Source organism: Roseateles sp. AC306, assembly GCF_979253795.1.
On record NZ_CEEDEB010000025.1, the window covers coordinates 1 to 41117 of the forward strand.

The window sequence follows — 41117 nt, forward strand, 5'->3', positions numbered from 1 at the left end:
AGGGGGGAGCTTTTTGCTTACTTTTTGGCGGCCCAAAAAGTGAGTCGGCCGCCGGGACGAAATCCCGGCATGGGCCTGGCCACAAAGCCACACCCTCACAAGCGGAGCGTCTGACCCATGCAAGTCAACCAAGACGCCAAACCCTACGACAGCATCAACGTCACGCCGATGCTCGACCTCGCCTACGTGCTGCTGGTCGTCTTCATCCTGATGACGACCGCCTCCGTGCAGGGCATGCACATCACCATGCCCAAGCCGAGCAACAAGCCCAGCACCGAGAAGCACGACTTGAAGATCGTGCAGGTCATGCCCGATGGCGGCGTGCTGCTGAACGGCGTGGGCGTGAGCTTGGCCGAGCTGGAAGCTCAGCTCACGGCCGCCAAGCAGCGCGACGCGCAGATGTCCGTCGCCATCAAGGGCGACGCGCGCACGCAGTACGCCAGCGTCATCGCCGTCATTGACCTGTGCAACAAGCTGCAGGTCAACATGGGGCTCGTGACGAGCCGGATCGGCACGTGATGAAGGCGAGCCACATCAAGGGCCTCGTCGCGGCTGCCTGCCTACTGCTGGGCCTGGCCGTCTGGTGGGCCGTCAAGGGCATCAAGACCGAATCACCCAAGCGGCAGGTCTCCAAGATCTCCATCCTGCCCGACACGCCGCCGCCGCCTCCTCCGCCGCCCAAGGAGGAGAAGAAGGAGCCGCCCAAGGAAGAGCCCAAGCAGGTTATGCGCGAGGAGCAGATCAAGCAGTCCGAGGCGCCCAAGCCGGCGGAGTCCATCAAGATGGAAGGCGCGGCGGGCGACGGGCCCAGCGCCTTCGCGGCCGGCAGCGTGGCCAAGGACTACGCCGGCGGCACGCCGACAACCGGCCCTGGTGGCCCGGCGGGTACAGCCTCCGACCGCGCGCAGGAACGCTTCTACGCCAACACCGCACGCCAGTTGCTGCAGGGTGAGATCGAACGGCATCTGAAGGCTGATGCCGAGCAGCTGACCGCGACGTTCTCCATCTGGCTGGACCGCGAAGGCGGGATCCAGCGCTTCGAGTTGGCCCCCAGTGGCAACGACAACAACGACGGCGCCCTGCGCGCCGCTCTCGACGAAACACGACGCCAGTTCAAGCTGCCGCCGCCCCCGGCGCTGGCACTGTCACAGCCCATGCGCTTTCGCCTGAGCGTGCGGCCGCAAGCCTAAGCCCCCAAACGATCATGAAACCCATCCTCACGCTGCTGACGGCCGCCCTTCTCGCGACTGCCCTGCCTGCCAGCGCGCAAACGTCCGACAAGGAAGAACTTGCCCGCCTGCGCGCGACAACGCAGGCCCTCATCGACGCCCTGGTCGCCCAGGGCCTGCTAACGCGCGACAAGGCAGAGGCCATCTTGAAGCAGGCACAGGGAGCGGCCGCGGCGCCCGCACCCCAACTGCAGGCCGACGCCTCCAAGCCCAACGTACTGCGCATCCCTTACGTGCCCGAGACCGTGCGCCAGCAGATGCGAGAGGAGATCAAGACCGAGGTCCTCGCACAGGCCAGGGGTGAGCGCTGGGGCCAGCCGGATGCGTTGCCGGAATGGATCGGCCGCATCAAGGTCAGCGGCGACCTGCGAGTGCGCGGGCAGGCCGAGTTCTTCGACAAGGACGCCAACGTGCCCGCCGAGGTCTACCGTGCTCAGACAGCCTCGCCGGCGTGGTCGCCCGACCTGACCAACACCACCACCGACCGCCAACGCCTGACGCTGCGCGGCCGCCTCGAAGTGGACGCCCGGCTCAGTGACCAGGTGCTGGCCAGCGTGCGCATCGCCACCGGCAGCACGGGCAACAGCGCCACTTCCACGTCGCAGACGCTCGGCAACGACTTCAATCGCTACACGCTGGGGCTGGACCGCGCCTACATCCGCTGGCAACCGCCGTTGTTCAGCAACGGCCTTTCGGCGGATTTCGGCCGCATGCCCAACCCGTTCTTCAGCACAGACCTCGCCTGGCCCGACGACCTCGCCTTCGACGGCGTGGCTGCCAAGCTCAACCATGCGTTCACGCCGCAGCGCGGGCTGTTCGCCACCGCGGGCGTGTTTCCGCTGGAAGAGCTGAACCTGTCCACCAAGGACAAATGGCTGGTAGGCGCGCAGGTGGGCGGCGAGATGGACCTGGCGCGTGGCGTGCAGTTCAAGCTGGGCGTGGCGGCTTACGACTTCCGCCACATGCAGGGCCAGCGCGAAAGCAACCCGCCGCCCAGCGGCCCGCGCAATGGCGCGACCGACTACTTCGCGTCGCAGTACCTGGCCAGCCTGCGCCTGAAGGGCAACACGCTGATCAACCTGAACGACCCGACCAGCACCGCCGCGCCGACCTGGGGCCTGGCTTCCAAGTTCCGCCCCATCAACCTCACGGCCAGCCTGCAGCTGGACGGCGTGCTGCCGTTGCCCGTTGGCCTGACGCTGGACTGGATCAAGAACACCGGCTTCGACCTGAAGGACATCGAGGCCCGCGCAGGCGTGCCGCTGGCCGACCTGAAGGAGAAGACGACGGCGGTGCAGGGGCGCCTTCAGGTCGGCGTGCCGAGACTCTCGCGACGCGGCGACTGGCAGGCCTTTGCCGCCTACCGGCTGGTGCAGCGTGACGCGTGGATCGATGGCTTCACCGACACGACCTGGCACCTGGGCGGCACCAACTACAAGGGCTGGAGCCTGGGCGGCAACGTCGGCCTGGACAAAAACTTCTGGCTGAGCGCGCGCTGGACGAGCACGCGTAACCTCGACGACGGCGTGCGCTTCCTGGCGGTGCCGGGTGACGCCTCGTCGCTCAGCGGCAACCTCAGCAGCGCGCCACTGAGGATCGAGGTCTTCCAGATCGACCTGAACGCGAGGTTCTGATGATGAAGCGCTTCGCCATCGCCCTGCTCGCCATCGCCAGCCTGGCCGCCCAGGCGCAGGATGCCAAGCCCTCCAAGGAACGCGAGGCCCTTCGCCGCGCCCAGGCCGCGCTGCGCACCTCGCAAGAGCAACAGAGCTCGCTGCAGGCCGACAAGGCCAAGGCAGAGGCCGACGCGGCTGTGGCGCAGAAGGCGGCCACCGCCGCACGCGCGCTGACTGGCAGCACTGCCGCCAGGCTCAAGACGCGCGACGCCGAGCTGCAGGCCCTTCAAGTTCAGCTGCAAGCTGCCCGTGACGCGCAGACCCGCTTCGAGGCCGAGTCCGTCAAGCGCGAGCAGGCGCTGCAGCAGCAGGTGCTGGCCGCCCGCCAGGAAGGCGCAGACCGGCAGCAGGCCAACCAGGCCCTGACCCAGCTGCTGGAGCGCAGCACCGTGGCGCTGGCCGACGCCGAGGCCAAGAACCGCAAGCTTCATGCGATCGGTCAGGAATTGGTGCAGCTCTATACCGGCGGCTCGCCACTGGAGAAGGCGCTGCAGCACGACCCACTCCTCGGTCTCACGGCCGTGCGCCATGAGGATCTCGCCGAGAAGCATCGCGCCGCGCTTGATGCGAATCGGGTTCGCTGAGGAGACCGAAAGTTCGACATGTAGTCCGAACGGCCTACGGCATACCGGTTGCCGGCGTGGACGGCACCACTGAAAGGTCCGCCATGAAGCCACCCGTCGTCCATCAGCCCGTCCAACCACCGAACCCCACGGACACCGATGCCGCTGCCGCGGCAGATGCAGAGCGGCAGCCCCGTGCCACGAGGACTTCAGGCTTGGTCGGCAGCTTTGGCCCCCTGGTCGGCGGCCCGACGGCCGAGGACGCTGAGGGCGCTGGGGCCGACGAGCGCAAGGCGCCATAAGCAGCTCAGTCAGCTTGCGGTCTCGGCTCATGCCCGGCTCGTCAGCGCCGTGCGAGGATCGTTTGCGCCGCCTCATCGGTCGCACGGCCAAAGAAGGTTCACGCATGCCAGAGATCGAGCTGAAGTTTTGTATTCCCACGGCCAACCGCAGCAGCGTGGCCGCCGCTGTGCGCGCCGGGGGCCGCAGCGAAACCATTCAGATGCGAGCGGCGTACTTCGACACGCCCGACGGGCGCCTCGCCAAATCGCGCGTCTCCTTGCGCCTGCGGCGAGAGGGCGATGAATGGGTGCAGACGACGAAAGCGCCGGGCGGTGACAAGGCCAGCAGGTTGGAGCACAACGTTGTGCTGCAGGCAGCAGGCCTGAAGCCTGACGTTGCTTTGCGCGATGACACCGCAGCTGGCGACGCACTGCGCAAGGCGCTCGGCGCAAAGGACGCAGTGGCCGAGCTTGCGCCGGTCTTCCAGACGAATGTCGAACGCCGCCGGCGGGTGGTTCGCACTGCCGGCGCCCGCATCGAGATTGCGCTGGACGCAGGCGAAATCACGGCCGGTGAACGCCGCCAGGAGATCAGTGAGATTGAGTTCGAGCTCAAGTCCGGATCGCCCACCGCGCTGTTCGCGCAGGCGAGGCAGTGGGTCAAGAAGCATGGCCTGTGGATCGAAGGCCGCTCGAAGGCTGAGCGGGGCCACTGGCTTGCGCTCGGCGAAGAAGGCGCGCCCCCACACAAGGCCGGGTCGGATGACCTGAGCGATGTCAAAGAGGCCCAGCGCGAAGTGGATCTCCTGCGTGTACTGGTGCGTGCCGCGCTGGAGCAAGTCATCGCCAACGCCAGCGAGATCGCTGCAGGCCGCGAAACGCCTCGACATGTCCATCAGTTGCGCGTGGGGCTGCGTCGCCTCCGGACCTCGCTGCGCGCCTTCGGGCAGAGCGCACCAGGGCTGTCGGGTCACGAACCTCAGCTCGCCAGTGTTTTCAGGGCCCTTGGCGCTTGGCGAGATCCGGCTGTGACCCGCGAATCCATCGGCTCGCGCCTGCGCGATGCCGGCGCGCCCCACGTGGAACTTCCGCGAACCCGCGACGAAGACCTGTCGCCGACGAGTCTGGTGCGAGGCACTGACTTTCAACTGTCGTTGCTGTCACTTCTGCAGTTCTGCATGGAGGAAGAGCCGCCAGCCGACACCGACTACGATGCCCACGCAGGAGAACAGGGACTCGACGCGGCCATTGCCTCGCGGCTGTCGAAACTCCACAAGCAGATCAGGCGTGACGGCAAGGTTTTCCACAAGCTGCCCGAGGACGACCAGCATCGCGTGCGCAAGCGATTGAAGCGCCTGCGATATCTCGCTGAATTCGTCGCGCCCCGCTACAAGCGTCGCGCTGTCAAGCGCTACCTCTCTGCGCTCGAACCGGCACAAAACGCGCTCGGCGCCCACAACGACGAAGTCGTGGCCATCGCGCGCTACCGCGAACTCACCGCCTCCGATCCGAAGGCGTGGTTTGCGGTGGGCTGGCTGACAGCGCGCATGGACGAATCAGCCGACGAGAGCCGTATTGCGCTGAAGGCCGTCGAGGGCAGCAAGAAGTTCTGGTGATGCTGCCGACCAGCCTCCCCGCAGGTGAGTCGGGCCAGGCTCGCCAGCCAGCGCGAGGGTCGCTGCCGATCGGACACCGGCGTATTCATTTCGGCGGCAAAGCCCGCTCGATGTCGAGAACGGCCTCATTCAGTGCCTTCATCGACCACATGCCGCCGACATCGCCTTCAGTGTTGGTGAAGCCGAAACTCGCGCTGCGCCCTTGCAGGTCGATGACGACCAGGCTGGTGAAGCCACGCCACTCGCCGTCATGGACCAGCACGGCGCGGCCGTCCAGCTCGCTGGCAATCCAACCGAGTGCGTAGTCGCCGGTCTTCAGTGACTTGATGCGCTGAAGGTATCCGCCAGGCAGCGGTGTGGCGTCACCGCGCAGCGCGCGCATATGCCATTGCACCCAGGTGCCGAAGCTGTCGGGCGTCGTCGTCGTGCCGACGCCGCCAGCGCGCAACACCTCCAGCCAGCGTGCCTCATCGCCATCCGCCCTTGCCACGGCGGTGAGTTTTCCTTTCACGCCGCCGTGGCCGGCCGGCCGGCCGGCGGGGTTCGCATCGCTTGTGGTCCAGGTGACCGTCAGGCCAAGCGGTTTGGCCAGTTCCTGTTCGAAAAGGTCGGCAAAGGCGAGGCCCGCACGCGACTGCAGCATCTGCGCGGCGAGCGCATAGCCAGCATTGGAATAGTGGAAATCCTGGCCAGGCGTCACGGGTGGCTGTTGCCCCAGCAGCCAGGCTGCGAAGAAGCGCTCGCGGCCGGCCAGCGTGGTCGGCAGGTCGCCTTCGTACGTCTGAAGGAAGGACGAAAAACGATCAGTGTCTTCGCCGCTGTTAAAGCCTGGCAGGCCACCGCGATGGGCAAGCAGTTGCTCCAGCGTGACCGCTCGATACGCCGGATGCATGCCGGCAGCAAGGTCAGGCAGGGCTTCGGCCAGCGTTGTCGTCCAGGCAATGGTGCCGCGCTCGATGAGGCGGCCGGCCAGTGCTGCGGTCATGGCTTTGGCGGTGGAGCCGATCATGAAAGGATCACCGGGCTGGATGACGGCAGCAGCGCCGATCTGGCGAACCCCGGCCCGGGCCTGCGTGGCATCAGCGCCGTTCAAGTGCCCGAGGGCAACACCGGCCAAACCTTGCAAGACGGCGTCGTCTGCCGCCTTCTGGATAGTGACTGCGGGGCTCGGAGAGGAATTCCCGCCACCGCAAGCCGCGAGCGTGGCAACCAGGGCGATCAGGGTGATGAAGAAGGAACGAGCGATCATGGGATGCGTTGAAGTGGGGACGCAGCCCATTCTTCGCAACGCACCTCAAGCGCGACTAAAGATGCGGCAGTTCCAACACGAAAGCCACGCCTCGATCATTCAGGCCGTCAGTGATGTGTACGCGTCCGCCCAGCCTCTTCGCGGCTTGACGGACGATGGCGAGCCCGAGGCCCGTGCCGGCGACCTGGGTGCCGTTCGCGCCGCGCCAGAAGCGCTCGAAGGCAGTCTCGCGCTGCTCGTATGCGATTCCCGGCCCGTCGTCCGCGACGCGGAGCTCGACATTGCCCGGGTTCACCTGCAACGTCACTTGGACTCGTCCACCTCGAGGTACGTAGCGCAGCGCGTTCTCGACAAGGTTGTGAAGCACCGACTCGAAAGCGGCCCTGTCTACCCGTGCAGGCAACGTCGCGGGGGCGTCCAACGACAGCTCAAGCCCTTGATCGAGCGCATGCGACGCCAGCTGCGCAAGTGAATGCTGCACGACCGCAGTCAAGTCCAGGGTCTCGTGGGTCGCCAAGCGGCTCTCATCCAGCGCCGCTAGCGTCAACAACTGGCGGCTGAGGTGGGCGCTGCGTCTTACTGCCGAGTCCAGCGCGTCTGCGGCTTCGCGTCGCCCAGCGCCATCGACGGCGCGAGTCAGCAGGTGCGCCTGGGCAGCGACGACCGCCATGGGCGTGCGCAGCTCGTGAGCGGCGTCCTGCACGAAGGCTCGCTCACGCTGCAACTGGGCACGCAGTTGGGCGAGCAGGCCGTCGAACGCGGCCACCAAGGGTTTGAGCTCTTCATGGCGCGGGGTGAAGCCGAGCGGCGACATGTCTTGCGCATCGCGTTTCGCCACATGCTCGGCCAGCCGGTTCAGCGGCTGCATGCCACTGCGCACCGCAATCCACAAAGGCAGCAGCACGAGTGGGAAAGTCAACGCCAGTGACACAAGCAACTCACCGCCAAGCCAGCCGAGCACGGTGACGTCGCCAATGCGTGGCTCAGCCAGCGTCAGCCGCCAGGCACCGGCCCGCGCCTGGGCCAGCCAGTGGGTGCTGGCGTTGGCGCTCCGGGCGCCCGGCGTTGCGAACAGGGTATGGCCGGCAGCGTCGTAGAGCCCGAACTCCACGTCGCCTGGCAGCTGGCCGCCCTCTTGGCGCAACCGGCTGACCTCGCGGGCGCGGCTTTGCACGATGAGGCCTGCATCGCGAGCGTCGGGCACGTCCGCCAGCGACGCGGCGATGCCGTCCGCCAGTGCCTGGACGCCCGGGCGCGTGGCCATGTCATGCTTGAACTCGACGAAATTCAGCGTGAGCAGCGCCAGGCCGGCGAGCGCAAAGGCAAGCAGCAGCGCGGCCAGTACGCGGCGCAGCAGCGTCCGCCGCACGAGCGCTTCCCGTAGCGCCTTCACGACACGAGCTGGTAGCCGATACCCCGCACGGTGCGGATGCGTTCAGGGCCGATCTTCTTGCGCAGGTTGCTGATGTGCATCTCCAGCGTGGCCACGTCGACGGGTTCGTCCAGCGGCGCCAGGCGCTGCGCGATGCGGCCCTTGGCGATGACCGCTCCCGGCTCGCGTGCGAGTTCGACAAGCAGCTGGAACTCGCGCGCCGTCAACGTCAAGCGTTGACCGGCCAGCCGGGCGACGTGGCCGCGCGGTTCAATGACGAGCTCCCCAAGCGTCCACGCCTCGTGCGCCTGGCGAGCACTGCGGCGCACGACGGCGTGGATGCGAGACATCAGTTCGGACACCGCGAAGGGCTTGAGCACGACGTCGTCCGCGCCGCCATCAAGGCCGGCCAGGCGATCATCAAGCGCGGTGCGTGCCGTGATGACGATGACCGGCGTGGTCGCATCGTCGCGGCGCCACCGGGCCAGCAACTCAAAGCCGCAACCGTCGGGCAGGCTGAGGTCAAGCAGCACGCAGTCAGCGGCAACGTCAGCAAGTTGCACCGGCGCGTCCAGAGCGCGGCGCACCCACTCGCAACTACAACCTTCCTGACGAAAAGCGGCCGCGAGGCTGCGGCCGAGGTCCAGGTCGTCTTCGATGAGGAGCAGATGCATCGCCGGGTGATTGTCACCAGCCAAGCTCAATGCCAGCTCAAGGGGGCCGGCGCGTTTGCGTCGACCCCGGTTGCTGCGTCCGGCTAGGCAGCCCGGCGGCGGCCCGCCGCGAACCCCAGTGCGGCCACACCCAGCAGCCACAGCGCCGTCGTCGCAGGTTCCGGCACCGCGGAGATCGTCACGCGGTAGGCGAGGAACATGGTGTCCAGGTTCTTGCCGTCGTTGTAGGCTGACCCGACCTGGAATCCATCGGTGGTGGAGAAGTCGTTGTCGTTCGCGACGAACAGAAAGTAGTCGTTCGGGCGCGTGGGGTCCAGTGCCGACACCAGTGCCAGTCCTTCCCATTTTTCAGAGAGGTTGTCGAACCCCGGCGCGACGCCGTTGGTCAGGCCGAAGCGGTTCAGCTGCGCCTTGTCATTGATGTCCAGCCAAGCTTTGTACAGCGCCGGCGTGATCAACGGGTTCAACACGCCGCCGGGCGCCACCAGGGCTTCGCCTGCCTGGCCGAGGATGTTGGTCGCACCGCTGATGTCGATGACATCGACGTGCCGCAGCAGCGACTGCTGCGTGCCGACGCTTTGGCCATTGCTATCGCGCGGGAGGATCAGCAACTGTGTGTCCGACAGCGCCAGGACCTCGCTCTGCGCCGCGACCAGGTTGCTGGTGCCTTGCTGGAACTTCGGCAGTTGAACGACGTACTCGCCCTTGAGCGCGATCTCATTGAGGTTGCTGACGTCGTAAGTGAAGAGCCTCGTCGTGTCACGCGTGGCCGGGCTGGTACCGCCGTCCTGCCGGGTGGCGCTCTGCAGGCCGACGAACAGCGTGCGTCCGTCCGGCGACAGCGACAGGCCCTCGAAGCCCTGGTTGTTCTGGCGCCCAGCCGTCGGGTTGGCAGGGCTCGGCACCGGTTGGCCGACGGTCGGGTTGTTGGAGCTGTAATCGTTGACGCCGTTGCGCACCGGACGGACCGACGCCGCCACGGGCAGGGCGCCGAGGAACTGGCCATTGGCCGCGAAGCGATAGATGGACGGCCCGTACTCGTCGCTGATCAAGCGCGATCCATCCGGCAGGATCACGATGCCTTCAGAGTCCAGCGCGAGCTTGCCGTTGTAGGCCTGCGGCAGTTGCGGCAGCGAGCCGATGGCTGGGCGTGCACCGCCGGTGGCGAGGCCGCCCGGAACGGGATCCAGCCCGCTGAACGGCCGCGTGCCCCCGCCCTGCAGCGTCTCGTACAGAAGCGTTGACTTGGTCAGGTTGAGACCGATCTGGTTCTGCGCCAGCCCAGTGCTGCCCGCCACGGCCGGCGTGAAGCTCAGTGAAATCTGGTTGATTCGCGCCGCGTAGTCGATCGTGCCCGCCACGTTGTAGCCGCGATCCGGGGCGGCATAGAACGTGCCACTGTACGTGTCGCCGGCTTTGGCCCACGTCGACTTGTCTGCCACCAGGCCCGAGATCGAACCGAAGGTCTCACCATGCTCATCGCGCAGGTTGGCGGCCAACCGGCCGACACCCGCCAGCTCCTGAACGATCAGCGTGGTGCCGTTCAGCGTGATGGTTTGCGCCTGCGTCGAGCCGGCGACGGCGGCGCAGATCGACGCGATGAGAGCAATCTTGATTCGCATGGGTTCTCCTCCAGCAGCAAACGGCGGATCGTGCGCAGCAGACGTGACGGCCGCGTGACTCCGTCTTGATTGATGACGACCTTGGGCCGGGATTCGCCTTTGCACCACACCTCACGTGAGCGGCACGGGTTCGTCGCCGCCGTAGTTCATCTGTCACGTTGCGCGCGGAGACTAGTCAGGCTGTTTCGGAGGCATCATGCAAATCCAGCTCGACAACTTTCCTCAAGCTCTGGCTCCGGGCCGTGGCGTCAACGCAAGTGTTTCGCCTTGGCTGCGTGAGGCGATGCAGCGCTTGGCCGGCAGCGTCTCCAGAGAGCGCGTCATCGTCGAAGCCATGCCCGACATCGCGGCCTGGGAAGACACTGAGATCGACGTTCGTCGCTTGGTCCTGTAAGGCCCACCACAGCCGCGGCGCCAGCGCTCAACGACTTCTCACCTCTCTTCCGATCGTCGCAGCGGTGCGCGACGACTCTGCCCTTTTCCACCCTGAGATTGGCATCGCCGGTGACGTGAACGAGCGCGGCGCTTGCTCGGCGGGCATCGGAAAGGCACCAGCAACGGCCGGCGTCCAGCGCCCGTCGACTGATGCCATGCGGGGCCGATTTGCTGTCGTGCCCTCCGGCATGGTCCGGCTCATGGACTCGCTGTCTTACCTGCGTCAAACAGCATCTCGATAGTCGCGCCCAAACCACTGAGGTCAAAACACCATGGGTCGTCCCGACAAAGTCCATCCCGTTCGCTCCGGCAGCAGCCGCCGCGAATTCTTCAAGCGCTCCAGCGCCGGCACCGCCGTACTGCTGGCCGCACCCGCGCTGCTGCCGATGGGCGCGCAGGCCGCCGCCAGCACCGTCTTTCAGCACGGCGTGGCCAGCGGCGACCCGCTGAGTGACCGCGTCATCCTGTGGACGCGGGTGACGCCGGCCACCGCCAAGCCTGCCGTCACGGTGAGCTATGTCATCGCCACCGACCCGGGCCTGACCCAGGTGGTGCTTCGCGGCAGCGCCAAGACCAACCCGGCCCGCGACTACACCGTCAAGGTCGACCCCGCAGGCCTGCTGCCCGCGACGACCTACTACTACCAGTTCAGCGCCGAGGGCGCCGTCAGCCCCGTCGGCCGCACGAAGACGCTGCCCACTACGGGCGTGAGCAGCCTGCGCATGGCCGTGGTGAGCTGCTCCAACCACGCCTACGGCTACTTCAATGCCTATGGCCGCATCGCCGCGCGCGCCGACCTCGACCTGGTTTTGCACCTCGGCGACTACCTCTACGAATACGGCGCCGGCCAGTACGGCAATGTGCGCACGCCCGAGCCGGCGCACGAGATGGTCACGCTGGCCGACTACCGCCTGCGCCATGCCCAGTACAAGCGCGACGCCGACTCGCAGGCCATGCACCGCCAGCACCCGCTGATTGCTATCTGGGATGACCACGAGATCAGCAACGACTCCTGGAACGGCGGCGCCCAGAACCACCAGCCGGGCACCGAGGGCGACTGGAACGCCCGCGTCGCCGCCGGCATGCAGGCCTACTACGAATGGATGCCGGTGCGCCCAGCCGACGTGAACAAGCTGCGCGACAACCACCGTGGCTTTGCCTACGGCGACCTGGCCGACCTGCTGATGCTGGAGGAGCGCCTCAGCGCCCGCTCCAAGCAGCTGACCACGGCCACCCACGCCACCGCCTTCGGCGCCGGCTTTGCCACCACCGACCCCGGCTACGGCGACGCCAGCCGCACGCTGCTCGGCGAAGCACAGGAGACCTGGCTCGTCGACCGTCTGCGCACCACGCCCGCCCGTTGGAAGCTGCTGGGCCAGGGCGTGATGTTTGCGCAGCTCAAGGCCCCCGGCACCAACCAAGCCACCGACCCAGGCCTGTACTTCATCAATGGCGACCAGTGGGACGGCTATGAGCCGGCGCGCAACCGCCTGTACGCAGCCATCAAGGGCGACGCGGCCCACCCGCAGGTCAACAACCTCGTCGTGCTGACCGGCGACATCCACAGCAGCTGGGCGGCCGACCTCAACCCCAACCCGTACAACCCGGTCGTGGTCAACGGCGGCTATGACAAGGCGACCGGCGCCGGCTCGCTGGCCGTGGAATTCGTCGGCACCTCTGTCTCGTCGCCTGGCATCGACACCGACACGACGGGCGCGGTAGCCGGTGCCATCCGCTTCTATAACCCGCACTTCAAGTATGTGCAGCTCACGCGCCGCGGCTACATGCTGGTCGACGTGAACCGCGACCGCGTCGTCGGCGAGTGGTGGTACGTGGACACGGTGGCCAGCCCGAGCAACGTCGAGACTTTCGCGACCGCCTTCGAAGTGCGGCATGGCGAGAACCACCTGCAGGCCTCCGCCCAGACGCCGTCGCGCGCCAACCCGCCGCTGCTGGCCCCTTAACTTCGATGAGAACTTCCATGCGCAATCTCTTCGCGATCGCATTGCTCGCGGCCACCACGGCCCAGGCAGCGGACCTGAGCTTCTCCGGCCAGGCCACCAACCACAACGACAAGATCGTCATTGACTTCCAGGTCGCGGCCGGCAGCACCGTCAGCCTGTGGACCGATTCATGGCAGTCCGGCCTGAACTTCGACCCGCAACTCTTCCTCGCCAGCGGCGGCGTCATCGTCAATGCCGACGACGACGGCGGCAGCGTCGTCAACGCCAGCGCGGGCTACTACGACGCCGGCCTGCAGTTCACGGCCACTGGCGCCGGGAGCTACCGCCTCGTGCTGAACGCTGCATCCAACAACGCGCTCGGCGCCTCGCTGTCACAGGGCTTCACATATGACGGCGACACACCAATCAAGCTCGCCGACTGGAACCAGCCCAGCTACGACCTCAACGTCAACGACCAGAAGGGCGGCTTCTGGCGCTTGAACCTGAGTGGGGTCGAGCAGGCCGCCATGGTGCCCGAGCCCAGCGGCATCGCGCTGTTAGTCGCCGGCTTGCTGAGCATTGCGTTCGTCGTGCGCCGCCAGCAACGCATGCGCTGAACTGGCGTCTCTCTTCCCGGGGGAGCCAACGCCAGCACGGCGTGGCAACCGTCGTGAAGCGGCTACCGGTTCAAGAACAGCTCTGCTCAACCCACCACCAAAAAGGAGCCCAAACCGAGGAAGTTACCCACAACCTGGGCCCCGAGAGGCTCGAACAAGGGTGGGTCAGGATGGCGTGGGAATCAAAAGTGCGAATGCTCGGTCGTCGAGAAGCTGCTTGAGTTGATCAAGATTCGCAACACCCATCCCGCTTTCAACGGGCAGTTCCAGCTTGAAGAGAGCGCTGAGCACGAGTTGGTAGTCTCGTGGCACACAGCGGAAGCACAGGCCGGGCTTCAGATCAACTTTTCCACGATGGCCCATCTGCTGAGCTTCAGGTCAGATGATGGCACTGCGTTGGTGATCCGCTTCGACAGGGACTGACGTTTCAGGCTCGAGAGCGAACGAAGCGCTCCCGAGCCGTCGAGTTGAGCAGGGCACCGCAAAGGCGTTGGAGCGTTCTGCGGCGCCGAGGGCTCAGTAGCGGTAGCTCACTGTCAGGTAGGCGGCGCGCGGCAGGATCGGTCGGCCTTCGTAGATCGGCGTGTTGGCGCCAAGGACGTTGCTGCTCGTGCTAGTGCTTCCGCAGTTCTGGCAACCACCATCCACGAAGCCGGTGCTGCCGGTCACGTTCTGCAGGTTCAACTGCAGGCGAAGGCGCTCCGTCAGGTCGACATTTCCGCCAAGGGAAAGCTCCGAATAGCCCGGCATTTTGAACAGGTTGTCGGCAGCGGTGAAGCGGTCACCGATGTGCCGGTACGTTGCAAACACGCGGCCGCTGACGCCTGCCACGTCGAAGTTGTACGCCGGCGTGATCTGATAGATCAGGCGCGGCACCCGTGGCACCCGCTTGCCGTTGTAGTCATTGTCCGTCGTGATGACATTGCCGAGCGCATCGATGTTCTGGTCGATCGGGTGGAAGTTGGTAAACGTCGAGCGCGCCAGCGTCAGGTTCAGCGCCACGTCGAACGGACCGCGACCCGGACGCCAGACGATTTCCGATTCGATGCCCGTCGAGCGTGTAGAACCCATGGTCAGCTTCGGTGTGCGCTCGCCGGTGGTGCCGTTGACCGTGTAGCTGTAAAACGAGTAGGACTTGTAGTCCATCATGTACGCCGAGATCAGCGCCGCCACTTCCGGGTAGTTCAGCTTGAGTCCGAGCTCCGCACTGTTCAGCTTCTGCGTCCGCATGGTCTCACCCACACCGAACCAGCCGTCCTCCGTGCGCGGCAAGCGCTGCGGCTCCGAGTAGCGAGCGAATGTGCCGATGTTGGGAGACCAGGTGTAGTCCGCGCCAACCGACCATGAGGTCGCCTTGAACTTCGGGCTGTACGAGGTGTACTGCCCATTGAGCACGTTCACGTTCTTGAACGCGTAATCCGTGCTGCCATTGACCGTGGCAGTGCCGCGCATGTCGACGACCTCGGTGTTCTCGTGGTTGAGCTTCATGGCGGCGCGCTCGTACCGAACACCGGCGTCAAGCCGCAGGCTGTCGCTCACTTTCCAGTTGTCATTGAGGAACAGCGCGGTCGCGCGGGTTTCGTCCTGCTGATTCAGCAGGAAACCTGCGTGGGTGGTGAAACCGTTGTGCGTGTACTTGGCGGCGACCTTGCCAGTTGCATCAAGGCCGACGAGTTCCAACACTTTTGGCTGGCTCTTGAGTTCGGTCAGCAGGCTGCCGAAGTTCAGGTTCATCTGCGAGTTAAGCTTGGCGAAGCTGAAGAACTGGCCGAAGGTGAGGTTGTGGGTGCCCAACGCCTCGAACGACTTCGTCTCGCGCAGTTCCTGGGTGTAGTTGTCGACGGTGATCATCCCGCGCCACCAGCCCTGGGGAGCGATCCGGCCATTGCCGTTGGCGCCGTTCACGTCAAAGATCTTCGTCGGCTCGCCCAGATACCGCAGTTGCAGGCTTTGCACGTCCGGGGCGGCTTCCTTGATGTTCTTCCAGTACGGGTTGTTGGCGACTGGCGCGACGACATCGGTGCCGAGCTGCGTACCGCCGCTGAACATGCCGTTGAAGTCGTTCGTACCGGTGGTCAACCGGCTGCGAGCTTCCAGCTTCCAGCCGTTGCCAAAGTCGTGGAACACCTCCCCGCCGACCGTCTCGAACTTCGAATGGACGCCGTCACCCAGGTCACTTTGCAGCGGCTTGCCACCTTGCCACAGGGTCACACGCTGCAGGTCCGGGGATGCGAGCGTGCCGTTCTTGACATCGATGCCGGGGATGGACTTGGGCTTGATGTTGGAAGCGTCGCCCGAGTTGAGGAATGGCAGGTTGGTTTGGAAGTAGGTGTGGTCGTTCAGCAGGTAGGCGTAAAGGCTCGCAGTCGTGGCACTGTTCCGAAAGGTCAGCGCTGATTTCCACTCGCCGCCATGATTGGCCGTGAAGCCAGGCGAACGTTGCCCGTCGTCGACCCGGTAGTAGCCACCCGTCGTGAACGACAGATACTCGTTGATGGGGCCGGATACATAGCCGCTTGTCTTGAGGCGGTTGTTGCTGCCGAACTCCTGGCTGAGTTCGCCTTCAAGGACCTTGGTACCCCGACGGTTGAGGTGGTTGAAGGCGCCCGCAGCGGCATGCGAATAGAAGACCGACGAGGGGCCGCCACGGACAAACTCGACGCGCTCAACCATCGGCCCGATGCGCACGAAAGTGTCTGGGTTCATGAAGCCGACTTCCGGCTCGTAGTACACGGGCAGGCCGTCCTGCAGCAGCGGTACGAACTTGAAACCGCCGTTGGAAGGGAGGCCGCGCAGGAACAGGTTGCCAGATGACTCGCCGCCGTTGCCGTCGGAGAACACGCCGGGCACGTTCGAGTACAGCGCCATCGCCGACGTCGGCTTGATGTCGCCGATCTGATCCGCATCCAGCGTGGTGATGCCGTATGCCGTCTTGAACTTCGTGTTCTTGACCGTCGCGCCAGTGATGACCACGGTTTCAAGCGACAGCGGGTCGTTGGCACGATCCTTCTTCGCGGTGTCTGCGGCAACGGGTGCCTGTTGGGCCAGCACCCACGCAGGGGTCAGGCAGATGGCCAGGGCGAGGCTGCGTGCATTGAGTGGACGAGATAAGTTTCGCAAGAGGGTCTCCGGTTGGTTGTTGTCCCGCATCTGCGGGCGGCCGGCGGTCTAGGCGCCGGTGCTGCGAAGCGGCTGCATTCTTGTTTTACTCAATCGATTTAGTACAGGGTGCAAACCCAGATTCACTCAATCGATTGACTGAAAGCACAAAATGAGTGCGCTAGAGTGACGAGATACCAACAGTCCCGTCACGGAGAAGCCGCATGTCCAGTTCTCCCTTGCCTTCGTCGTCTACCTCGGACGACGGTGGGGAACGGTCGGCGCGCCCGCAGATGGCTGACATAGCGCGCCTCGCCGGCGTGTCGGTTTCAACTGTGTCGCTGGCGTTGCGGGGAAGCCCGAGCATCGGCGAGCAGACGCGCCAGCGCATCGCCGAACTCGCGCGCAGCCTGAACTACCGCGTCAATGTGCGTGCGCGCAACCTGCGCACCGGCACCAACCGAACAATTGCCGTGGTGGTGCCCTACTCCAGGGCTGATCGGCACCACCTCGCCGACCCGTTCTACCTGGGCCTCATCGGCAGCATCGCAGACGCACTGGTCAACGACGGGTATCAGATGCTGCTGGCACGCGCCGAGGAGCACGATGAGGACTTGGCGGCGCTGTATGAGACCGGCCAAGCTGCCGGCATCGTGCTCACAGGCGCGTCGCGCCCTCACGAGGCGTGCAATCAGCTGACCATGGCGGGCGTTCCACTGGTCGTGTGGGGAGCGCCCTTGCCGCGCCAGTTGTATTGCACGGTCGGCAGTGACAACCGCGACGGTGCGCGAGCCGCCACGCTTCACTTGCTCGACCAGGGAGCAAGGCAGGTGGCGTTCGTCGGTGACAACGAACTTCCCGAAGGGGCTGAACGCTATGCCGGCTATCAAAGCGCGTTGCAGGAGCGTGGCTTGAAGATCGAGCCTGGCTTGCACTGCATGCAGGTTCCGCAAGGGTCGAAGGACCTCAGCTGGCTGTCGTCACTTCTCGATCATGCCGAGAAACCAAATGCCATCTTTGCGAGCTGTGACCTGATCGCGATGCAGGTACTCCAAAGCCTTCAGCAGTTGGGCAAGCGGGTGCCGGCAGATGTGGCGGTTTGCGGCTTCGACGACATTCAGATGGCCGCGGCCTTCGAGCCCGCCTTGACCACCGTGCGACAGCGCACGGCCGACATCGGCACCACCGTAGTCGCCGCGTTGAAGGCGCAGATCGCGGGCCGAGCCGCACAGTCCTTCCAGCTTCCGACCGAACTGGTCGTGCGCGCTTCTTCCAAACGCAAGAAGAGCCGGTCCCGCTGACTGACTCAGGAGCAGGTTCTCCGGCTCACCGCTTACCCGTTGCCAAGTTCCTTGCGGCGCGGAATGTCTGCCCCACGTCGCGTGCAAGTAATGGACGCGGCGACGGAAGCAAACTCGAGAGCGAACCGCAACTGCTGTGAGTCGAGCGATTCAACCGCAGAGACGGAAAGCATTCCCCTCTCCGACAGCCAAGTGAGAAGTGCTGCCTGGAACGTGTCGCCCGCGCCCACGGTGTCGACCACGTCGACGCGTGGAGACTCCACCTCGACAACTTCCGTCTGGGTGAATGCGATGGCGCCGCTGCCACCTCGGGTCACCACGACGAGGCGGCATCCAAACCCAAGCCAGGATTGAGCCACCTCGTGAACGGGCGCCCCGGGAAACGCTGCGTGCAGGTCCTCGGAACTGACCTTGATGATGTGCACACGGGACGCCATCCACCCCATGGTTGAAGTCCAACGACCAAGGTCTTGTTCAACGTTGAGACGCAGGTTGGGGTCGTAGGCGATGAGACGCTTGTGCCGCTCGCGCTCTACAAGCAACCGCTGAGCGGATGCAACCGGCTGAACGACGGTCGTGTAAGACCCGAAGTGCAAGGCCGTGAAGCGGTCGTCAAGCTCAGGTATGTCTTCGGCCCTGACCAGGCGATCAGCGCAGCCATTGCCGTAGAAGGCATAGGACGCCGAACCATCGTCCAGCAGCCCGACCAGGCCAAGTGTGGTCGGTGCATCGACGACGGGGCTGAAGCCGATGTCGACGTGTTCGGCCAGGAGTGCCTTCCGCAATCGATCGCCAAGGAAGCCTTTGGACAACCCACCGAAGAACGCGACGCGTTGATTCATGCGAGCGAGCCCGACGGCCACGTTGAATGGCGACCCACCTACGCGTGCGTCAAGCACCAGCCCGGACGCCGTCTCTTGCTCCGAGAAGACGTCCATCAACGCTTCACCGCAAACCAGGATCATCTTGGTATTCCTTAGGTGGTTGCAGACAGCAACGGGTACATCGTGGCCTGCACGGTGCTGACCTCGAACAAGCCGACGCGCGGGTTCTCCGCGCCATGGAAGAAGCCCAGGCCGGCTGCGGCGGGATCCGGATACACGAGGTCTGAGATCACCACCAGACCGTAGTCCGCGAAGACCTCAAGCGTGCTCCCGTCCACCCAGATTTCGATGCTGAGTTCGTCGGTGTTCAGGAGGCGTCGAGCCGCATGCCGCTCAGACTGTCCGGCGAACTCCGGTGACGACGTTCGGCGATCGACGAAGAAAGAATCCGACGCCGGATCGAAGCCAACTTTGACCGAGCCGGCGAAGCCCTTGAACAGCTCCACACCGACGGGCGCCTGTAGCGCCGCCCGCGACAGCCGCAGCTTCAGGCGCAACTGCCTGCCGACGTTGGCGAACTCCGCGAGGCTCGCCGCCACTTGGCTCGCCGGGACATCAGTAGCCCGCTGCAAAGGCGTGGCGCTGACCAGCGCCTTCGCTTCGTCGACCACCGTCTGGCAAAGGCGCAGGCCATGCGGTGTGACCGCGAGGGTGAGTTCACGGGGCAGCGATTGCTGGCCGCGCCATGTCTGCGTGGGCAGCGCGCGTGCGTAGTCCCAGTTGCTCATCCAGCCCAGCCAGATATGGCGGCCGCCAGGCATGTTGGTGAAGGTGATGGGCGCATAGAAATCGCGCCCAGAATCCGCCCAGAGCGTGATCTCGGCGTTGGTCGGCTGGCGCACAGGGCGGTCGGTCATGACGAAGTGGTCGACGCTGATGTGGCCCCAACTGCCGGTGGCTTCATCAACGACCCGGAGTTGCGCTCCCAGCCCCACCAGGCTCGCCACATCCCAAGACACCCATTTCAGGATCTCGGTGTCATCACCGGAGGCCTGCTGCAGCACGCGGCCGCCGATCACAAGCTCCACACGCGTCGCGTGGCTGCGCCCGCCTGCGATCTGGAAGCACAGGAAAGGCTTGGTGATCACGAACACGGGAGAGGTCAGCGCGCCTGTACTCGCGTCGCCGCCATGGAAGGACGACGCGAAGCGCCGCCCCAGGAATCCGCCGACATGTTGCTGGCCATCCAGCGATCCCGCGGCAGGCCCCGAGCCAAAGGCAGAGCCGGTGACCTGCCACCCGGCAGGGAAGCGCTCTCCCTCGAAGTCCGCCACCAGGTCGCCCTGAGGCGGCGTGACGGCGTCCACTGTTTCGCTGGGCTCCGCGACGAATCGCGTGCCGTCGAAATCTCCGACGAAATACTGGACGCCACTGCCGCCCCAGATGGAACCGAGGTTGACCGAGACGATGAGCACCCACCGCTTCTGGCCAGGCGCACCGACGACCGGCATCTCCATGAGTTCCGGGACTTCCCAGATGTTGTTGGCGGCCGAGCCGGCCGGCCCGAATGTCGACACCTTGGTCCAGTTCTTGAAGTCCGCGGACGTGTAGAACCAAACCTCCTGCTCGAGTGCCGCGACCACCAGCAGCACCCAGCGCTTTGTCGGCTCATGCCAGAACACATTCGGGTCCCGGAACTCCTTGGAGCCGATGTCGATGATCGGGTTGCCGGCGTAGGGCACATAGTTGCGCCCACGATCAAGGCTGTAGGCGAGATGCTGGGACTGGATCTTCGTGACCGGGTCGAAACCGGTGAAGAAGGCCAGCATCGCCGGTGCCTTCGAGCCCGCAGGCGCAAACCCAGCCGTGTTGTCATGGTCCACAACCACCGAGCCCGAAAAAGCCATCACGTGCTGGCTTGCCGAGATCGCGACGGGCAGTTCCCGCCAAGACATAAGGTCCGTGCTGACCGCATGGCCCCAACTGATGTTGCCCCACTGCGCGTCGAAGGGGTTGTACTGGTAGTAGAGGTGGTACTCACCATCCACGTAGACCAGCCCGTTCGGGTCGTTCATCCAGTTGCGCGCCGGGCTGTAGTGGAAGCGCGGTCGCCACGCATCCGGCTTTGACAGAGGTGGTTGAGGAAGTGCAGGCGGGTTCACGATCGGTGGGTTCTCGGGAGAAGTGGTGGAAGCGCCGCCGCCGCAGCCGGCGAGCGCCAAGGAGCCAAGTGAAAAGCCACGCCGGTTCAGCATGGCGACAGGCGTTCGCCGGCCGCGTTGAAGTAGTGCAGGCGCTCGGCGGCGATCTGGATCGATCGCCCCTGCCCGAAGGCGACCTGCCGGTCGGTCGTCAGCACGGTGACGGCGTCCGGCATATCGGTCATGTTGAGGTGCACCAGCGATTCGGCACCCAGCCGCTCGACCAGCTGCACGTTCGCTGCCGAGCCCGGCGTCAATTCCAGGTGCTCCGGACGAGCGCCGACGGTGCCAATGCCGGCGGCTGTCAGTTCAACGTGGTCTCGCCCGGTCAGCATGCGCAACAGCGCCGCATGCGGGTGATCCACCTTGATCAGGTTCATGCGGTGCGTGCCCATGAAGCCGGCCACGAAAAGATTGGCCGGGGTGTCGAACAACTCATCCGGGGTGCCGAACTGCTCCAACCCCTTGCGGCTGAGCGCCACGATCCGGTCCGCAAGCGTCATGGCCTCGACCTGGTCGTGCGTGACATAGACCGTGGTGATGCCATGCCGGCGGTGAAGCTGCGCGATCTCGGTGCGCATCTGGCCGCGCAGGTTGGCGTCCAGGTTGGACAGCGGCTCATCAAAGAGGAAGGCCCTGGGCTCGCGCACGATGGCCCGCCCGATGGCGACGCGCTGGCGCTGCCCTCCCGACAACTGCCCAGGCTTGCGCTGCAGCAGCTCCTCCAACTGCAGCTGCCGGGCCGCATGGAGGATCATCTCGTGGCGCTTGGCCTTGGGCGTCTTGAGGATCTTCAGGCCGAAGCCGATGTTGTCGTAGACCGTCATGTGCGCGTACAGCGCATAGTTCTGGAACACCATCGACACGCCGCGCTCAACCGGCGGTAGCTCGTTCACCCGCGTGCCGTCGAACGTCAGCTCACCACCGCTGACGGCCTCGAGGCCGGCGATCATGCGCAGCAGCGTCGACTTGCCGCATCCGGACGGCCCCACGAGCACGGTGAACTCGCCCTTGCGCAGGTGCAGGTTCAGCTCTTTGAAGACGTAGCGGTCGAGGTGATCCTCGTAGCGCTTGTCGACCGCGTTGAAAACAATGTTTGGCATGCTGGAACTTGAAAACTCAGATGTGGCTACCGATAGACATCAGCGGGCAAAAATAGTGACTGCGGCGGCACCCCTCGACCCGCATCAGCCCTTGATGCCCGCGCCGACAACGGATCGGATGAAGTGCTTCTGGAAGGCCAGGAAGAAGACGAGAACCGGCAACGTGATGATGGACGCGTAGGCCATGATCTCGCCCCACTGCGTCGTGCGACCGTAGAACTGCTGCAGGCCCACCATCACGGTCCGCGCCTGCGACGTGTGGACCGTCATGACCGGCCACAGGTACTGGTTCCACATGCCCAGGAACAGGATGATCGCGGCGGTGACGATGACCGGCTTGCACACCGGCAGCACGACGCGCAGATATATCGTCAGCGCACCAGCACCGTCCATCCGGGCAGCCTCCAGCAACTCATCGGGCACATCCTTGAAGAACTGATAGAACAGGAAGACGCAGAACGCGTTCGCAAGGAAGGGCACGAACTGGACGTGCAGGGTGTCCAACCACCCGACGACGACTGCGCCGGTGCCAATGTCGATCCAGGGCAGCTTGGACACGATCAGCAGCAGCGGGATGGCCAGCACCTCGAACGGCACGATCAACAGGCCGATCACCAGGGACAACATGACGCCCTGCCCTCGCCACTTCAGCTTGGCCAGCGCAAAGGCCGCTGCGCTGTTGATGAAGATGCCCGCCACGACCGTGACCAGCGACACCACGCCCGAGTTGAACAAGTAGGACCCAATCGAGCCCTTCTCGAACATCGCTCGGTAGTTGTCGAGCGTCCAGCTGGCATTCGGGATCAGGGCCGTCGGGCTGCCGAGATCAGCAAAGATGGTCTCGCTCGGCTTGAAGCCGGCGGCGAACATGAACAGCATCGGGTAGGCGAACACGATGGCCGCGAGCACCATCAGGGCGACGTGCAGCAACTTGCCAGCGACCAGCGCTCCTTCTGTGGACCGACTCATGATCCCAACCTTTCCATGATCTTCTTCTGCCCGAACGACAGCAGCAGGACGAAGAGGAAGAAGAACAGCGTCATGGCGGAGCCGTAGGCAATGTCCTGCTCTCTGAAGCCAACCCGAACCGCATGGAAGATGATGGTGGTGGTCGAGTCGCGCGGGCCACCACCGGTCAGCACGTCGACCTGCGTGAACAGGCCGAAGGCCATGATGGTCGTCGAGAGCATGACGAACACCAGCGTCCGCTTCAGCCCCGGCACGGTGATGTAGATGAACTTCTGCCAGGCGCTCGCGCCCATGACGCTGGCGGCTTCGTACTGGTCATTCGAGATGCCCTGCAGGCCGGACAGGAAGATCAGCATCTGGAAGCCGGCGCCCTGCCACGCCGACATGATGGCGATGGAGAGCATGGCCAGGCGCGGGTCGCCGAGCCAGTCGGGCTGCGCCGCTTCGTCACCGAAGACGGCCCTCAGCACTTGATTGAGCAAGCCTGCGTCGGTGTGCAGGATCAACCCCCAGATCGCCGAGACGACGACCATCGACGTCACGACCGGCGAGAAGAACACCGTGCGCAGACCGACGCGGCCGCGGAACTTCTGGTTCACCCACAGCGCCATCGCGAACGCCAGGCCGCATTGCAAGGGCACCACGAGCAATGCGAACAGGAAGGTGTTGAGGATGGAGCGAAGGAACTGCGGGTCACGTGCGCCGACGAGGTAATGCGATCCCCCAAGCTTGACGTCCGTGAGGTACTGGAAACCGTTGAGGGTGGCGGGGTCCGCGCGCTTGAGCTGGCGCCACTGCCTCGATGGGTTCTGCTGCTCCTTGACGAGTGCGGCCGGCGCCTCGACGAGCTTGAGCGAGAACATCCGCGTGTAGTTGCTCAGCCCCACCCATTCGACGTTGTCGGACTGCAGAAGCTTGATGTTGGTGAAGCTGAATCCCACCGCCATGATGAAAGGCAGGACCACGAAGGCGGCGAAGAGAAAAAGCGCCGGGCCCAGGAGCGCAGCCACCTCGCCCCAACGTGCGTGCCCGAATTGTTTGATGTCAGAAGCCATAGTCACGGTTGCGCTTCAAGTCCTGCTGGATCGCCTCAACGGCGCGGTCGAGTGCCTCCGCCGCGTCTCCGCCTTCGCGCACCTCTTTCATGGCCCGCTCGAAGCTGCTGCTGATCAGGGGATAGGCGGGCGTCTCCGGGCGGAGAACCGCGAACCGGCGCGCGAGTTCAAAGTAGTCCCGGCCGTAGCCACCGACGCGGTACATCGGCGTCAGATCCGCCGCGGCTTCGCTCGTCGGCATCAGGCCGGTTTCCGCCGAGAAGGCGGCGATCTCGCTGGTGCTGATCAGGTGCTCGACGAACTGACGGGCGCCTTCCGGATGGGGGCAGCCGCTGGAGACCGCCCATTGCCACGACCCTGCGCCGATGCGCGGCGCCTGGCCGAAGGCGGGAGGCGGCATGGCCACCAGATCGTCCTTGAACTTCCTGCGGTACTCGCTGTCGGCCCATGACCCGTTGTAGTTGAAGACGGCGCGTCCGCTGAGGAAGGCCTGCTCGTCCACCGGCTTGCGCGACGCCAGGCGTTCGACAAACAGGCTGCGGTAGTAGTCCAGCACGGTCAGCGCCTTGTCGCTGTTCAGCACGCCCTCGGCGACCTTGAAGGTCTTGCGGTCGATCAGGTCGGCGCCGGCGCTTTGAAGCCACGGCGAGAAGGCATAGGGAACCCATTCGCCGTTGCGTTGGCCGTTGAGGTCCAGCGGGTAGCGGACGCCCTGCTTCTTGAGCCGGCGCAGGATGTCGCGGAACTCGTCGGCCGTGTACGGAGCTTCGAGGGTCGCAATGCGGATACCGGCCTTGTCCAGCACGCTCTTGCGTGCGAACAGTGCCAGCACAACATCGAACTGACCCACCGCGTAAAGCTTGCCCTTCAGCGTCGAGCGCCCGCCGGCGATCAGCGCTTCTGCGCCGGCCGGGCGCAGCTTTCCCTCCAGGGGCTGGATATGCCCCGCCCACGCGAAATTGGGAACCGACGGCTGGTCCAGATCCAGCACGCACGGCAGCTTGCTGGTCATGGCCGCCGCAGTCACTGCCTGCTGGTAAGAGCCCTGGGGAAGCGTCTCCACCACGACACGCCATTGGTTTTGCTTGCGATTGAAGCGCTCCACGGCCTTGGCGCTGGCGACCATTTCAAGGTCGCCGGTTTCATGGCGCCAGACATGAAGTTCCTGCGGCGCCGCAAGAGCAGACATCGCGGCCCACGCAGCGGCCGCGCAGATCAAATGCTTCACCTGCGGCTCCTACCCGCCGGTGCGGCCGCAACGGATGCGCGTGTCTGAACATCGCAGGGCTCCTTGAGCTTGCCCTTTGAGGACGGATCGCAGGCAAGCCTGGCGGCGTGCATCCCCATTTGAAGGTAGGGCAGGCGCACACTGGTCAACGGCGGGTCAGTGGCGTGCACCAGCATCGGATGATCGTCAAACCCGAGCACTGAGACGTCTTGCGGCACGGCGATCTGTCGCTTGTGCAGGCATTGGATGATGCGAGCCGCCATCTTGTCATTGCCGGCCACGATGGCGGTTGGCTTGTGGGTTTGCAGCACCTCACCCACCAGGGTGTCGATGTTTGCAAACTCATCGTCGGCGTTGCCACCTCGCGAACCCTGAACGAAGACCGGTTCCGCCAGCTTGCGATCAGCTGCGGCCTTGAGAAAACCACGATGTCGAAGTTGGGTCGCGCGCATGTCAGCGAAAAGCTCGAAGACGACAACGCGCCTGTGATTGAGTTCGTAGAGATGAGACAGCCCATCCCTGGCGCCCTGCTCGTCATCAGGCACGACCGCGGCGTATTCGCCGCGTTGCGCATAGCAATTCAGAAGGACGACACGCAGGTCATCGGCCCGCTCAAGCAAAGCCGTGTCGACCGGCCGGTGGAAGTGCGTCGCGAAGATCAGCGCATCCACGCGGTGCTCGATGAGCTCGTCGATCAGGGACGGGATGTCTTCTTCGGAGCCACCGCTTTCGGCGATCAGGAGACGCTTGCCCTGCTGCTTGGCAGACAGCTGCAACCCCTTGATGAGCTCAAAGGAGTCTGGGCTGGTCGTGATGCGATCCGAAACCACGCCGATCAGGTTGGTCTTGACGCCCTTCAACGACCGCGCTGCGATCGACGGCCGGTACTTGAGTGCCTGCATGGCGCCGACGATCAGCGCAGAGGTCTTGGTCGAGACGCAGGTGGGATCGTTGAGGTAGCGCGAGACGGTGCGTACCGACACATTGGCCGTTGCAGCAACCTCGTATATCGTGGCCGAAGTAGTCATGTCTCCATCATTCTTTTGAACAAATGGCCATCGGTAGCCATTTGTCTATCGATAGTAATTGCTCCTAACGAGCTTGTCGCTCGGGTTTTCCCGGGACCTCCAAAAAACAGGCGCCCGAGGGCGCCTGGAAGGCCCGAAGGCCAGAGGAAGGCGCGCAACCGCCCACCCCCAGAGGAGCTGGTTGATTACTTCTTTTTGACGGCGCCCAGGTAGACCTGGTCGAAGCTGACGAAGCCGCAGCCACCCGCCTCGTTGTCAAAGATCTGCACCTTGGCTTCCTTCCCTGCCTGTGCAGTGAGGTCGATGGTCACCCAGTTGCCGTCGTCTCTGATGGATGCCTGATTGCAGGAGTTCGGCGCGTAAGTCGCCAGAACTGCTCCTGCGGCGTCCAGGACCTTGAGCCCCACCGTGCCATTGGCATTGCCGCCGGACATCAGGAAGTTCAGGTAAGGCCGGCTTGCGTTGACCGTGAACAAAGGCGAAGTCAGCGTGCCGGTCGAACCGTCGCATCCCTTGCTGTTGGCGTTCAGCTCGCAGGTGCTGACAGCACGGCCACCCACCCTCGCGCCACCCGAGACACCCTTCCAGGCATCGGCGTTCGCGGGGCTGGCGAAGTCACCGGTCGCCGTCCACACCTGGGCCGTAGCCACCGCATCGTCGAAGTCGCCGATGACCTGTGCGAACGCGTCCGCAGTGACCGTGACGTTGAAGCCAAGCGTTGCCGCGGAAGTCGGGGTCAGGGTCACCTTGCCGCCATCCTTGCCGTTGCCCGAAGGATTCCATGCCGTGGAGGACTGGTACCACTGGTCCGTACTCACGAAGCCGCAACCCGTCGCCTCTTCGTCGAACAACTGCGCCTTGACGAAGGCGGAGTTCAGCTCGGAGATGTCGATGTGCGTCCAGTCATCGTCGTTCTGGATGAAGGAGGGGCCGCAGCTCGTGGGGTTGTAGGTCAGCAGCACGTTGCCCAGCGTGTCCGTGATCCGCAGGCCCACGTTCTTGCCGGCGCCGCCACCGTGCATCAGGAAGTTGAGGTACGTGTCCGTCACCTTGAAGGCGGGCGATGTCAGCGTGCCCACGGGCGGATCGCAGGGCGTGCCCGGCCCGGCAATCTCGCAGGTCGTGACGGCCTTGTCACCCACCCGCGCCGCGTTGGCGTCGGCGCCGGTGGTGCCTTGCCAGCTGGTGGCCGTCGGCGTGGCGAAGGCGCCCGTGCCGACCCAGCCACGCTTGGCCACCATGTCCACCGGGTTCTCGAAGCTGGCGAACGGCACCATCTTCTGGAACGTCACCGGCCCTTCGACGGTGACCTTGACGGCCGACAGCGGCTTGGTCAGCACGCCGGCGAGCGTGCCGCGCGGCTTGTCGGTCTGGTAGAAGTGATCGAAGGCCACAAAGCCGCAGCCCGCCGACGCGTTGTCGAAGACTTTGAGCTGGACCTTCTCGCCGATCAACCCACTGGTGTCGAAGTTGACGTAGTGCTGGTCACCCTTGAGGACAGGATCGCCACAGCTGTTCGGGTTGTACGTTCCCAGAACCTGCGCGACGGAGGAGCCTGGCGGCGTGTAGAGCACCTGCGCACCCACGTCGGGACCGCCATTGCCACCCGACATCAGGAAGGTGATCGAGTCTTTCGTGATGGTGACGTTGTTGATCGTGATGCTGCCGGTCGGTCCATCACAACCGCCACCGCCAATCTCGCAGGTCGACACAGCCGCATCGCTGATGCGCGCGGCGATCGGTTTCAGAGACGCGTTGTTGTACTCAAGGTTGTTCCAGTTTGTCGATGTCGCAAACGCACCGGTCAGGGTGTACTTGACCGTGTCCTGCTGCATCAGCGCCGGGAACTCGAAGCTGGAGATGAGGTTCTCGTCGACAAAGGTGGTGTCGTCCGTCGTCACGTGAGCCGACGTGTTGGCGACGTGACAGGTCGGGCATGACGTCACCTTGATCGACAGCGCCAGCGTGGACGGCGTTGAGTAGGTGTCGTCGGCGACTGCGGTGACCTGGTAAATGTTGTCCTTGTTCGCATCCGCCGGCGCCTTGAAGTTCGGCGGGATCGCGAAGCGGATCGAGCCGTCACCGCTGATTGAGAACAGCGCGGCATCGGGACCCGAAAGCGACAACTTGACATTGTTGTGGTCCGGACTGGTGACCGACAGCTTCGTCACATCACGGCTGAATTCAGGCACGCTGATCGAACCCGGATCGGCGATGACCGGGGATTTGGGTTGAGGCAGTGAGTCGAGGCTTGCGCCGCCACCGCCGCCACAGGCGGCGAGCAGCAAAGTGATCGACAACAGGCACAGGAGCTTTTTCATCGTTGTTCTCCCGGGTCAGAAGAAGTAGGTGTACATGGCGCGCAGGGTGCGGCCGAACAGGGGTCGACTCACACCGCGATTGGTGGCGCCGTTGGGGCCTTTCAGGTCGACGAACACCGGATCGCCTTCAGTGAACGAAAGTCGATTGGTGATGTTGGACACGTGGAACTGGAACGCGCTGTTCTTGTTGAAGTCCCAGATGAAGCCACCATCCAAGTGGTAGTACGCCGGGTAGAGCGTGACGTCGACGTCACGCGACTCCGAGTAGCGGCTGCCGAAGTAGGTGTACTTGGCGTAGGGCTTGAAAGGCAGGCCGGTGTACGGCTTCAGGTCCCAGGTGCCTTGGACATTGGCCATGACGTTGGCCAGTCGCCGTGGACGGCGACCGTCCTCGCCGATCTGCTCGAAGGTGTAGCCGGTGACCACATCGTTGACCCGCGTTTCCTTGACGGTTCGGTAGTTGGCGTCCGCGACCTTGGGGTTCTGCACGACGCCTGTGAACCGCAGCTCCAGGCCTTTCACGGCGCGCGGACGCCAGGCGGCTTCCAGCTCCAGGCCGATGTTCTGGATGCCACGGCGGTAGAACTCGCGGACCAACGGGCAGCTGTTGATGTCGACGATGGTGCCAGCGGGCGTGCACTGCGGCGACGTGAAGTCGCGGTAGTCGACGTACTGGTCGCGCGGGCTGAACTTGTTGTAGAAAAGCGCGACCTGGGTGTCCCAGGTATCGGCGTAGAAACGCGCACCCGTCTCGTACTGCATGATCTTCTCGACCTTGCTACCGGGAGCCGTGGGGTCGAACTGGAGCTGGTTCAACTGCTCCAGGCTAGGCAGCCGAAAGGAGTTGGAGACCAGGCCGTAGACCGCGAGACTGGAGCTGACCGAGTAGTTGGCGCCGACCGACCAGCCCGTGGCGCTGACCTTTGAGTTCAGCAGTTGGTTGGCGCCGGGCAGCAGGATTTCGTTGTCGGCAATGGTGTCGCCCGCGCTCCCGGGAACCACCCCCGCAGGCGTCAGGTTGGCGGTCAGGTCGCGCACGTTGTAGATGACGTTGGCGCGCTGCGTCTGATGACGCACACCGATGTCAAGCTTGAGGCGCCGGTTGAGCGTTTCCCAATGGTCCTGGAGGTAGATGGCCTCGCCCTTGACCTTGGTGTCGGCCAGATAGCCGTTGAAGCCCATGCGCATGACACCGCCCGACGTGACGCTGGGGCCCACGGCAGTACCGGCGGCATTGATGGCGCGGAGCTCGACGAGCTCCGGGTGGTCGTTCATCGTCGCGACCAACAGCGACTGCTGGAAGTTCTGCTTGTTGGCGTACTCGGTGAAGTAGGTGCCCAGCGTGACCTGGTGTTCGCCAGCCAAGTCCAGCGTCTTGCCGAGCTTCAGGTCGACCGACGTGCTCCTGGCGTCGGTGGTGGCAATGAACGGAATCAGGTAGTTGAGATAGGTGCTGTCAGCGACCCGTGCGCCGCCATTCAGGCCGTAGGCCGCCACGCCCACGGCCCCCTGGTAGAAGGACCCGAAGCGCAGCACGTCGTTATTGAACCGCGCGTTATTGAAGCGCGCCGCAGTAGTCGTGTCGTTGCCCGTGAAAAGCCCGTTGTAGCCGCTGCTGCCGGCCGTGTGACGCACGCCGGCATCGAAGGTCCAGCCCGACTCGAACTCGTGGTTCAGCTTCGCGGTGTAGATCTCGAAGTTGGGATGGATGCCGTCGGCGATGTCCACTTGACGCTGGCCGTACTCACCGAGCATCGTGAACTTGCGGCTGGATGGCGACGCCACGGTGCCGTGGGCGAAGTCAATGCCGATCGGCCACACCGCGTCCATGTCGATGCGGACTGGGTTGGCCGCGGTGCCCGGTTGCGTGATCGCTGGCACCTGGAAGGGCACGTTCTGATAGAAGGCCGTGCGGTCGTTGATCTTCAGTGCATGCAGCTGCACTTCGGTCATGCCGTCGTCGGTGCGGTAGACGAGATTCCCGCGCACCTGGCCGCCCTTGTCGGCGGTGTAGCCGGTGTCACGCAGGCCATCCGAGGTGCGGTAGAAGCCACCGACCGCAAAGGTCAGGTTCTTGTTGATCGGCCCTGAGAGGAAGAAATCGTTGCGCAGGAACTTGTAGTCGGCAACTTCAAGCTTGTAGCCGCCCTCGAGCGTCTGCCCACCCGTCCGGGTGATGTGGTTCACCGTCGCGCCCAGGCCGTTCGAGTAGAGGATGCCGCCCGTGCCGCCCTTCACCACTTCGACACGCTTGGTCATCAGGTCAAAGCGCGCCGCCACGTCGTTGTTCATGAACGGCACCTCGGGCTCCTCGAACCAAGGCAGGCCGTCAATCAGCTGCGGCGCGTAGCGATAGCCCCCGGTGACGGGCAGGCCGCGCACGGTGATGTTGTTGCTGGCCTCACCCGCCGTGCTGCCCTCGGCAAAGATGCCGGGGACGTTCTGCAAGAGGTCGGCCGTGCTGATCGGCGCCAGCTTGCGGATCTCTTCGGCCGAGATCGTGTTGATCGTATTGGTCGAGTCCTTCTTCTGCGTCTTCTTGACGCTGCCTGTGACGACCACGTCGTCCAGGCGCTGAACCTTCGAGTTGTCTTCCGTCGCCGCCGTCTGCTGGGCAAATGCGGCATGAACGGAGAACGCCAGGGGCAACAGGCGCAACGCGCCTCTCTTAAGTCTCATCGTCTCTCTCCTACTTTGTAATGTTTGGCACTTCGAACCATGCGGACCTTCGTTCTGGTCGCACGGAATGCCACGTCTGGAAAATCAACTTGTGAGCCCGCCTCTTGCGCGAGCCCTTGAGTCACCTACTTCGGCAATCGCAGTGGCCAGAGGTTCACCTTCGCCCGCAATGGCAGCGCCGCGTCTGACCCAATTCGTATCTCTGTGCTGCTCGGCAGCGAGGGGTAGCTGCGCACCGAGTACGCGGCCGCGTCATTGATGAACACCTCAACCGTCGAGCCATCGACGAAAACGCGCAGCCGCTGTATGGCGCCGAACGTCTCGGCCGAGTAGCCGCCACGCACGACCTGCGGCCCCTCACCGTCTGCGGACAAGGTGGACTTCGACTTGTCGACGAGCACAGCGCCCTTGGCAGGGTCGAAGCTCAGCCGCGTGAACTCTTGGCCATCGGGTGATGCCAGCACGTCCAGGTGGATCGGGCCGGATACCGGCTGTCCGCTGTCCAGGTCGATCAGCAACTCGTACGCCCGATGGCCTGCATGAAGCAATTGCGGTGCGCGCCCAATGGCGACAGCTGAACGTTCGAGGACCGGTGCCGCGCGGAGCGCTGCCAGTTCGGGCGCAGGTGCCTGACCCAGAGTCCGCTGGTCCTTCATCAAAGTCCAGGTGCGCGGAAGGCTAAAGGTGTGGGCCCACCCGGCGCGCTGTTGCGCCTGCGGCGTGCGTCGCTCGTCGATGATGCCAATTGCACGCAGGCTGCCATCCGTCGCACGGCCGACAGTCGGCGCCAGATGGCCCGGAACCAGATCCAGAGGCTGCGGAGTCCGAGAGAACGGCTTGAAGGTGCCGCCTGACCAGATGCCGGTCCAGTAGACCGCACGCGTGCTCGGCTCGCCGTATTTGCTGACCTTCCCGCCGATGGGGTTCACCAGCAGGATCGATACCTCGTCGGACAGGCGCTCGAATACGGGCATCTCCCAGATCTCGGAACCGATGTCGAGCATGCGATAGGCCGGCTCCATGAACTTCTGCCGCGGCTGCCAGCGCGCGCCCTTCTCTGCGGCCTCAAGGACGTAGTACATCAGGCCGCCACCGCTCTCAAGCGAGGCGCCGATGATCATGTGCCAGGCATTGCCTTCCTTCCACAGGAACGGGTCGCGGATGTCCTTGGCGCCCCGCGAGTTGACGACGGGCCCCAACTTCTTCCACTGGTTGAGCTGCGGGTCCTCGCTGATGGCCATCGCAACGCCCGGGTTGCTGGCAGCAAGACGATCCCCGTGGTTGACGCTCGTGTAGAACGCGAACGCCTTGCCGCCATCGGCGATGACGTGCCCGGACCAGATTCCCTTCATGTCGAAGCCGAAGTCATCGCTCTGCAGTTCCGGGGCCAGCGCGTCCTGGTGGTTTTTCCACACCAGGAGGTCGCGACTCGACATGTGGCCCCAGTGCATCAATGTCTTGAACGGCCCGTTTGGCGTGCGCTGGTAGAAGAGGTGCCAGGTGTCCCCGATGCGGATCAGGCCGTGCGGCTCATTGGTCCAGTTCGCGGGCGGCAACGCGTGGATTCGCGGCCGCAAGGTGTCTTTAGCGAACCGGTTCTCGGGCACGACAAGGGACGCCGCCGCGTCAGGTGTCTGCGAGGGCTTGGGTAGAAGGGTCCGCTGCTCTTCGTTGAGTGCGGTCGCATAGACGGCGACCAGATCGAACGCACCGTTCAGGCGGTTGACCGTGAAATCGAGGATCTTTGTCTCGGTGGGCGCCGTTGCCAACCGCAACGGTGCTTGCGCCAGACGCAGGGACATGCCTGGGTCGCCGCGCACGGCACCGGCCACCTCCTCGTCCTGCAGCAAGGAAACCGCACCAGAGGCTGGATCGACCGTGGCGAGCACGTGAACCCAGCGGCCCAATGGAAACTTCGACTTGGCCTTGGCCACTAGCAGCCCGGCTGATGTGGCCACCTTGAAGCCCCATCGGCCGTACGCATCGATGAACAGGTCGTAGCCCCTGTCACTGGTAGCCTGCTGAACGAAGGATGAGGGAACCAGATCCTTCACCGGAACTTCGAGGTCCGATGGGTAGCTCTCCAGCACGACCCAGAAAGAAATCGTCAGGCCGTTGGTTGGCTCCAAGACCAAGTTGGCTTCGGCGTAGCTAGAGAAACCGTCTGTGCGCCACGCGCTGCCCATGACGCCCGGCACGACGTCGGGTGCCGAAAACTGGGTCCTGATCTGTACGCCACCTCGTGTAGTGCCCCTCGCTACCGCATCGAAGTCATCATGGACGACCGGGGCCGGCAACGAGACCGCCATAGCCCAGGCAGAAGCAAGCGTGGCAGCGGTCGCCAACAGCGCACGCAATACAGAGCCTCGCGTTGGCGCCCAACACGAACGTTCACCTTCCCGAGCGTCGAGCCCCCAAACAGTGGCGAAGGAGATCATGGTCGACCCTTGGAATCACCAGAAATACACATCGCCATTGTCCATCGATAGACATTTTGCACGAGCAATAGTGCAGCAGAGTAGCCAAGCTGGGTACGAACGCCTCGAGGTATGACCAAGAGCCGGCGGTGACCCACCGGCGGAACAAGCCCACCCTCACTCAAACTGTTCGTGACCATCGATAGCCATTTTTCGCAGAAACTGAGCCCTTGCGGGCTCGAAATGTCTATCGATGGTAGAGGCGTTCAGCTTTCATGGCGTCGGTATTTCCCCCAGGATTGGCAAGTACGAGAGTCAACTGATGCGCTTTGCGCATCATTGGCCTCCTGCGAACCGGGCGTCTAAGGCCTAGTACTCGTCCCGCTCCACCCCCACGTACCCAGGAGCGAGGTTCTCGAACTTGGTGTGCATCCGCTGGAACATCAGCTTCACGGTGCCCACCGGGCCGTTCCGCTGTTTCGCAATAATGATCTCCGCGACCCCAGGCTCCTTGCACTCGTCCTTGGTGTAGTACTCATCCCGGTAGATGAACATGATGAAATTAGTAAAGAAATCCCAACCTGAAGCGAAGTTTTGACGCTTTGGCGTCAGAACATGCCAAAAGCGGTCGAGCGCCGATTTCTGCGGTTGGGATGCAGAAAACGCTTGGCAGACCTTCAGCTTGAATTCGGGCTGTCGTTGAAAGTTTTACTTGTGGAAAACTAAGCCGAGCGTCGTCGGTTTTCGGCAGCCAGCATTCGCAGGTAGCCCTGATCGCCGACGTCACTGACGCGCAAGGCGATGCGCAACAGAATCCCCTCGATGCGTGACCTCAGCTGGCTCTCGAATAACGCCATGTCAGCGTGAGGCTGGCTGCCGCCGCTCGCAGTCGGCATGCATGAGTCAGCAATGTGCCCGAAGCGGATATCGGCACAGGCCTATCAAGCTTTCAGAAGGCTGCCGCTCCACGCCTGAGTTAAGCCGCGCCGCGAAGCGGCGTCGGCTCGGACGAATTGTTAGGTGCGCCGCCCAGACCCACCCACTCCGCGATCGCAGCGTCGACCTGCGAGAAGAGATCGGCTCGGGCGACAGCTACCCGATCTTCTTCCAGGCGGCGCACGCAGGCCTCAAGAGCTGCACGAACTTGAGCGGCCAAATAGCGCTTCAATTCCACAGGCGCCACCTGCCAGGCAGCCTCTGGCACCTGTATATCTGCGGACACATAGCGACGCGCCTTAGCGAAGCGGACGCGATGGACGCCCTCAGGGCCGTACTGCGCCAACGCCCCATCAATTCTAAGGACGAGCCCGTACTCGTCGAGCATTTCGCAGTGCGAGGAAGTGACGTGCCGCGCCAGCGCCTGGTAGAGCCCCACCTTGAGGTCGCACGGAAGCCGAGCCTCAGGGCCGCCGGCTTCGCAGCCTAAGGAAACGCTTGGTTTACGCAAAGGTTGCAAGGCGCACCTAACGTAGAGATGACCGGCCCACCAAAATTCCAGTCGAAGCGACCCGCTGCCGTTGTGGGCCCACGTCGATTGACAAGATATGCATCGAGCTCACTCCGTCCCCGCCAACAGTTCCTGCGCGTACAAATCCACCTCCTCAGCCGATTCATCCCGGCTTGGCGTTTGGGCGATGCGCTCCAAGTCTGGATGAAGCTCTTGCCTTAATTCAGGAGATATCTTCACGACGGTGCGGAGTACCCAGTACTTCCACATTCCGTCTTCCCCTGACAGAACGGCTCGAATGTGCGGCGCCAGCGGAAGACCAACGCTTGCGAGAACTGGTGAGAGCTGCCGGGCGAGAGGCCAATTTCCGTCTTGCAGCCATGCGAGGAGTTCAGGGACGAGGGGCGCTATCGCGGGGTATCCCAGGCGAGCGATCTCCGCAAGCTTTTCCGTATCGTGCTTGTCGACCGGAAGGAGCGCTGCTAGTTCAGGCCGCATAACGTCGGCGTTGACCGGCGCACACGAGGCGAGTGCCCGAAGCGCCCGGAAGCGCCTGTGCGTCCGTGTCGAACAACCTGTTAGAGCTCGACACCCTGGAGCTCCGATTGAAGTATTTCGACATCGAATCCGCTTTCGAGCTCGAGGATGAACTTCGGTTCAGGCGCCAAAGAGAGCACCGTCACCAGTGAGCCGGACTTCCCGGAATGTGGCCCGACCACAATTCGAACGTAGTCGTTATGCATGAACGTCACTCCTGGAATCGCGTCGCGGCTCAGGAATGCTTGGCCTAGTTCAGCAGCGCGCATGTTGAGCTCTAACGTCCTAGCTCAGCCGAGCAAGCCAGCGCAGCTGGCGCAGGTCGGCTGCAGCGAAAGGTTATGTCGCTCGCGGCAAGCAAAGCCGAGCGATTCATACTTTTGATTCCGAGGTTTGAACACCACCGGCAAATCGACAGCACCACTGAGCGTTGCGCGTCCATTCACCATTCACTGCGGGATCGTTCCGTTCGGCAAGCCCCTGCACGTAGAGGTACTCATGCGTGCCATCACCGTAGGCATTGTGCTCAATGGCGATCAAGCGCATCCCTTGCTGAAGCGTGAGCACCGTTCCGTCGTCGCACTCGACGAGATCGGTTTTTGAAAGCAACACAAGACTTGGGTCGACGAGCTCATTGAAGTCGACGCGAATTCTGGGCAAGTGCTCAAGCGACATAACTTCTAGTTTATCCAGCACGCCGTGCCGGTTAACTCCCAGCGCTGCTGCTTAACCAAGTCCATGCCGATCACGGTAAGTCATTGTGCGCAAAAGAGAAGTTGCTCGGCACGCCGGAAATCAGCTCCATTAAATTCATGTCGAAAGCGGCATCCATCGCCATGACTGTGCCAGCCGCTCAAACCCGGCGCAACGGTGGAATTTCCCGGGCGGCGACCTGCCAGCGCGAGCCCTGCCGAGCGACCATGCTGGCCGCCCCATAGCTAGCAGCAGGGCGCTGATGACCGCTCTTGCCAACAACTCACATGCTGACGGATGAATCGACCGGCAGCAACCGCTGCGGCACCGCCCTTCGTCGTCCACCCCGACTGTCTGCTTTGGGCACATTTCTGCTCCACGACTGACAAATCCGAGAGACTGCAACGAGCCTGCTGCCGCCACCGCACGGCGGCCGGTGCCCGAGGCCCTACGGTTCCGCCACTGCTCGCGCTGCCAGAGTACCCAGCTCGGCATACAAAGGCAGGACGTTTGTTCCCAGCCTTGGATGAACGCGGTTGGACAACAGCACATAGAAGCTGCTGCTGGCGGGGTCAAGCCAGATGGCGCAACCTGTGAAGCCGGTGTGACCAAAGCTGGTGGGCGGGTAAAGGCTGCCGCGCGGGCGCGAGGAGGGAGAGTCGATGTCCCAGCCCATGCTGCGCCGCTCGGCCAGCGCAGGAGGCGACTGCACGGTCGTCAGCAACGCCACGCTCTCTTGCGACAGGAGCCTTCTGCCATCCTCGGCCACGCCGCCCGCCAGCACCATGCGGGCAAAGCGAGCCAGGTCAGAAGCCGTGGTGAACAGACCCGCATGGCCGGCAACGCCGCCCATCTTGCGGGCAGTCGGGTCGTGCACCGAGCCGCGCAGCAGCGTGCCGTCGGCAAGGCGCTCGGTCGGGGCAATGCGTTCGGCGCTCATGCGGCGCAGCGGGCGATAGCCGCTGTCACTCATGCCCAGCGGCTGAAACAGCGCCCGCTGGACCAAGTCGTCCAGAGGCAAGCCGCCGGCGCGCTCAAGGATGCGTCCGAGCAGGATGAAGTTGACGTCCGAGTAGCGGAACTGCGTGCCCGGTGCCGCCGCCAACGGCAGGTCGCAGGCAATGCTCTGCGCGTCCGCCGCGCCGGCCCAATCGCCGGCGCCATTGCCTGGCAGGCTGGCGGGTAGGCCAGAGCTGTGCGTCAAGAGCTGTCGCAGCGTGATGTGAGCTTTGTCAGCGCCGCCGCACTCGGACAGGTAGCGCTGCAGCGACGCTTCCATGTTGAGCTGCCCGCGCTCGCGCAGCAGTTGCACCAGCGTGGCCGTGACGACCGGCTTGGTCAGCGAAGCGGCGTCGAAGACGGTGGATTCGCTCAGCGGCTCGGGTGCCGGGTCCACGGCGCGCTGGCCGTATGCGCGGTGATAGCTGCCCTGGCCCACGCGCTCGATCCACAGCGTGGCGCCGGGCAATTGGCCGTGAGCAACGAAGTGCTCGATGGCCGCGTGCGCCTGGGCCAGCGGCTCGGGCGTCAGCGCAGGGCGGTGGGCACAGCCGGCCAGCAGCGCAGGGGCCAGCAGCCAGACGGCGACAGCAGGTTTCCTGAGAAACCAGCGCAGTTTCACTTCACGCTCGCCCGTCTGTTGTTGCACGTCGCTGCCTTCGAAAGGTCATCCTATGACAAACAACTCAACGACTCCCGCCGCAAGCTTCCGGCGGCTTTTAATGGACGACGAACTTGCTCCGATCTGTCGGCAACCAGGCCGCGTACGAACAGCCAAATGCTCTAGCGGCCAAATTCTCTAGCTGATGACCCTCCTCGCCCGTCCCGGCAGCGCCTTGATCCTGCTACGTTTTCCCTTCAACGCAGCCCTTGCTTCCTGCGCCGTGCGAACACGGCCAACAGCCCCATTCCCGCGAGTGTCATGGCGTAGCTCGAAGGCTCCGGAACCGGGGAAACCTCGATAGTGGCCTTGTAGGCCATACCGAGGTTCGGGTTGGCGGAGATGTAGTACCAGGGAGTGTTCGAAGTCAAAGGATCAACGCCGTTCGAGGCATTGGCGCGCAAAGCGCCTGGCAACCCCCCGTCATTCGAGCCGGAGATTCCGAATGAGAATCCCTGGGTCGGGTTGCTCACGCCTGCCACGGAGAGATAGGCGATGAAGGTGCCGGCGCCAAGTTGGGTATCCATGCCCGTGAAGGCAAACTCCTTCAGAACATTGGGGCCCTCGCCGGGGTCGTAGGTGTAGGTAACGGACGGACTCGTGTAGAGCGCGGGACCGATCGCTTTGCTGCCGTCCCAACTTGCGATAACCAGCTTGAGGTTTCCGGAGACGGGGGCCGATAGAGCGGTATTCCCACCGAAAAAGGACCATGCCGTCAAGGTCCCACCGGTGGTTGTGAAGGTCTGTCCGACGTTTGTCGCACCGTAGGGTGCAGTACCCAAACAGCAGTTAAAGCCCGAAAAAGGGTTGGTGTACGTGTCCGCGGATGCAAGGCCGCATACCAAGCTGAGCATGGCGGCCGCGGCGATTTGACTTGGTTTCGAGATGATCACGAACAATCCTTCTTGAAGGACGAGGGAAGCTGACGGGGAACGACGCAGCCTGGGATGGCTGTAGCCCACGCCGGGCTCACTCAGGATGAACGGCGACGTGTCCAGGCCAGCGCAAGTGCCGCCGCGCCCGCGAGGACCAAGGTACCGGGCTCCGGTACCTGCAGGGCCGAGGCGGTCCAGACGGCCCAGACCAGGGTCGAATCAGCGCTCGTGTCGCCCGCAGGCTCCACGATGAGGCCGCTGAACGCGGCATCGAACTCAGCGTGATTCCACGCGACCGCCGCCGACATCAGGTCTCCATAGGGCGTCAACGCGAGGCAAAGGCCACGGACACCTACACAGCCGAACGTCATCGCCGGAACAGAATCGAAATTGCCCGCGCTGCCGTCGATGAAAACCTGCGACAACAACGCTGACGACGCGGCGCTCGCGGCGACGTCAGTACCGAATGCGAAATCGGCGGCCGAGTTGCAGCCGCTGAACAGCGCAACACAACTGCCCTCCTGGAACGTGACGTCGTACAGCGTACCGTTCACATCGACGCCGTTCGCGCCGGTCAACAGGCCATCGCCGTTGACGAGCAGTGTCGGCGCAGCGGCGGCGACGCTGCCCCACAGCACCCCCGCTAGCACGGCCAGCGCGGACAACGCCCACTTGAAAGGTTTAGACGGCATGTAGTTGGACTCCGGGTGAGGGTAGGTCAAGCGTTGCTAAGAAGCGCGATCGAAGGGCCGAAGTCCAATGGGCCATGATTCGTGAGCGAGGCCTCGGCAGCATCATCAAGCATTTTCCATGCCGAACACAGTTCCAGTATGGCTTTTCATCGGTACGCTTGCCTCGTCAGCGGCCGGCGCGAATTCGCCATGTGTAAGTTCTCCCGACGCTAAAACCAAAGTCGCATTCCCAGTTGCTCGATCGGCAGCAATGCGGCGGTTGCGATGCTCCGCGGCAGGTGGCCAGGTTCACGGCCCCGTGCACGTAGCCGTCATTGGCTCCCCTCGACGTGGCATCAGCGACGACCGCTGTCGAGGACCAAGCAACCATCCAGGTGGGAAGGCCGCCCGCTCATCCTGGTCAAGCCGGGATGAATGTCTGCTGCTCGATGGGGCGAACGAGTGCTCCGAACAGTAGCCACCGCAGGCTCACGCGTGGCGAGGGTCAGCAACGTGCCCAAAGCCGAAGTTCGGGATCGGGCTGGCGGGCGGTTGGGCAGCGGATGCCGTCATTCGACGCATGTGACCGGTTAGCGGTTCCGAACGCAAAGCACGCTGGTTCATCCGTCGACGAGGCGGCAGGGATGACCGCTGCGGAGGGCAAAACGGCAGAGCAGTCGTCCAACCGGTCAAATTGCCGCTGATTCCGTCGATTTCAGTCGCGTATTTCGATGGCATTGATGCTGCTGAAGCTGTCGGTCCAAAGCGGCACGCCCGGCAGCTCGGGGTTCTCCGTGCGCTGCACCCGGCCCTCGGCATCGAAGAACTGCCGGTAGGTGCTGGCATGCTGGCGCAGGAAGTCCTCGTCCTGGGTGATCAGCGCGTAGTGCGTCTTGCGGATCATCTGCTCCGGCTGCCCCTCCGCGTAACGGAAGCGATAGCCCATGCCCAGCGCCTCGGCCTGGCGCTTGACCACCGGATGGAGGTTCAGATAGCCGTTGGTGATGTTGACGACGATGATGCCGCCGGGGCTGAGGTGGCGGCGGTAGATCGCGAAGGCTTCCTGGGTGAGCAGGTGGATCGGCACGGACCCGCCCGAGAAGGCGTCCAGTACCAGCACGTCGTACTGCTGGCTGTGCGGGTCCTGCTCCAGTTGGAGCCGGGCGTCGCCCACGATGACGCGCTGTTGGGCAGCGCGGCAGCGCGCCAGATTGTCGAACAGCGTGCGGGCCACGTCCACCACCTGCGGATTGATCTCGTAGAAGTCGTAGCGGTCGGCGTCCCGGGCGTAGTTCGCCAGCGCGGCGATGCCCATGCCGACGATGCCCACTTTCAGGCTGTCCTTGCGTGCCTGCGCATGCGCCAGGGCGAGGCCCACGCCGCTGTCCGGCCCGTAGTAGGACACCGCCAGGCCGCGTTTGTCCGGCTGCGTGAACTGGACGCCGTGCGTGATCTGGCCGCTGTAGAACACCCGGTAGCTCATGGCCGGGTCGTGCAGGTCGATGCGCTCCTTCACCGAGACCGTGCCGTAGAAATTGCGCTGCCGGGAAAGGTACTCGTCGCGGTACTCGGCGGAGGCTTGCGCCCCCTGCAACTGCGGCGTCACGAGCAGTGCCAGCCCGCCCGCCAAGGCGACGCCCACCCCGGCCAGCGCGCGGCGGCCGGCTCGGGACGCAGGCCGCAACACCGCCAGGGCCAGGCCCAGGGCAGCTACGAGGCAGAGCGGCCACTC

General features: G+C 64.2%; 32 protein-coding genes and 1 pseudogene. 10 read left to right on the forward strand and 23 right to left on the reverse strand.

Going from position 1 to position 41117, the window contains the following annotated elements; all coding sequences use genetic code 11:
- The first annotated feature begins 117 nt into the window (after positions 1 to 117).
- From AC0IZJ_RS27075 to AC0IZJ_RS27095, 5 genes are all read left to right on the forward strand, one after another.
- Positions 118 to 519: an ExbD/TolR family protein gene (locus tag AC0IZJ_RS27075; protein WP_471855148.1), complete on the forward strand. Its 402-nt coding sequence runs from the start codon at positions 118 to 120 to the stop codon at positions 517 to 519.
- Positions 519 to 1190 (forward strand): TonB C-terminal domain-containing protein, encoded by a 672-nt coding sequence (locus AC0IZJ_RS27080; RefSeq protein WP_471855151.1) that lies wholly within the window; start codon positions 519 to 521, stop codon positions 1188 to 1190. Before AC0IZJ_RS27075 ends, AC0IZJ_RS27080 begins: the two co-directional genes overlap by 1 nt.
- 14 nt (positions 1191 to 1204) lie before the next feature.
- Positions 1205 to 2863 carry a putative porin gene (locus AC0IZJ_RS27085; RefSeq protein ID WP_471855154.1) on the forward strand — a complete coding sequence of 553 codons (1659 nt, stop codon included), beginning with the start codon at positions 1205 to 1207 and terminating at the stop codon, positions 2861 to 2863.
- A 2-nt stretch (positions 2864 to 2865) separates the two neighbouring features.
- Positions 2866 to 3489 carry a hypothetical protein gene (locus tag AC0IZJ_RS27090; protein WP_471855156.1) on the forward strand — a complete coding sequence of 208 codons (624 nt, stop codon included), beginning with the start codon at positions 2866 to 2868 and terminating at the stop codon, positions 3487 to 3489.
- A gap of 385 nt (positions 3490 to 3874) precedes the next feature.
- Positions 3875 to 5365, forward strand: a complete 1491-nt coding sequence (locus AC0IZJ_RS27095; RefSeq protein WP_471855158.1) for a CYTH and CHAD domain-containing protein — start codon at positions 3875 to 3877, stop codon at positions 5363 to 5365.
- 85 nt (positions 5366 to 5450) lie between these two features.
- On the opposite strand, the gene AC0IZJ_RS27100 is transcribed toward AC0IZJ_RS27095, so the two are convergent.
- The 4 genes from AC0IZJ_RS27100 to AC0IZJ_RS27115 form a co-directional block, all read right to left on the reverse strand.
- The gene (locus tag AC0IZJ_RS27100) at positions 5451 to 6614 is read right to left on the reverse strand and encodes a serine hydrolase domain-containing protein (RefSeq protein ID WP_471855160.1); all 1164 of its coding nucleotides are present in this window, start codon (positions 6612 to 6614) and stop codon (positions 5451 to 5453) included.
- A 55-nt stretch (positions 6615 to 6669) separates the two neighbouring features.
- Positions 6670 to 8007, reverse strand: coding sequence for a sensor histidine kinase (locus tag AC0IZJ_RS27105; RefSeq protein WP_471855162.1), 1338 nt, complete (start codon positions 8005 to 8007; stop codon positions 6670 to 6672).
- Positions 8004 to 8660: a response regulator gene (locus tag AC0IZJ_RS27110; RefSeq protein WP_471855164.1), complete on the reverse strand. Its 657-nt coding sequence runs from the start codon at positions 8658 to 8660 to the stop codon at positions 8004 to 8006. The genes AC0IZJ_RS27105 and AC0IZJ_RS27110 overlap by 4 nt, the downstream gene beginning before the upstream one ends.
- A gap of 83 nt (positions 8661 to 8743) precedes the next feature.
- Entirely contained in the window at positions 8744 to 10387 is a 1644-nt protein-coding gene (locus tag AC0IZJ_RS27115; protein WP_471855166.1) for an esterase-like activity of phytase family protein, read from the reverse strand.
- 91 nt (positions 10388 to 10478) lie between these two features.
- Here AC0IZJ_RS27115 and AC0IZJ_RS27120 point away from each other — a divergent pair, with 91 nt between their 5' ends.
- The 4 genes from AC0IZJ_RS27120 (at position 10479) to AC0IZJ_RS27135 (ending at position 13700) form a co-directional block, all read left to right on the forward strand.
- A complete protein-coding gene (locus tag AC0IZJ_RS27120; protein WP_471855168.1) occupies positions 10479 to 10676 on the forward strand; it encodes a hypothetical protein in 198 nt (65 codons plus the stop codon).
- 313 nt (positions 10677 to 10989) lie between these two features.
- Positions 10990 to 12681 (forward strand): alkaline phosphatase D family protein, encoded by a 1692-nt coding sequence (locus tag AC0IZJ_RS27125; protein ID WP_471855171.1) that lies wholly within the window; start codon positions 10990 to 10992, stop codon positions 12679 to 12681.
- 17 nt (positions 12682 to 12698) lie between these two features.
- On the forward strand, positions 12699 to 13277 hold the full coding sequence (locus AC0IZJ_RS27130; protein ID WP_471855173.1) for a DVUA0089 family protein: 579 nt from the start codon (positions 12699 to 12701) through the stop codon (positions 13275 to 13277).
- A gap of 222 nt (positions 13278 to 13499) precedes the next feature.
- Positions 13500 to 13700, forward strand: a complete 201-nt coding sequence (locus tag AC0IZJ_RS27135; protein ID WP_471855176.1) for a hypothetical protein — start codon at positions 13500 to 13502, stop codon at positions 13698 to 13700.
- A gap of 93 nt (positions 13701 to 13793) precedes the next feature.
- Here AC0IZJ_RS27135 and AC0IZJ_RS27140 read toward each other — a convergent pair whose 3' ends face one another.
- The gene (locus tag AC0IZJ_RS27140; RefSeq protein ID WP_471855179.1) at positions 13794 to 16427 is read right to left on the reverse strand and encodes a TonB-dependent receptor; all 2634 of its coding nucleotides are present in this window, start codon (positions 16425 to 16427) and stop codon (positions 13794 to 13796) included.
- Between the two features lie 173 nt (positions 16428 to 16600).
- Here AC0IZJ_RS27140 and AC0IZJ_RS27145 point away from each other — a divergent pair, with 173 nt between their 5' ends.
- On the forward strand, positions 16601 to 17677 hold the full coding sequence (locus AC0IZJ_RS27145; RefSeq protein WP_471855182.1) for a LacI family DNA-binding transcriptional regulator: 1077 nt from the start codon (positions 16601 to 16603) through the stop codon (positions 17675 to 17677).
- 32 nt (positions 17678 to 17709) lie between these two features.
- Here AC0IZJ_RS27145 and AC0IZJ_RS27150 read toward each other — a convergent pair whose 3' ends face one another.
- The 18 genes and pseudogenes from AC0IZJ_RS27150 to AC0IZJ_RS27235 form a co-directional block, all read right to left on the reverse strand.
- A complete protein-coding gene (locus AC0IZJ_RS27150) occupies positions 17710 to 18642 on the reverse strand; it encodes a carbohydrate kinase family protein (RefSeq protein WP_471855184.1) in 933 nt (310 codons plus the stop codon).
- A gap of 11 nt (positions 18643 to 18653) precedes the next feature.
- Positions 18654 to 20756: a glycoside hydrolase family 32 protein gene (locus AC0IZJ_RS27155; RefSeq protein WP_471855188.1), complete on the reverse strand. Its 2103-nt coding sequence runs from the start codon at positions 20754 to 20756 to the stop codon at positions 18654 to 18656.
- Positions 20750 to 21805: an ABC transporter ATP-binding protein gene (locus AC0IZJ_RS27160; protein WP_471855192.1), complete on the reverse strand. Its 1056-nt coding sequence runs from the start codon at positions 21803 to 21805 to the stop codon at positions 20750 to 20752. Before AC0IZJ_RS27160 ends, AC0IZJ_RS27155 begins: the two co-directional genes overlap by 7 nt.
- A gap of 84 nt (positions 21806 to 21889) precedes the next feature.
- The gene (locus AC0IZJ_RS27165; protein ID WP_471855195.1) at positions 21890 to 22774 is read right to left on the reverse strand and encodes a carbohydrate ABC transporter permease; all 885 of its coding nucleotides are present in this window, start codon (positions 22772 to 22774) and stop codon (positions 21890 to 21892) included.
- Positions 22771 to 23784 carry a carbohydrate ABC transporter permease gene (locus tag AC0IZJ_RS27170; RefSeq protein WP_471855198.1) on the reverse strand — a complete coding sequence of 338 codons (1014 nt, stop codon included), beginning with the start codon at positions 23782 to 23784 and terminating at the stop codon, positions 22771 to 22773. The genes AC0IZJ_RS27165 and AC0IZJ_RS27170 overlap by 4 nt, the downstream gene beginning before the upstream one ends.
- Positions 23785 to 23818: 34 nt before the next feature.
- Positions 23819 to 25057 carry a sugar ABC transporter substrate-binding protein gene (locus AC0IZJ_RS27175; RefSeq protein WP_471855201.1) on the reverse strand — a complete coding sequence of 413 codons (1239 nt, stop codon included), beginning with the start codon at positions 25055 to 25057 and terminating at the stop codon, positions 23819 to 23821.
- On the reverse strand, positions 25054 to 26085 hold the full coding sequence (locus tag AC0IZJ_RS27180; RefSeq protein WP_471855204.1) for a LacI family DNA-binding transcriptional regulator: 1032 nt from the start codon (positions 26083 to 26085) through the stop codon (positions 25054 to 25056). The genes AC0IZJ_RS27175 and AC0IZJ_RS27180 overlap by 4 nt, the downstream gene beginning before the upstream one ends.
- 185 nt (positions 26086 to 26270) lie before the next feature.
- Positions 26271 to 28406 carry a hypothetical protein gene (locus tag AC0IZJ_RS27185; RefSeq protein WP_471855205.1) on the reverse strand — a complete coding sequence of 712 codons (2136 nt, stop codon included), beginning with the start codon at positions 28404 to 28406 and terminating at the stop codon, positions 26271 to 26273.
- A gap of 15 nt (positions 28407 to 28421) precedes the next feature.
- Complete coding sequence (locus tag AC0IZJ_RS27190; protein WP_471855207.1) at positions 28422 to 31085, reverse strand: TonB-dependent receptor; 2664 nt, start codon at positions 31083 to 31085, stop codon at positions 28422 to 28424.
- Between the two features lie 125 nt (positions 31086 to 31210).
- The gene (locus AC0IZJ_RS27195) at positions 31211 to 33523 is read right to left on the reverse strand and encodes a GH32 C-terminal domain-containing protein (protein ID WP_471855209.1); all 2313 of its coding nucleotides are present in this window, start codon (positions 33521 to 33523) and stop codon (positions 31211 to 31213) included.
- A 348-nt stretch (positions 33524 to 33871) separates the two neighbouring features.
- Positions 33872 to 34066 (reverse strand): annotated as a pseudogene (locus AC0IZJ_RS27200) (DnaB-like helicase C-terminal domain-containing protein); the annotation flags it as partial.
- Positions 34067 to 34478: 412 nt separating this feature from the next.
- A complete protein-coding gene (locus AC0IZJ_RS27205; protein WP_471855212.1) occupies positions 34479 to 34826 on the reverse strand; it encodes a hypothetical protein in 348 nt (115 codons plus the stop codon).
- A 231-nt stretch (positions 34827 to 35057) separates the two neighbouring features.
- Positions 35058 to 35447: a DUF5071 domain-containing protein gene (locus AC0IZJ_RS27210; RefSeq protein ID WP_471855215.1), complete on the reverse strand. Its 390-nt coding sequence runs from the start codon at positions 35445 to 35447 to the stop codon at positions 35058 to 35060.
- 411 nt (positions 35448 to 35858) lie between these two features.
- Positions 35859 to 36182: a hypothetical protein gene (locus AC0IZJ_RS27215; protein ID WP_471855218.1), complete on the reverse strand. Its 324-nt coding sequence runs from the start codon at positions 36180 to 36182 to the stop codon at positions 35859 to 35861.
- Between the two features lie 445 nt (positions 36183 to 36627).
- Entirely contained in the window at positions 36628 to 37827 is a 1200-nt protein-coding gene (locus AC0IZJ_RS27220; RefSeq protein WP_471855220.1) for a serine hydrolase domain-containing protein, read from the reverse strand.
- A 209-nt stretch (positions 37828 to 38036) separates the two neighbouring features.
- On the reverse strand, positions 38037 to 38732 hold the full coding sequence (locus tag AC0IZJ_RS27225; RefSeq protein ID WP_471855222.1) for a PEP-CTERM sorting domain-containing protein: 696 nt from the start codon (positions 38730 to 38732) through the stop codon (positions 38037 to 38039).
- 80 nt (positions 38733 to 38812) lie between these two features.
- Positions 38813 to 39436 carry a PEP-CTERM sorting domain-containing protein gene (locus tag AC0IZJ_RS27230; RefSeq protein WP_471855223.1) on the reverse strand — a complete coding sequence of 208 codons (624 nt, stop codon included), beginning with the start codon at positions 39434 to 39436 and terminating at the stop codon, positions 38813 to 38815.
- A 664-nt stretch (positions 39437 to 40100) separates the two neighbouring features.
- Positions 40101 to 41117, reverse strand: a 1017-nt coding sequence (locus tag AC0IZJ_RS27235; RefSeq protein ID WP_471855225.1) for a spermidine synthase, incomplete at its 5' end; no start/stop codon positions are given.

What these genes read in the sequence shown, in the direction of transcription:
- AC0IZJ_RS27165 (WP_471855195.1), bottom strand. Translation starts at nt 22,774, where the DNA reads ATGAGTCGGTCCACAGAAGGAGCGCTGGTCGCTGGCAAGTTGCTGCAC.
- AC0IZJ_RS27150 (WP_471855184.1), bottom strand. Translation starts at nt 18,642, where the DNA reads ATGATCCTGGTTTGCGGTGAAGCGTTGATGGACGTCTTCTCGGAGCAA.
- AC0IZJ_RS27185 (WP_471855205.1), bottom strand. Translation starts at nt 28,406, where the DNA reads ATGAAAAAGCTCCTGTGCCTGTTGTCGATCACTTTGCTGCTCGCCGCC.
- AC0IZJ_RS27090 (WP_471855156.1), top strand. Translation starts at nt 2,866, where the DNA reads ATGAAGCGCTTCGCCATCGCCCTGCTCGCCATCGCCAGCCTGGCCGCC.
- AC0IZJ_RS27110 (WP_471855164.1), bottom strand. Translation starts at nt 8,660, where the DNA reads ATGCATCTGCTCCTCATCGAAGACGACCTGGACCTCGGCCGCAGCCTC.
- AC0IZJ_RS27180 (WP_471855204.1), bottom strand. Translation starts at nt 26,085, where the DNA reads ATGACTACTTCGGCCACGATATACGAGGTTGCTGCAACGGCCAATGTG.
- AC0IZJ_RS27085 (WP_471855154.1), top strand. Translation starts at nt 1,205, where the DNA reads ATGAAACCCATCCTCACGCTGCTGACGGCCGCCCTTCTCGCGACTGCC.
- AC0IZJ_RS27100 (WP_471855160.1), bottom strand. Translation starts at nt 6,614, where the DNA reads ATGATCGCTCGTTCCTTCTTCATCACCCTGATCGCCCTGGTTGCCACG.
- AC0IZJ_RS27120 (WP_471855168.1), top strand. Translation starts at nt 10,479, where the DNA reads ATGCAAATCCAGCTCGACAACTTTCCTCAAGCTCTGGCTCCGGGCCGT.
- AC0IZJ_RS27195 (WP_471855209.1), bottom strand. Translation starts at nt 33,523, where the DNA reads ATGATCTCCTTCGCCACTGTTTGGGGGCTCGACGCTCGGGAAGGTGAA.
- AC0IZJ_RS27130 (WP_471855173.1), top strand. Translation starts at nt 12,699, where the DNA reads ATGCGCAATCTCTTCGCGATCGCATTGCTCGCGGCCACCACGGCCCAG.
- AC0IZJ_RS27125 (WP_471855171.1), top strand. Translation starts at nt 10,990, where the DNA reads ATGGGTCGTCCCGACAAAGTCCATCCCGTTCGCTCCGGCAGCAGCCGC.
- AC0IZJ_RS27140 (WP_471855179.1), bottom strand. Translation starts at nt 16,427, where the DNA reads ATGCGGGACAACAACCAACCGGAGACCCTCTTGCGAAACTTATCTCGT.
- AC0IZJ_RS27155 (WP_471855188.1), bottom strand. Translation starts at nt 20,756, where the DNA reads ATGCTGAACCGGCGTGGCTTTTCACTTGGCTCCTTGGCGCTCGCCGGC.
- AC0IZJ_RS27075 (WP_471855148.1), top strand. Translation starts at nt 118, where the DNA reads ATGCAAGTCAACCAAGACGCCAAACCCTACGACAGCATCAACGTCACG.
- AC0IZJ_RS27160 (WP_471855192.1), bottom strand. Translation starts at nt 21,805, where the DNA reads ATGCCAAACATTGTTTTCAACGCGGTCGACAAGCGCTACGAGGATCAC.
- AC0IZJ_RS27190 (WP_471855207.1), bottom strand. Translation starts at nt 31,085, where the DNA reads ATGAGACTTAAGAGAGGCGCGTTGCGCCTGTTGCCCCTGGCGTTCTCC.
- AC0IZJ_RS27095 (WP_471855158.1), top strand. Translation starts at nt 3,875, where the DNA reads ATGCCAGAGATCGAGCTGAAGTTTTGTATTCCCACGGCCAACCGCAGC.
- AC0IZJ_RS27145 (WP_471855182.1), top strand. Translation starts at nt 16,601, where the DNA reads ATGTCCAGTTCTCCCTTGCCTTCGTCGTCTACCTCGGACGACGGTGGG.
- AC0IZJ_RS27205 (WP_471855212.1), bottom strand. Translation starts at nt 34,826, where the DNA reads ATGCTCGACGAGTACGGGCTCGTCCTTAGAATTGATGGGGCGTTGGCG.
- AC0IZJ_RS27210 (WP_471855215.1), bottom strand. Translation starts at nt 35,447, where the DNA reads ATGCGGCCTGAACTAGCAGCGCTCCTTCCGGTCGACAAGCACGATACG.
- AC0IZJ_RS27080 (WP_471855151.1), top strand. Translation starts at nt 519, where the DNA reads ATGAAGGCGAGCCACATCAAGGGCCTCGTCGCGGCTGCCTGCCTACTG.